At 53.1% G+C, this 57,671-nt stretch carries 48 protein-coding genes (2 of these 48 only partly in view); 34 read left to right on the top strand and 14 right to left on the bottom strand.

Annotated features, from left to right (window positions below; all coding sequences use genetic code 11):
* The 3 genes in view from Q3O59_RS14365 to Q3O59_RS14355 are tightly spaced (at most 48 nt apart) and all read right to left on the bottom strand, a layout consistent with a single transcriptional unit that may run on beyond the window.
* Positions 1–334, bottom strand: the 5' portion of a protein-coding gene (locus Q3O59_RS14365) for a TrkH family potassium uptake protein (protein WP_305946239.1). The gene continues 1,118 nt to the left of window position 1, outside the view; only the first 334 of its 1,452 coding nucleotides appear in the window; its start codon is at positions 332–334; its stop codon lies off the left edge, out of view.
* A gap of 39 nt (positions 335–373) precedes the next feature.
* A complete protein-coding gene (gene pepQ / locus Q3O59_RS14360; protein WP_305946238.1) occupies positions 374–1,696 on the bottom strand; it encodes a Xaa-Pro dipeptidase in 1,323 nt (440 codons plus the stop codon).
* Between the two features lie 48 nt (positions 1,697–1,744).
* Positions 1,745–3,679 (bottom strand): transglycosylase SLT domain-containing protein, encoded by a 1,935-nt coding sequence (locus tag Q3O59_RS14355; RefSeq protein WP_305946237.1) that lies wholly within the window; start codon positions 3,677–3,679, stop codon positions 1,745–1,747.
* Between the two features lie 196 nt (positions 3,680–3,875).
* Here Q3O59_RS14355 and fadB point away from each other — a divergent pair, with 196 nt between their 5' ends.
* The 6 genes from fadB (at position 3,876) to Q3O59_RS14325 (ending at position 10,026) form a co-directional block, all read left to right on the top strand.
* Positions 3,876–6,029 (top strand): fatty acid oxidation complex subunit alpha FadB, encoded by a 2,154-nt coding sequence (gene fadB / locus Q3O59_RS14350; RefSeq protein WP_305946236.1) that lies wholly within the window; start codon positions 3,876–3,878, stop codon positions 6,027–6,029.
* Between the two features lie 17 nt (positions 6,030–6,046).
* The gene (fadA, locus tag Q3O59_RS14345; RefSeq protein WP_305946235.1) at positions 6,047–7,210 is read left to right on the top strand and encodes an acetyl-CoA C-acyltransferase FadA; all 1,164 of its coding nucleotides are present in this window, start codon (positions 6,047–6,049) and stop codon (positions 7,208–7,210) included.
* A gap of 137 nt (positions 7,211–7,347) precedes the next feature.
* Complete coding sequence (gene tusA, locus Q3O59_RS14340; protein WP_305946234.1) at positions 7,348–7,593, top strand: sulfurtransferase TusA; 246 nt, start codon at positions 7,348–7,350, stop codon at positions 7,591–7,593.
* Between the two features lies 1 nt (position 7,594).
* Positions 7,595–8,020, top strand: coding sequence for a hypothetical protein (locus Q3O59_RS14335; RefSeq protein WP_305946233.1), 426 nt, complete (start codon positions 7,595–7,597; stop codon positions 8,018–8,020).
* Between the two features lie 74 nt (positions 8,021–8,094).
* Positions 8,095–9,150: a GGDEF domain-containing protein gene (locus tag Q3O59_RS14330; protein ID WP_305946232.1), complete on the top strand. Its 1,056-nt coding sequence runs from the start codon at positions 8,095–8,097 to the stop codon at positions 9,148–9,150.
* Positions 9,151–9,228: 78 nt separating this feature from the next.
* Positions 9,229–10,026: a response regulator gene (locus Q3O59_RS14325; RefSeq protein WP_305946231.1), complete on the top strand. Its 798-nt coding sequence runs from the start codon at positions 9,229–9,231 to the stop codon at positions 10,024–10,026.
* Between the two features lie 78 nt (positions 10,027–10,104).
* Here Q3O59_RS14325 and glyS read toward each other — a convergent pair whose 3' ends face one another.
* The 6 genes from glyS to dnaA form a co-directional block, all read right to left on the bottom strand.
* On the bottom strand, positions 10,105–12,162 hold the full coding sequence (gene glyS, locus Q3O59_RS14320) for a glycine--tRNA ligase subunit beta (protein ID WP_305946230.1): 2,058 nt from the start codon (positions 12,160–12,162) through the stop codon (positions 10,105–10,107).
* A complete protein-coding gene (glyQ, locus tag Q3O59_RS14315; RefSeq protein WP_305946229.1) occupies positions 12,162–13,079 on the bottom strand; it encodes a glycine--tRNA ligase subunit alpha in 918 nt (305 codons plus the stop codon). The genes glyS and glyQ overlap by 1 nt, the downstream gene beginning before the upstream one ends.
* An 82-nt stretch (positions 13,080–13,161) precedes the next feature.
* Positions 13,162–15,576, bottom strand: a complete 2,415-nt coding sequence (gyrB, locus tag Q3O59_RS14310) for a DNA topoisomerase (ATP-hydrolyzing) subunit B (protein WP_305946228.1) — start codon at positions 15,574–15,576, stop codon at positions 13,162–13,164.
* Entirely contained in the window at positions 15,569–16,663 is a 1,095-nt protein-coding gene (recF, locus tag Q3O59_RS14305; RefSeq protein ID WP_305946227.1) for a DNA replication/repair protein RecF, read from the bottom strand. Before recF ends, gyrB begins: the two co-directional genes overlap by 8 nt.
* Before the next feature lie 6 nt (positions 16,664–16,669).
* Entirely contained in the window at positions 16,670–17,773 is a 1,104-nt protein-coding gene (gene dnaN, locus Q3O59_RS14300; RefSeq protein ID WP_228590519.1) for a DNA polymerase III subunit beta, read from the bottom strand.
* 12 nt (positions 17,774–17,785) lie between these two features.
* Positions 17,786–19,153 (bottom strand): chromosomal replication initiator protein DnaA, encoded by a 1,368-nt coding sequence (gene dnaA / locus Q3O59_RS14295; RefSeq protein WP_305946226.1) that lies wholly within the window; start codon positions 19,151–19,153, stop codon positions 17,786–17,788.
* 668 nt (positions 19,154–19,821) lie between these two features.
* On the opposite strand from dnaA, the gene rpmH reads away from it, so the two are divergent.
* The 7 genes from rpmH to Q3O59_RS14260 all read left to right on the top strand — a co-directional run bounded on the left by rpmH (position 19,822) and on the right by Q3O59_RS14260 (position 28,404).
* Positions 19,822–19,959 (top strand): 50S ribosomal protein L34, encoded by a 138-nt coding sequence (rpmH, locus tag Q3O59_RS14290; RefSeq protein ID WP_091342706.1) that lies wholly within the window; start codon positions 19,822–19,824, stop codon positions 19,957–19,959.
* 18 nt (positions 19,960–19,977) lie between these two features.
* Positions 19,978–20,334 (top strand): ribonuclease P protein component, encoded by a 357-nt coding sequence (gene rnpA, locus Q3O59_RS14285; RefSeq protein WP_305946225.1) that lies wholly within the window; start codon positions 19,978–19,980, stop codon positions 20,332–20,334.
* Positions 20,301–20,552 carry a membrane protein insertion efficiency factor YidD gene (gene yidD, locus Q3O59_RS14280; RefSeq protein WP_228593227.1) on the top strand — a complete coding sequence of 84 codons (252 nt, stop codon included), beginning with the start codon at positions 20,301–20,303 and terminating at the stop codon, positions 20,550–20,552. The genes rnpA and yidD overlap by 34 nt, the downstream gene beginning before the upstream one ends.
* A gap of 3 nt (positions 20,553–20,555) precedes the next feature.
* A complete protein-coding gene (gene yidC / locus Q3O59_RS14275; RefSeq protein ID WP_305946224.1) occupies positions 20,556–22,217 on the top strand; it encodes a membrane protein insertase YidC in 1,662 nt (553 codons plus the stop codon).
* 69 nt (positions 22,218–22,286) lie between these two features.
* Positions 22,287–23,651, top strand: coding sequence for a tRNA uridine-5-carboxymethylaminomethyl(34) synthesis GTPase MnmE (gene mnmE / locus Q3O59_RS14270; RefSeq protein ID WP_305946223.1), 1,365 nt, complete (start codon positions 22,287–22,289; stop codon positions 23,649–23,651).
* A 137-nt stretch (positions 23,652–23,788) separates the two neighbouring features.
* Positions 23,789–25,096, top strand: coding sequence for a DASH family cryptochrome (locus Q3O59_RS14265; RefSeq protein WP_305946222.1), 1,308 nt, complete (start codon positions 23,789–23,791; stop codon positions 25,094–25,096).
* 122 nt (positions 25,097–25,218) lie between these two features.
* Positions 25,219–28,404, top strand: a complete 3,186-nt coding sequence (locus Q3O59_RS14260; protein ID WP_305946221.1) for a DEAD/DEAH box helicase — start codon at positions 25,219–25,221, stop codon at positions 28,402–28,404.
* On the opposite strand, the gene trxC is transcribed toward Q3O59_RS14260, so the two are convergent.
* From trxC to Q3O59_RS14240, 4 genes are all read right to left on the bottom strand, one after another.
* On the bottom strand, positions 28,393–28,821 hold the full coding sequence (trxC, locus tag Q3O59_RS14255; protein ID WP_305946220.1) for a thioredoxin TrxC: 429 nt from the start codon (positions 28,819–28,821) through the stop codon (positions 28,393–28,395). The genes Q3O59_RS14260 and trxC overlap by 12 nt on opposite strands.
* A 168-nt stretch (positions 28,822–28,989) precedes the next feature.
* Entirely contained in the window at positions 28,990–29,913 is a 924-nt protein-coding gene (locus tag Q3O59_RS14250) for an NYN domain-containing protein (protein ID WP_305946219.1), read from the bottom strand.
* Positions 29,914–30,203: 290 nt separating this feature from the next.
* Positions 30,204–30,635, bottom strand: coding sequence for a hypothetical protein (locus tag Q3O59_RS14245; RefSeq protein WP_305946218.1), 432 nt, complete (start codon positions 30,633–30,635; stop codon positions 30,204–30,206).
* Positions 30,636–31,145: 510 nt separating this feature from the next.
* The gene (locus tag Q3O59_RS14240) at positions 31,146–32,897 is read right to left on the bottom strand and encodes a DEAD/DEAH box helicase (RefSeq protein ID WP_305946217.1); all 1,752 of its coding nucleotides are present in this window, start codon (positions 32,895–32,897) and stop codon (positions 31,146–31,148) included.
* A 294-nt stretch (positions 32,898–33,191) separates the two neighbouring features.
* On the opposite strand from Q3O59_RS14240, the gene mioC reads away from it, so the two are divergent.
* The 17 genes from mioC to Q3O59_RS14155 all read left to right on the top strand — a co-directional run bounded on the left by mioC (position 33,192) and on the right by Q3O59_RS14155 (position 49,209).
* Positions 33,192–33,629: an FMN-binding protein MioC gene (gene mioC / locus Q3O59_RS14235; RefSeq protein ID WP_305946216.1), complete on the top strand. Its 438-nt coding sequence runs from the start codon at positions 33,192–33,194 to the stop codon at positions 33,627–33,629.
* Positions 33,630–34,065: 436 nt separating this feature from the next.
* Positions 34,066–35,955 carry a tRNA uridine-5-carboxymethylaminomethyl(34) synthesis enzyme MnmG gene (gene mnmG / locus Q3O59_RS14230; RefSeq protein ID WP_305946215.1) on the top strand — a complete coding sequence of 630 codons (1,890 nt, stop codon included), beginning with the start codon at positions 34,066–34,068 and terminating at the stop codon, positions 35,953–35,955.
* The gene (gene rsmG / locus Q3O59_RS14225; RefSeq protein WP_305946214.1) at positions 35,955–36,593 is read left to right on the top strand and encodes a 16S rRNA (guanine(527)-N(7))-methyltransferase RsmG; all 639 of its coding nucleotides are present in this window, start codon (positions 35,955–35,957) and stop codon (positions 36,591–36,593) included. The genes mnmG and rsmG overlap by 1 nt, the downstream gene beginning before the upstream one ends.
* Positions 36,594–36,612: 19 nt before the next feature.
* Positions 36,613–37,416 (top strand): ParA family protein, encoded by an 804-nt coding sequence (locus tag Q3O59_RS14220; RefSeq protein WP_228589954.1) that lies wholly within the window; start codon positions 36,613–36,615, stop codon positions 37,414–37,416.
* Between the two features lie 17 nt (positions 37,417–37,433).
* The gene (locus Q3O59_RS14215) at positions 37,434–38,309 is read left to right on the top strand and encodes a ParB/RepB/Spo0J family partition protein (RefSeq protein ID WP_228589952.1); all 876 of its coding nucleotides are present in this window, start codon (positions 37,434–37,436) and stop codon (positions 38,307–38,309) included.
* 125 nt (positions 38,310–38,434) lie between these two features.
* The gene (locus Q3O59_RS14210) at positions 38,435–38,812 is read left to right on the top strand and encodes an ATP synthase subunit I (protein WP_228589950.1); all 378 of its coding nucleotides are present in this window, start codon (positions 38,435–38,437) and stop codon (positions 38,810–38,812) included.
* Positions 38,813–38,827: 15 nt separating this feature from the next.
* Positions 38,828–39,670: a F0F1 ATP synthase subunit A gene (gene atpB, locus Q3O59_RS14205; RefSeq protein ID WP_305946213.1), complete on the top strand. Its 843-nt coding sequence runs from the start codon at positions 38,828–38,830 to the stop codon at positions 39,668–39,670.
* Between the two features lie 44 nt (positions 39,671–39,714).
* The gene (atpE, locus tag Q3O59_RS14200) at positions 39,715–39,954 is read left to right on the top strand and encodes a F0F1 ATP synthase subunit C (RefSeq protein ID WP_228589946.1); all 240 of its coding nucleotides are present in this window, start codon (positions 39,715–39,717) and stop codon (positions 39,952–39,954) included.
* A 35-nt stretch (positions 39,955–39,989) separates the two neighbouring features.
* Positions 39,990–40,460 carry a F0F1 ATP synthase subunit B gene (gene atpF, locus Q3O59_RS14195; RefSeq protein WP_305946212.1) on the top strand — a complete coding sequence of 157 codons (471 nt, stop codon included), beginning with the start codon at positions 39,990–39,992 and terminating at the stop codon, positions 40,458–40,460.
* Positions 40,461–40,472: 12 nt separating this feature from the next.
* Complete coding sequence (gene atpH, locus Q3O59_RS14190) at positions 40,473–41,006, top strand: F0F1 ATP synthase subunit delta (RefSeq protein WP_305946211.1); 534 nt, start codon at positions 40,473–40,475, stop codon at positions 41,004–41,006.
* Positions 41,007–41,020: 14 nt separating this feature from the next.
* Positions 41,021–42,562, top strand: a complete 1,542-nt coding sequence (gene atpA / locus Q3O59_RS14185; RefSeq protein WP_305946210.1) for a F0F1 ATP synthase subunit alpha — start codon at positions 41,021–41,023, stop codon at positions 42,560–42,562.
* Positions 42,563–42,617: 55 nt separating this feature from the next.
* Complete coding sequence (gene atpG / locus Q3O59_RS14180) at positions 42,618–43,481, top strand: F0F1 ATP synthase subunit gamma (RefSeq protein ID WP_228589938.1); 864 nt, start codon at positions 42,618–42,620, stop codon at positions 43,479–43,481.
* 32 nt (positions 43,482–43,513) lie between these two features.
* Complete coding sequence (gene atpD / locus Q3O59_RS14175) at positions 43,514–44,902, top strand: F0F1 ATP synthase subunit beta (RefSeq protein WP_228589936.1); 1,389 nt, start codon at positions 43,514–43,516, stop codon at positions 44,900–44,902.
* A 17-nt stretch (positions 44,903–44,919) separates the two neighbouring features.
* Complete coding sequence (locus Q3O59_RS14170; protein ID WP_305946209.1) at positions 44,920–45,339, top strand: F0F1 ATP synthase subunit epsilon; 420 nt, start codon at positions 44,920–44,922, stop codon at positions 45,337–45,339.
* Positions 45,340–45,847: 508 nt separating this feature from the next.
* Positions 45,848–47,338: an alpha/beta hydrolase gene (locus Q3O59_RS14165; RefSeq protein ID WP_305946208.1), complete on the top strand. Its 1,491-nt coding sequence runs from the start codon at positions 45,848–45,850 to the stop codon at positions 47,336–47,338.
* A gap of 3 nt (positions 47,339–47,341) precedes the next feature.
* Positions 47,342–48,076 carry an ABC transporter ATP-binding protein gene (locus Q3O59_RS14160; protein WP_305946207.1) on the top strand — a complete coding sequence of 245 codons (735 nt, stop codon included), beginning with the start codon at positions 47,342–47,344 and terminating at the stop codon, positions 48,074–48,076.
* The gene (locus Q3O59_RS14155; RefSeq protein WP_305946206.1) at positions 48,073–49,209 is read left to right on the top strand and encodes an ABC transporter permease; all 1,137 of its coding nucleotides are present in this window, start codon (positions 48,073–48,075) and stop codon (positions 49,207–49,209) included. The genes Q3O59_RS14160 and Q3O59_RS14155 overlap by 4 nt, the downstream gene beginning before the upstream one ends.
* A gap of 33 nt (positions 49,210–49,242) precedes the next feature.
* Here the strand turns inward: Q3O59_RS14155 and Q3O59_RS14150 are convergent, their stop codons facing one another.
* Positions 49,243–51,384 carry a winged helix-turn-helix domain-containing protein gene (locus tag Q3O59_RS14150; protein ID WP_305946205.1) on the bottom strand — a complete coding sequence of 714 codons (2,142 nt, stop codon included), beginning with the start codon at positions 51,382–51,384 and terminating at the stop codon, positions 49,243–49,245.
* Between the two features lie 286 nt (positions 51,385–51,670).
* On the opposite strand from Q3O59_RS14150, the gene Q3O59_RS14145 reads away from it, so the two are divergent.
* The 4 genes from Q3O59_RS14145 to Q3O59_RS14130 all read left to right on the top strand — a co-directional run.
* On the top strand, positions 51,671–51,916 hold the full coding sequence (locus Q3O59_RS14145) for a hypothetical protein (protein ID WP_305946204.1): 246 nt from the start codon (positions 51,671–51,673) through the stop codon (positions 51,914–51,916).
* 4 nt (positions 51,917–51,920) lie between these two features.
* Entirely contained in the window at positions 51,921–52,811 is an 891-nt protein-coding gene (locus tag Q3O59_RS14140) for a TraB/GumN family protein (protein WP_305946203.1), read from the top strand.
* A 133-nt stretch (positions 52,812–52,944) separates the two neighbouring features.
* Positions 52,945–55,818, top strand: a complete 2,874-nt coding sequence (locus Q3O59_RS14135; protein WP_305946202.1) for an insulinase family protein — start codon at positions 52,945–52,947, stop codon at positions 55,816–55,818.
* A gap of 378 nt (positions 55,819–56,196) precedes the next feature.
* Positions 56,197–57,671, top strand: the 5' portion of a protein-coding gene (locus Q3O59_RS14130) for a winged helix-turn-helix domain-containing protein (protein ID WP_305946201.1). 667 nt of this gene lie beyond the right edge of the window; the window shows 1,475 of its 2,142 coding nt (coding positions 1–1,475); the start codon lies at positions 56,197–56,199; its stop codon lies off the right edge, out of view.

Genomic DNA, 57,671 nt, shown 5'->3' with positions numbered 1-57,671 from the left:
TGGTCGTCAGGCCAGAGAAGGCCTCAAAGGTGGCATCGGCCAGCCCCATGCCCGTTTCGGACGACAGGTACAATGGCAAGGTGCCCACCGCGCCCAGCACCAGCCAGAACATCACCACGATCAAAAAGCCGTCCCGCACTTTCAGATCGCGTTGGTACTGGCGGTTGGGGTACCAGATCAGCAGGCCGGTAAAAACACAGATGACAAAGGACAGCAGGAAAGGCACCCCGGCACCGTCCTGATACCAGAGTGACACCAATGCCGGCGGCAGCATGCTGGCGCTGAACACAGCGACCAGCAACCCCAGAATACGGATAATGGAGCGATATTGCATAGTTCCCCGGACTGACAGGACGACCGATCAGCGCGTGGTTTAAGCCAGCTGCAGATCTCTGGTCATGTTTTCGTTGCGCTCCCGGTGCACGATGACATTGTCTTCGATCCGGATGCCGCCAAATGGCTTAAAGGCCTGAATTTTATCCCAGTTTAGCAGCTTTTTCTGAGCGTCGGACAACTCATCCAGCAAGGAATCAATAAAATACAGCCCCGGCTCTATGGTGAACACCATCGACGGCTCGATCAGACGGGTGCAACGGAGAAAAGGGTGCTGCTCCGGTGGCGGCAAATGGGTACCGCGCTCATCCAGCATAAAGCCACCGACATCGTGCACCTGCAAGCCCAGATGATGGCCAAGCCCATGCGGGAAAAAAGCCCGGGTGATTTGTTGCTCCACCATGGCATCGGCATCCAGCCGGACAAAGTCAAAGTCCGCCAGCAACTGGGCAATGCGCTGGTGCGTCAGCAAGTGCAATTCGCTGTACTTGATGCCCGGCTTCAGTCCGGCCACCATTTCCAGGGTAATGGCATCCACTCTTTTGACCAGCTCGGCAAACTCGTGCCCTTGATCAAAGCTGTAGGTCCGGGTGATATCGGCCGCATAGCCATGAAATTCGGCACCAGCATCGATCAGGAAGCTGTGCGGCTGACTGGGCTTTTTCCGCTCCAGCGCCGTGTAGTGCAAAATGGCGCAGTTTTGATTCAGCGCGATGATGTTGCCATAAGGCACTTCATTTTCCGTTTGCCCCACGGCCGCCAGATAAGCCAGCTGAATGTCAAACTCGGCGCCACCGGCATAAAAAGCAGCACGGGCGGCACGATGGCCGGCCACCGCCATCTTATTGGCCTGGCGCAGGCACTGCAGTTCGTAATCGGTCTTGTAGGCACGGTGATAGTGCAGGAAGTTAAGCACCGGCTCTGGGTTAATTTCACTAAAACCCAGCGCTTGCGCCACCTCCAGGTACTCACCAATGTAGGCCAACCGGGCTTTGTCGTAAGGCAGCAAGCGCTCGACCTGGTTGGCTTTTTCCAGCAGTTGAATGTCAAAGTGCTCGGCCCAGAAATCCGCGGGTTCATCAGGCACTTTGTGCCAGAAGTCTTTCGGCCGATAGAAGATCAGCTTTGGCTTGTTGACACCGTCCAGCTGCAACCAGCAATGCGGATTATCCACCACCGGCAACCAGGCTTTGAAGTGAGGATTGGCTTTGAACGGGTAATCCATGTCATCGAGAAACTTGCGCTTGCTCTGGCCAGAGTGAATCACCAGCCCATCCAGATTCTCCCGCTCCAGCAGTTGGCGGGTCCGTTGTTGCAACGTCTGAATATGGGTTGCATAGAGTGCAGGATTGATGTCCGTCATAGCATCCTTCTTGTGTCTGTGTCTGGAAGTGAAAGCCGCATCATAGCATCAATCCTGATCCTGCCCAATCCGCATGGTAACCAAAGGTGCAAACACATCCACCGGCTGGTCCATACGAATATTGTAAATCTGATAATACGCCATCACCGCTTTGACGTACTCGCGGGTTTCCCGAAACGGAATGGTTTCGATCCAGATATCCGCCGGCACAGCTTCGTCTTTCGGGATCCACTGCCGTACCCGGCCAAAACCGGCATTGTAGGAGGCGGTGGCAATCAACAAGTTGCCATCATTACGTCGCATCAGGTAATTCAGGTAGTTGGTACCAAAATCTATGTTGGTAATGGGGTTGTACAACTGGCCCAGTTGCACCGGTTGGCGGGCAATGTAGTTGGCGGTATCGGGCATGATTTGCATCAACCCGCGGGCACCAACCGGCGAGTTGGCATCCACCATAAAGGAGCTTTCCCGGCGGGTGATGGCCATGGCCCAGGCGGTATCGACCTCGGCCATTTCGTCCTTGAATGCCAACGGGAAGCGCAGCTCAATATCATCCCAAAAACCAACATCGGCCAAAGAAAAAATGGAACGTTCGTACCACTGCATTTGTGCTGCTAAACGGGCAGAAGCCAGTTTGGTTTGCTCATCGACGGTGCGCTGCAAATGGTTCCACTCCCGCCGCGCTTCGGTCATCCGCCCCAGCGCCAGCCACTCTTTCGCCCGCTGCACCGATGGGTGTTGGGTTAGCTCCGAAACCTCGCCATCGGTCACCGGCACCGAGCGGTGCGACAAGCTGGGCGGCAACCCAAGCCGGGATGCCGCCATAAAACCATAGTAGTTGCGACGCTGTGCCAGCTCCTGCCACAGCAGCCTGGCTTGCTCGCTCTGGCCTTGCTGCTCCAGCGAACGCGCCAGCCAGTATTGCCAGGCGGCATTTTGTTGCAAATCTTCCGGCATGCTTTCGATCAGCTGCTGGACTCTGGGCCAGTCCTGCTGCTTTAACACATGGGCAATGCGCCAGTGCGCCAAGGTATCGTCCATGTGCTCAACCGGCACCTGCGCCATCCAGGGCTCGGCCCGCTCGTCCCCCCGGCTTGCCAGAGCAACGGCAAAAGCACGGATCACCACCTGCCGCTGCGCTTCGGTAAAGTGCGGATCCTCGGCAAAACGCTGCCAGGTGCTTAAAGCCTGATCGGCATTGCGCCAAATCAGGCGCCGCAGCCCATAGGCCAAAATTTCACGTTCTCTGGCGTCCCGGCCCGGAAAGAAGTTGCGCTGGGCGACCACGGCCGGGTTGCGGCGGGCGCGGATCCACAAATCAACCAGATACTGATCACGTGCCGGCATTAAACCACGCAGATAGGGCAACAAATTGGCCTGGCCACCGTCGGCCACTTTGCCCACCCGCTGCCAGATCACCTCCGGCGTCATCTGGCCGGCGTCGCGCCAGCGGGCAAACAGTGGATCACAGGCTCTGGGCTGGGAGACAGCAACGGTCCACAAAGCCCGTACTTCGGGCCAGATCCGCTCCGGTGCTTCTTTTTCCAGCCGGAAGCGCAGTGCATGGCAATTGAGCTCAGCGTCCTGAGTAGGACGGTAATTGGCGAGAAATAACTCGGCAGAGCGGCGCTGCGCCAGATACAGCAACCAGCGCTTACGCAGTGGCCAGTCCATCGGCGTTCCCTGATGACGGCTTAAAAAGCGCTCAATGGCGTCACTGGCTGACAAGCGCCCTTCCAACCAGCGCAACTCCAGATACGGCTGCAACGGATAATCCGCCAACTGCTCCAGCCAGGCTTCAGCCTGATTGCGATTGGTTGAGCCGATGCGAAGCTCGGCATGTAAAAATTGCTCGCGCTGTTCAGCCCGTAAAGCCCCCTGCTCATCCAGGGGCTCGGCCAGCAGCCAGCAGCCAGGCAACAGCCACAACAAGGCTGCCAAAGTACGCTTGCCAGCTGCATTAATTTTCGAGTGCTTGACCATGCTTTCAGTCCATTTCCTGCCTATAGTTTAGTACTCTTGTCGCGTGATGACCGATCAAACTGGCAAAAGTCAAACACCTGTTTAAAAAACAGTTGAATTTTCCAGCCATCCACGACACACTGGAAAGAACGCTATCTCATCGTACCAGTTAGCGCGTGACCCTGCACACATGACCTGACTTAAAGGGAGACCATGCATGATGTATCAAAGTCCACGCATTACCGTCGAGCAAATCGAAGACGGCATTGCCAAGTTTACCTTCAATGCCGAAGGCTCCGTCAACAAGTTCGACCAACAAACCTTAGCAGATTGCAAGGCCGCTTTGGAACTGTTGCAGCAAGATAAATCGGTAACTGGCGTGCTTTTCACCAGTGGTAAAGAAAACTTTATCGTCGGCGCCGACATCACCGAATTCTTGCCGGTGTTCCAACGCGATGAACAAGAGCTCATTCCCTGGATCAAACAGGCGTCCGATGTGTTCGATCTCTGTGAAGATTTGCCGGTGCCAACCGTGGTGGCGATCCGCGGCTTTGCACTGGGCGGCGGCTGTGAGTGGACTCTGGCCTGTGATTACCGGGTCGGTGACAGCAGCACCAAAATTGGTTTGCCGGAAGTCAAACTGGGCCTGATGCCAGGTTTCGGCGGCACCGTCCGGCTGCCGCGCATCATTGGTGCCGACAATGCGATGGAGTGGATCACCACCGGCAAAGATCGCAATGCAGCCAAAGCCCAACAGGAAGGCTTGATCGATGCCGTCACTGCACCAGAAAAGCTGGAAGCTGTGGCATTGTCCATGCTGCAAGATGCCATTGCCGGCAAGCTGAACTGGCAGCAAAAGCGTGCCGTCAAGCTGCAGCCGCTGAAACTGAACAAAACCGAAGCTACCATGAGCTTTAACACCGCCAAAGGCATGGTGTTTGCCACCGCCGGCAAGCATTACCCGGCGCCGATGGTCGCGGTGCAAACCATTGAAGCGGCAGCCGGGCTGGACCGTGCCGGTGCCATGGCACTGGAGAATCAGGGCTTTGCCAAGCTGGCCAAAACCGATGCGGCCACGGCTCAGATTGGTCTGTTCTTAAACGACCAGCTGATCAAAGGCAAAGCAAAAAAAGCTGCCAAAACGGCCAGCAAAGCGGTCAACAAAGCCGCCGTACTGGGTGCCGGCATCATGGGTGGTGGTATTGCTTACCAGTCGGCCAGCAAAGGCGTGCCGGCGGTGATGAAAGACATCAATCAGCAGGCGCTGGAGCTCGGCATGGGCGAAGCGACCAAACTGCTCGCCAAGCAAGTCGAGCGCGGCCGCTTGGACGCTGTCGGCATGGCCAAAGTTATCGCCAGCATTACGCCATCGCTCAGCTATGAAAGTGTCAAAGACGCTGATATCGTGGTGGAAGCTGTAGTGGAAAACCCGAAAATCAAAGGCGCAGTGTTAAAAGAAACCGAAGCCTTGCTAAGCGACGATGCCATTTTAACCTCCAACACCTCGACCATTTCCATCAACTCACTGGCCGAAAACCTGAGCCGGCCGCAGAACTTCTGTGGCATGCACTTCTTCAACCCGGTGCACCGGATGCCGTTGGTCGAAGTGATCCGGGGCAAAGATACCTCGGAAGAAACCGTGGCTGCTGTGGTGGCGTACGCTGCCAAAATTGGCAAGTCGCCGATTGTGGTCAATGACTGCCCGGGCTTTTTCGTCAACCGGGTGCTGTTCCCCTACTTCGCTGGCTTTAGCAAGCTGGTGCTGGATGGCGCCGACTTCACCCAAATCGACAAGGTGATGGAAAAGCAGTTCGGCTGGCCGATGGGCCCGGCGTATTTGTTGGATGTGGTTGGACTGGACACCGCCTTCCACTGCACCGATGTCATGGCCGCTGGTTTCCCAACCCGGATGGCCAAGCTGGACAATGATCCGGTCGCCGCCATGTACCAGGCCAACCGTTACGGCCAGAAAAACGGTTTTGGTTTTTATGCGTACAGCAAAGATGCCAAAGGCAAGCCGAAAAAAGCGGTGGATGATGCCAGCCGCGAACTGCTGGCCGGCATTTGCCACAGCGCCACCGAGTTTAGCGCCGAAGACATCATTGCCCGCACCATGGTGCCGATGATCAACGAAACCATTCGCTGTCTGGAAGAAGGCATTGTTGCCAGCGCTGCTGAAGCCGATATGGGCTTGATTTACGGCCTGGGCTTCCCGCCCTTCCGCGGTGGTCCGTTACGTTACGTCGATACCCTGGGTCTGGCCAATTTCGTTGCTCTGGCCGACAAGTACGCCCATCTGGGTGAAATTTACCAGGTGACCGATAAAACCCGCGCCATGGCCGCCGATGGCCAGCGTTTCTTCCCGGTCTAAGCGCAGGAGTCAAACAGATGAAAAACGCCGTAATTGTTGATTGCATCCGTACCCCGATGGGCCGTTCAAAAAACGGCATCTACCGCAATATCCGTGCTGAGTCGTTATCAGCCCATGTGATGGCCTCCTTGCTGGCGCGTAACCCGCAGCTGGATGCCAGCGAGATTGATGACATCATCTGGGGCTGTGTGCAGCAAACCCTGGAGCAAGGCTTTAACGTCGCCCGCAATGCTTCCTTGCTGGCTGGTATTCCGCACTCGGTCCCTGCCGCCACCATCAACCGCTTGTGTGGCTCTTCGATGCAGGCACTGCACGATGCGGTCAAATCCATTCAAACCGGCATGGGTGAGGTGTACCTGATTGGTGGTGTTGAGCACATGGGCCATGTGCCGATGAATCATGGGGTGGACTTTCACCCGGCCTTAGCCACCTCGGTGGCCAAAGCTGCTGGCATGATGGGCCTGACCGCCGAGTTGCTGGGTAAGATGCATGGCATCAGCCGTCAGCAGCAGGATGAGTTTGCCGCCCGCTCACACCGGCTGGCGCATGAAGCCACGGTGCAAGGCCGTTTTAAAAACGAAATCATTCCCACCGAAGGCCACGATGCCGATGGCGCTTTGCGGGTGTTCGATACCGACGAAGTGATCCGGCCGGAAACCACAGTGGAAGGCTTAAGCCAGTTGCGCCCGGTGTTCGATCCGGCCAATGGCACCGTCACAGCCGGCAGCTCCTCTGCCCTGTCCGATGGCGCTTCCGGCATGCTGGTAATGAGCGAAGACAAAGCCAAGGCGCTGGGCCTGCCAATCCGTGCCTATGTCCGCGGCATGGGTGTGGCTGGCTGCGATCCGTCCATCATGGGCTATGGTCCGGTACCAGCGTCGAAAAAAGCGCTGAAGATGGCCGGTGTCAGCATCAACGATATCGACTACGCAGAGCTGAATGAAGCTTTCGCTGCTCAGGCCTTGCCGGTAATGAAAGATTTGGGCCTGCTGGAAGTCGCTGAGCAGAAAGTGAACCTCAATGGCGGCGCCATTGCCCTAGGGCACCCACTGGGTTGTTCCGGCTCCCGCATCAGCACCACCTTGCTGAATGTGATGGAAGCTAAAGGCGGTAAATACGGCCTGGCGACCATGTGCATTGGCCTGGGCCAAGGCATAGCTACGGTGTTTGAACGGCCTTAAGCTGGCAGCAACACAGTCGATACCATAGAATAAGGGCCTGCAGGCCCTTTTCTTTTGCCAGCAAAACAGTAACTCATTAGGGTTGTTATTTGCCCGTAACGCCACTATTAATCCAGAGTCTTTAGCATGGAGTCATGATGCAACAACCATTTGATAATCCAACCCAAACTCTGGATGCCTTGGGCCTGCGCTGTCCTGAGCCGGTGATGATGACCCGGCTGGCCATCCGTAAAATGGCGGTGGGCGAAACCCTGCTGATTATCGCCGATGATCCGGCGACGACACGGGATATCCCCAGTTTTTGCCGCTTTATGGATCACCAGTTGCTGGCCAGCGATACCACGGAGTTGCCCTATCGGTATCTGGTAAAAAAAGGAACTTAAGATGCTTTGGCCCTACATCAAAAACTCACGGACCATCCAATCGCTGCTTTTTCTAAGCATCCTGTTGCTGCTTTTCTGGCAAGGTTATTACGTGCTGTTGCTGATGGCGTTGTTAGCCGTTATGGAAGGCCTAGCGGTCTTTTACGGTCTTCGCAACACCACCAAATGGACCGACATCCGCGATGTTCAGGCCCTGCTTGCCATCGACAAAGACGGCAAACTGCGCGTCGGTATGGAGCAGGCAGCCAGCCCAGAGACGGTCAAGGTTCTGCTAAAGCACGATAAAAAATACGGCTACCTGCAAGTCACCCTGAATTACCATGGCCCTTTGCGTTACCGTTTCCCTTTGCAGCAGCTGGAGCCCCTGCAGCAATGGCTGAGCACAGAACTGCCAGATCTTCAGCTTGAACATCAGTTACGCAACTAAGGTAAACAAGCCTTAGGGCATCCTGATTATTTTGTGCTAGCCTCAAAGCATCCACGTATTTTGAGGCTGTTTTTTTGACACCAGCTCTGCCTGCCAATGGCCACAAACAAGCACAGCACATCGATGCACGACGTCGCCATCATATACTGGTGTTTGTCAGCTACATCACCAGTCTGGTGATGTTTTTCTATGGTGTCCGAAGCCTGAATCAGGATTCTCTGCTACTGCCACTGATCCTCTTTGCCACTGGCGGTTGTTTTTTACTCAATGTCCTGCTGTATCACCTCAGTCAACAACTGAATCGCGCCTGCATCATCGAAGCATTGCTGGTGGGAACTTTTGTGCTAAGCCTGGTCTATCAGGGTGGCCACAACAACACAGCGCTCTACTGGGTATTTCCCTTTCCTGCCATCTTATTTGGTTTGCTGGGTGTCCGCCATGCTTTGGCCAGCAATGCCCTGCTGTTGCTGGTGTTGGGAATAATGTTGTTTACCCCAGACTTGATTCTGGCCGAGTACAAAGAAGCGGAAAGCAGTCGCTTCCTTGCTTCGCTGGTGATTGTCATCATTGTATGCTGGATCAACGACCATTATCGGGAGCGCAGTCATGCCGCCATGGAACAGCTGCAACAAAGCAAAGAGCTGCAAGCCAATACCGACCCCTTAACTGGCCTGGCCAACCGCCGCTTTCTGGATTCCAGCCTGATCCCGGCACTGGAGCAGCAAAGTGATGAACTGCTGCCACTGGCTGTGATCATGTGCGACCTTGATCACTTTAAACAGCTGAATGACCAATACGGTCATGATGTTGGTGACGAGGTGTTAAAAGCCGTTGCCACTGTGTTCAAGCAGAATATCAGGCAACAGGATATCGCCTGCCGCTTTGGCGGTGAAGAGTTCTTGCTGATTCTGCCCCATACCAACACGACCGATGCCCACTTAGTCGCTGAAAAAATTCGATTGCAGCTCAGCAAAGAGCGTCTTAATGCTGCGGCGCCAGACTACCAACTAACCGCCAGCCTTGGCGTGGCCACCTGCAACAAAACTACCGCCTTTTATGACGCAGTCAAAATGGCGGACCAACAACTCTATCAGGCCAAACATCAGGGACGCAATCAGGTTTGTGGATAGCTTAGTCACCCTTGCCAGGCAAAGTATTGGATTTCTGCCAGCGCTATGCCAAACTGACTTTTTGCCACAGGAGCCGTTATGCAGCTTTCAACTCAGGATCTGGATATCTTGCTGGCCGAGCCATCGGATGTGCAACGCAGAATTATTCGTCAACGCCTGAAGGCCGAAGATGTCCACCAGGTGGCCGAGGCGGCCAGTCTGCAGCAGGCCATCACCGCTATCCGTCAGCACCGCCCCGATGCCATCGCCAGTGCTTTGCACTTTCCCGACGGCACAGCGTTGGAGCTGCTGCAGCAACTAAAGACCGAGCCTGCTACCGCTGATATTCCGTTTTTACTGGTTTCCAGTGAAACCCGCAAAGAGCAGCTGGAAGCCTTTAAGCAATCCGGTGTTATCGCCATCCTGCCTAAGCCTTTTGATGCCGAGCAATTGGGAAAAGCGCTGAATGCAGCCATTGACTATTTAAGCCCTTCCGAGCTTCAGCTGGAATTATTTGATGTGCAGGATGTACGGGTTTTGATTGTCGATGACAGCCGGCTGGCACGGAACCACATTCGTCGGGTGTTGCAAAACCTTGGCATGCAGCACATCAGTGAAGCCGATGATGGCAAAGCTGCCATGGCTTTTATGCAGCAGCAGATGGTCGATTTGGTGGTGACCGATTACAACATGCCTGAGGTCAATGGCGAAGAGCTGACCCGCTTTATCCGCGAGCACAGCAGTTTGTCGCACATCCCGATTCTGATGGTCACCAGCGAGGCCAATGATGCCCACCTGGCCAACATCGCGCAAAGTGGCATCAATGCGCTCTGTGACAAACCCTTCGAGCCTGCCGCCGTCAAAGAGTTGCTGTACCGCTTGCTCGAGCAGAACTAACTTGCCGCCAAAGCAGTACTAAAAAAGCCAGCCCCTGCGATTGGGGCTGGCTTTTTTTATCTGTGTTGCCGTAGATGATTAGCTTTGCAGCAGGGAAATATCCGCCACCTGCAAAAACAACTCACGCAACTGCTTTAACAGCGCCTGGCGATTGGCGCGAACCGCTGTATCGTCCGCATTGACCATCACCTGATCAAAGAAGCTATCGATAGCGTCCCTCATGGCTGCCAAATGCGCCAGACCATCGCGGTAGGAAGGTGCGGTCGCCTGGTACTGCTGCTCAGCGGCAATGGCCTGATAGAGCGCCTGCTCTGCTGGCTCCGTCAGCAGCTCCGGTTGCACCGAGTCAGCAATAGCGCCCTCTACTTTGGCCAGGATATTGGCAACCCGCTTATTGGCTGCGGCCAGAGCTTCGGCGGCTTCCAGCTGACGAAACTGTGCAACGGCTTTGACCCGGCGATCAAAGTCAGCCGGTTTGGTCGGCCGACGAGCCAGCACTGCCTGGATTACATCGACCGCATAGCCCTGCTCCTGGTACCAGCTGCGGAAACGCCCCAATAGAAAGTCCAGCACTTGTTCGGCCACATCCGGCTGCGTCAGTTTGTCGCCAAAGCTTTGCTTACTGGCCTCAATCAAATCGACCAGATCAACCGGCAGCTCTTTTTCCACCAGAATGCGCAGGGCTCCAATCGCCGCCCGGCGCAGTGCGAACGGATCCTTATCGCCTTTAGGTGCCTGACCAATACCAAAGATGCCAACCAGCGTATCAAGCTTATCGGCAATGGCCACCGCGCAGCTTTCCAGTTGGCTTGGCAAGCTGTCACCAGCAAAACGTGGCATGTACTGCTCATTCAGCGCCAGGGCTACGGCCTCAGCTTCACCATCCAGCCGGGCATAATGCATGCCCATAATGCCCTGCACTTCCGGAAACTCACCGACCATATTGCTCATTAAATCCGTCTTTGACAGCAGGCCAGCCCGGCTGGCTGCAGCCACATCAGCACCAATATTGTTGGCAACCCATCCCGCTAACTGACTGATCCGATTAGACTTTTCAGCCAAAGTGCCCAATTGCTGCTGGAACAATACCGTCTGTAAACTAGGCAGGCGATCGACCAGTTTGGTTTTCTGATCGGTGACAAAGAAAAACTCGGCATCGGCCAAACGAGGCCGCACCACTTTTTCGTTGCCCTCGATAATTTGTTGCGGATCCTTGCTGCGGATATTGCTGATAAAAATAAATTGATTCAATAAGTTACCAGATTCATCCTGCAACGGAATGTATTTCTGGTTGTCTTTCATGGTAGAAATCAATGGCTCAGCCGGCACCGCCAGAAAACGCGGCTCAAAACTGCCCACCAATAACACAGGCCACTCGACCAAAGCGGTAATTTCATCCAGCAAGGCCTGATCCAGTAACGGAACCGCCTTCAGCTCCTTGGCTTTGCTGGCAACGGCGTCCGCGATCAGTTGCTGCCGCTCGGCAAAATCAGCCACCACAAAAGCAGCTTTTAGCTGAGGCAGGTAATCATCGGCATGATCAAAGCTGACTTTAGCTGGGGCATGAAAGCGATGGCCATAACTCATACGGCCGGCCTCACGCCCTAAAATGGTCGCTGGAACCACCTCAGTGCCATACAGCATCACCACGGTATGCACCGGGCGAATAAAGAGCGCATCGGAATTGCCCCACCGCATCGGCTTGGCAATAGGTAACTTATGCAGCGCTGATTTCACCACATCCGGCAGCAATTGCCGGCTTTCGCTACCAGCTTGCAGCTGCTTAAACAGCAGCCAGGCACCTTTATCGGTTTCCAGTCGTTCCGCCTCATACACGTCAATGCCCAAGCCTCTGGCCCAGCCTGCGGCTGCTTTGGTGGGATTCCCATCGGCATCAAAGGCAGCAGTTAGCGCCGGGCCACGCTTTTCCACCAGCTTATCGGCTTGTTTGGCCTGCAACTGATTGACCCGAACGGCCAGTCGGCGTGGAGCTGCGTACCAGCTTATCTCGCCGTGTGTTAACTCCAGCGCTGCCAGCTCAGCCTGAATATTATCGGCAAAAGCGGTAGCCAGTGTTTTCAGTGCCTTGGGTGGTAACTCTTCGGTACCAATCTCAACCAAAAAATCCTGCGCCATTACGATGCCTCCTGCGCTGAGGTTTTACATAGCGGAAAGCCAAGCGCTTCCCGGGCGGCGTAGTAAGCTTCGGCACAGGCCTTGGCCAGAGTACGTACCCGCAAGATATAACGCTGACGCTCTGTCACCGAAATGGCATGGCGTGCATCCAGCATATTGAACGCATGCGATGCTTTCATCACTTTCTCGTAAGCGGGCAACGGCAGCCCCTGTTCAATCAGGTAGTGGCTTTCTTTTTCACACTGATCAAACAGCGCAAACAAAGCCGGCACATCGGCATGTTCAAAGTTATAGCGTGACTGCTCCACTTCATTTTGATGGAACACATCGCCGTAGCTGACTTTCCCCAAGGGTCCATCGGCCCACACCAGATCGTAGATACTGTCCACGCCCTGAATGTACATCGCCAGCCGCTCCAGGCCATAAGTGATTTCACCGGATACCGGCTTGCACTCCAGGCCGCCAACTTGCTGGAAATAAGTAAACTGAGTCACTTCCATGCCATTCAGCCAGACTTCCCAACCCAGACCCCAAGCACCCAGTGTCGGTGATTCCCAGTTGTCCTCAACAAAGCGGATATCGTGCACCAGGGTATCGATACCCAGCTCACGCAACGAACCCAGATACAATTCCTGAATGTTGTCTGGCGACGGTTTTAACAGCACCTGAAACTGATAATAGTGCTGCAGGCGATTGGGGTTTTCGCCATAACGGCCATCGGTTGGCCGGCGGCACGGCTGTACATAGGCCACGTTGGTTGGCTCAGGGCCTAAAGAGCGTAAAAATGTCATGGGGTGAAAGGTACCCGCGCCCACTTCCAAATCCAATGGTTGCACGATGACACAGCCCTGACGCGCCCAGTAGTCCTGCAAGGCCAGAATCAGGCCCTGAAAGGTATTCAAGTCATACTTTTGCATGGGTGTTGTATTCCATCTATGTAAAAAGGGGCAGGCAGATGCTGGCCCCTTTTGGGTTCGTTTCGTCAATCGCTTACCAGACCTAGACGTCGAGGTTGGCGACCCGCAATGCATTCTCTTCGATAAAGGCACGGCGCGGCTCAACATGATCGCCCATCAGCGTCGAGAACAGCTGGTCAGCGCCAATGGCGTCTTCAATGGTAACCTGCAGCATACGACGGGTGTTGGGGTCCATGGTAGTTTCCCACAATTGATCGGGGTTCATTTCACCCAAGCCTTTGTAGCGCTGAATGTAGAGTCCTTTCTTCGACTCACTCATCAACCATTCCAGGCCTTCTTTAAAGCTGCTGACCACTTTGGTCTTTTCACCACGGCGGACATAGCTGCCTTCTTCCAGCAAGTCGCGGATTTCATTGCCCAGGGCGGCAATGCTTTGGTAATCACGTGAGCTGATAAAGTCGTGGTGCAGCACATAGTCGTAATCAATGCCATGTTGCCGCACGGTGATTTTGGGCAGGAACAAGTGCCGCTCACGATCTTCAACCACCTGATGCACATAGCTGGTGCCGTTGCCTTCTTGTGCCTGCAGTTGCTCGACCAGGTTTTTAACCCAACCACTGACAAAGTCATGATTTTTGCACTGTTCAACGCTAAGCGAAGGCACATAAATCAGCTCGTGCAGTAATTGGTAAGGTATTTTACGAGCCAGTCGATCCAGGGTATCCATCACCTTGTGGTACTGACGGACCAAAGTCTCCAGCTGGGCTCCACCAATACCAGGCGCGCTGTCATTGACATGCAGGCTGGCATCGTTCAGCGCCAGTGTGGTCAGGTATTCGATGCGGGCCGCTTCATCTTTCAGATACTGCTCTTGCTTGCCTTTTTTCACCTTGTACAGCGGTGGCTGTGCAATGTAGACGTAGCCTTTTTCAATCAGCTCTGGCATCTGGCGGTAAAAGAAGGTCAGCAGCAAGGTGCGGATGTGCGAGCCGTCGACGTCCGCATCCGTCATCAGAATGATGCTGTGGTAACGGATTTTATCCGGGTTGTATTCTTCACGACCGATGCCGCAGCCCAGCGCAGTGATCAAGGTGCCCACTTCCTGCGACGACAGCATTTTGTCAAAACGCGCTTTTTCCACGTTCAGGATTTTACCTTTCAACGGCAAAATGGCCTGATTTTTCCGGTTACGACCTTGTTTGGCAGAGCCACCGGCCGAGTCACCCTCCACGATGTAGAGTTCGGATAAAGCAGGATCTTTTTCCTGGCAATCCGCCAGCTTGCCTGGCAGACCAGCGATATCCAGCGCGCCTTTACGGCGGGTCATTTCCCGCGCTTTACGCGCTGCCTCACGAGCCCGGGCTGCATCGACAATTTTGGTAACGATGATTTTGGCATCGTTCGGGCTTTCCAGCAGGTACTCGTTCAACCGCTCGTGCATCGCACTTTCAACCGCCGATTTTACTTCCGAGGAAACCAGCTTGTCTTTGGTTTGGGAGCTGAACTTCGGATCCGGTACCTTGACACTGATCACCGCGGTTAAGCCTTCACGGGCATCGTCGCCTGAAGCTGCCACCTTCATTTTCTTGGCGTAGCCTTCCTGGTCGATGTAGGTATTCAGCACCCGGGTTAAAGCTGAGCGGAAGCCAGCCAAGTGGGTGCCACCATCACGCTGAGGAATGTTGTTGGTAAAGCAGAAAATGTTTTCCTGATAGCTGTCGTTCCACTGCATCGCGACTTCAACCGCAATACCATCCTCCCGTTCCTGGGTAAAGGTAAAGACTTTCGGGTGAATGGCAGTCTTATTTTGGTTCAGGTAAGCGACAAAGGCCTGGATACCGCCTTCGTATTTAAAGTGATCGCGCTTATCGGTGCGTTCATCGGTCAAAATAATGCTGACGCCTGAGTTCAGGAAGGACAGCTCCCGCAGCCGTTTTGCCAGAATATCGTAATGGTAATTGATGTCGGTAAATACAGTTGGGCTGGGCCAGAAGCGAATTTCAGTGCCACTGTCTTCGGTTTCGCCAATGACGGTTAATGGCGCTTGCGGCACCCCCAGGCAGTACTCTTGTTCAAACACCTGGCCTTTACGACGAATGGTCAGCGCCAACTTGTCGGATAAAGCATTCACCACAGAGACACCCACACCATGCAAGCCGCCGGATACTTTGTAGGAGTTGTCATCGAACTTACCACCGGCGTGCAATACCGTCATAATGACTTCGGCAGCCGAGACTCCTTCTTCGTGCATATCGGTCGGAATGCCACGACCATTATCACGGACTGAGACCGAGTTATCGCTGTAAATCGTCACCCAGATATCGCTGCAGTGCCCAGCCAACGCTTCGTCAATGGAGTTGTCCACCACTTCGAACACCATGTGGTGCAAACCTGAGCCATCGTCGGTATCCCCGATGTACATGCCAGGACGTTTGCGAACGGCATCCAGCCCTTTTAATACTTTGATACTCGATGAATCGTAATCATGTTCAGCCATAATTGTCAGTCCGTGCTGTCAAGGTTCCATGTTCCACGTGAAACACCCTGGTTGTTTCGGGCGGCATCCACTGCAGAACAGGATCAGGTTCAATTGCGGTTACAAAGACCTGTGAGTTAATTGTTTTCAGTAACTGGAAAACCTGCCGCATAGAATCGGCATCCAACTCGGATGCCAGGTCATCAATCAACAGGATGGGCTGCTTTGCAGCAACCGCACCAATCACATTGCTCTGAGCAATTTTAAGTGCAAATAATAACATCTTTAGCTGCCCACGTGATAACACTTCTTCCGCGGGCTGTTGCTCTACTTTGATTCGTAAATCGGCTTTTTGTGGTCCTGCCTGGGTAAATCCCATTTTGGCATCGGTCGCCCGGTTTTGCTCCAGCAGCTGCAACAGAGGCAGTTGTTGATTCCAGCCTGGATAAAACTGCAGTCGCACGGTCGAGAGCACCGGATGCTCGGCTACCAGTTGCTCAAACTCGCTACTGAGCCGCTGGACATAGTGTTGGCGGAGTTGGTTCAGGGCTTCTGCATGTTGGCAGAAGATCTGATCCCAATAGCCAAATTGGCTCAGAGTCCCACCCTGCTTTAACAATGCATTACGCTGCTTGAGCGCTTTACTGAGCAATTGCCAATGCTGATAAAAGGATGGTTCCACGTGGAACAATCCCATATCAAAGAAGTGGCGTCGCTCTTTTGGCCCACCAAAAAAAATTCGGAAGCTATCCGGTGTGATCAGTTGCACTGGCAACAAATGCGCAATATCGGCCAGTCGTTTGGCACTGTCGCCATTTAACCGTAAGGTTAAGTCCCCTTGCCGGTTGCGTTGCATGCCAACCGAGTGGTCTTGCTGCTGACTGGCTATCCGCGCATGCAGGATGCACGCATCCGTGTTAAAGCGAATCAGTCGGGGCAATTTGCTGGTGCGAAAAGAACGCCCATGCGCCAGCAAATAAATGGCCTCGAGCAAACTGGTCTTGCCACTGCCATTGGCACCGCAAATCAAGTTAAAGCCAGTGCCAGGCTGAAATTGCTGACTTTGAAAATTCCGAAAGTCAGTGACCGACAACAACTGTATCGACATGCAGGCCTAGAGACGCATCGGCATCACGACATAGGATGCCTGCGCATTGCCAACCCCTTCAATCAGCACACTGGAGTTGCTGTCACTCAGGTGCAAAAGCACCAAGTCGGTGTTCAAGCTGTTCAAGACATCCAGCACGTAGCCAACATTGAAGCCTATTTCCAGCGTATCCCCCTGGTACTCGACTTCAATCACTTCTTCGGCCTGTTCATGCTCAGGATTGTTGGCGGTGATTTGCAGTTCATTGGCCGCCAAATTAAAGCGGACACCACGGTATTTTTCGTTCGACAAAATGGAAGCCCGGGTGCAGGCATCTTTCAGGACCGGCCGATGCGCCGTGACCTGCTTGGTGCTATTGCGCGGGATCACCCGACGATAGTCAGGAAAGCGGCCATCAATCAACTTGCTGCTAAAACTAAAAGCAGCATCGACCAAGCGAATGTGGTTGGCACCCAGACTCAGGGTCAGGCTGCCATCATCGTCTGGCAATAACCGCAGCATCTCAAGCACCCCTTTGCGAGGAATGATCAGCTGTTGCTGAGCCTGAGTAGCTTCGTTCAATTGCAATTGGCTCATGGCAAGACGGTGGCCATCGGTGGCGACAGTCCGCACCAGTTGCTGATCCACTTCAAACAACAAACCATTGAGGTAATAACGCACGTCCTGGTTGGCCATCGAAAAAGCGGTTTCTTCCAGCAGACGCCGCAGTTCAGCACGCGACAGTTGCAGGTTGACCTCACCTTGCCAGCTTTCAAGGTTGGGGTACTCGGTCGCAGGCAGAGTTGTCAGAGTGAACTTGGCCTTGCCGGAGCTAATGACAAAATGCTCACCCACCAGGGTCAGCTCAATCTGACAGCCATCGGGCAAGCTTCGACAAATATCCAGCAGCTTTTTCGCTGGTACCGTAATGCGTCCAGGCTGGTGCACCTGACTTACCGCAACACTGGCTACCATTTCAATTTCAAGATCGGTACCGGTCAGCGACAACTGTTGTTGCTGCACATCCAACAGCACATTGGAAAGGATCGGCAAGGTATGACGTCGCTCGATGGCGCCGGAGACCATTTGCAGCGGTTTTAACAGTGTTTCTTTGTCGATGCTAAGGTGCATATCGTATCCCTGTTATGACGATAAGGTACGCAATAAATTCTGGAAATCTTCTTTGATTTCGTGCGTTTCTTCTTTCAGCGATTCTATTTTGCGGCAGGCATGCAGCACCGTGGTGTGATCCCGACCACCAAAGGCATCGCCAATTTCAGGCAAGCTGTGATTGGTCAACTCTTTGGCCAAAGCCATGGCCATTTGACGGGGCCGGGCTACCGAACGGCTGCGCCGTTTCGACAGCAAGTCCGCCACCCGGATTTTGTAGTACTCGGCCACGGTTTTTTGGATATTCTCGATGGTAACCAACTTGTCCTGCAAAGCCAGCAAGTCACGCAGTGCTTCGCGCACAAAGTCGATGGTAATGGGGCGGCCGGTAAAGTTGGCATTGGCAATCACCCGGTTCAGGGCCCCTTCCAGTTCGCGCACATTGGAGCGCAGCCGCTTGGCGATAAAGAAAGCCACCTCTTCCGGCAAACGGATCTGGTTTTCCTGCGCTTTGCGCATCAGGATCGCAACACGGGTTTCGAGTTCAGGCGGCTCAATGGCAATGGTCAGGCCCCAGCCAAAGCGGCTTTTCAGCCGGTCTTCCACCCCATCAATTTCTTTCGGATAACGATCGCTGGTCAAAATAATCTGCTGATTGCCTTCCAGTAGCGCATTGAAGGTGTGAAAGAACTCTTCTTGCGAGCGCTCTTTGTTGGCAAAAAACTGGATATCATCGATCAATAACGCATCGACGGAGCGGTAATAGCGCTTAAATTCTTCAATGGCATTGTTCTGCAGCGCTTTGACCATGTCCTGCACAAAACGCTCCGAGTGCATGTAAATGATTTTGGCATTTTCTTTTTTCGCCAAAATGCCGTTGCCTACCGCATGCAGCAAGTGGGTTTTACCCAGACCAGTACCGCCATAGATAAACAAAGGGTTGTATGCCGTCCCGGGATTATCGGCAACCTGACTGGCCGCAGCACGGGCCAGTTGGTTGGATTTACCTTCGACAAAGTTCTCAAAGGTGTAACTGGCTTTCACATTGGATTTGACGATGGTCTTCGGAGCCGGCTCCGGCATGCTGGCTCGGCTTAGACCTGCCCCCTGTTGACTGGGCGCAGCTGAACTTTGGCTGTTTTCCGCAGCAGCTTGTGGCCGGCTGCCAACATCAAACCGAAGCCTGGGTGCATTATCGCCGCAATAATCATGGATTAACTCATTGATTCTATTGAGATACTTCTCCCGAACCCAGTCCAAGACAAAACGGTTTGGCGCATACAGCGTTAAGGCATCATCGGAGCTGGCTGCTTGCAGCGGCCGGATCCACATGCTGAAATGTTGCGCTGGTAATTCCTGCTGCAAAGTTTGCAGGCAATTCTTCCATACAGACTGGTACACCCTGGCTCCCTGAGTTCTTGTTTTGGCGGTAGCGCATTATTTTAAAACTAGGGAAGCATTATGGGCTTAGTTATCCACAACTTCAATATTGACTTTTTATAAAAAGCTCCCTCGTTAGACCATTGAGCACAACACCATGAAATAGATAGCTTTTTATTTCAAAGCATGCCCAAAAACTGACTTGGTATGACCTCGGTCAAGCCGGCAGTAAAACAGCGCTTTCGTCAAAACTTGCACACACTTTATTCAACAATGGCGTTCAGGCTGTGGAAAACCTGAGATCGCACAGGATCTCAGTAGATATACCCAAGTGACCTCAAGATACGAGTTTCAGAGTAGCTGGGCGTTTTCAATGCAAGGCACACTGGCGTGGAAACGCCCAGCGACTCCCGTAGGGCGGGGCTAAAAGCGCTTTATGCGGCGTTAGCTGTTGTCGATTTGGAACCACCAAAGCTTCCAACAACTGCCTTGCCTAAAGCGCTTTTATCTCCCGCTGAATCCGCATCTTGAGGTCACTTGGGTATAATCACTAGGATCGCATTGACTTTCGCATCCGGAGTACGTAAAATTCGCGCTCATTTTTATCAACTGTGTTTTGGTGTTTCACTGAAGGTAATACTAAAACAGAGCACTTTTTTTAGTGTTATCTAAAGCGGACGGACAAGAATATGAGCAAAAGAACTTTTCAACCTAGCGTATTAAAGCGTAAGCGTGTGCACGGTTTCCGTGCTCGTATGGCCACGAAAAACGGCCGTCAGGTCCTGGCGCGTCGTCGTGCCAAAGGCCGTAAGCGTTTAGCTGTCTAACCCGACAGCTAGTGCTTCGTGCAAACCTTTAAATTCGGCAGGGAGTTACGTCTGCTAACTCCTGGCGAATTTAATGCTGTATTCCAACAGCCTTTTCGGGCTGGCTCTCCTCTCTTTACCATCCTTTGTCAGCCAAACCAGCATCAACATCCTCGACTCGGTCTGATTATTGCCAAGAAACGTGTTAAATTGGCCGTGGATCGCAATCGCATTAAGCGCTGCATCCGGGAAAATTTCCGGCTGCAACAACATCGGTTACCAGCGGTCGATTTGGTGGTGATGGTCAAAGGCCCAATCACAGAGACAGAGAACCAGGAACTCAGCAAGCAACTGGAGCGGTTATGGAACAAAATTTGTCGCCATTACAACGCTTAGCTCTGGCATTGCTTCAGGGCTACCAGAAGCTGATCAGCCCGCTGTTTGGTCCCAGTTGCCGTTTTCACCCCAGCTGCTCCCACTACGCCATTGAGGCCATCACCCGCTTTGGGGTGCTCAAAGGGACTTGGTTAGCAGCCAAACGTCTATTAAAATGTCACCCCTTACACCCTGGGGGTCACGATCCCGTTCCCGAAAAGCACAATGAGAAAAGCTAACCTATGGACTCGCAACGTAGTATTTTAATCATCGCGCTCGCTTTCGTCAGTTTTTTGCTGTGGCAACAATGGCACAAAGACTATGGACCAGAGCCTGTCGTCAGCCAGACTCAAACCGAGCAATTGGACAGCAATGGTGAATTGCAACTCTCAGCCGATGAGTTTGGTACCCAGCCGGTAGCCACCACCCCCGGCCCAGATGCTGGAATCAGTCGCCATGAACAACTGGTGACGGTCGAGACCGATGTGCTTCAAGTAAAAATCAGCACCCGGGGCGGCGATATTGTCAGCCTGAAACTGCCACAGTACGAACTGACCAAAGACAGCCAAACGCCTTATGTTATGATGCGTCGTCAGCCTGGTTTTGACTTTATTGCCGAGTCAGGCCTGATCGGCCAACACGGTCCAGACGACAGCCGCAATGCTGATGGTCGTCCGCTTTACCACGCCAGTGAACTGAGCTTTCAACTAGGTGATGGCCAGCAAGAGCTGATTGTGCCGCTGCATTACCAGCACCAGGGTCTGGAGATTGAAAAGCGCTTTATCTTCCGTCCGGGTCAGTACGATGTTCGGGTTGAGTACCTACTGCGCAATACCAGCGATGAAGTTCGGGTGGTGCAAAATTACCAGCACCTGCTGCAAACCATTGAAGGTGGCCGAGACAGCAGCTTCTTTATGCCGATTTACCGCGGTGCCGCCTACGGTACCCAAAGTGATCGTTACAAAAAATACAGCTTCAAAGACATGCAGAAAAGCAATCTGTCCATCCCAACCCTTGGCGGCTGGGCAGCGATGCTGGAGCATTACTTTGTGGCTGCCTGGGTACCGGATCAGGAAGCGGATAACCAGCTGTACAGCCGGGTTAACCGTGGTCGTGGCGTTATTGGCGCTTTAGGCCCAGTGGTGCAGCTGCAACCAGGCCAGGATGCGCTCATTAGCACAACCTTCTATGCCGGTCCGAAAATTCAGGACAACCTGGCTGAGCTGGCCAATGGTCTGGATTTAACGGTCGACTATGGCTTCCTCTGGTTTATCTCGCAACCCCTGTTCTGGTTACTCACCTTAATCCAAGGCTTTGTGGTGAACTGGGGTGTGGCCATTATCCTGATCACCATCGTAGTGAAAGGTGTGATGTACCCATTGACCAAGATCCAGTACGAGTCAATGGCCAAAATGCGCAACCTCAAACCTAAAATTGAGGATCTGCAAGCCCGTTACAAAGACGATCGGCAGAAGCTTGGCCCGGCCATGATGGAGCTGTACCGCAAAGAGAAAGTCAATCCGATGGGTGGTTGCTTGCCATTGCTGCTGCAAATGCCCATCTTCCTGGCCTTGTACTGGGTATTCGTCGAAAGTGTCGAGCTGCGTCACGCCCCCTTTATGCTGTGGATCCAGGATTTATCGGCACCAGACCCGTGGTTTATTCTGCCGGTCTTGTTCGGTGCCAGCATGTTTATGATGCAGAAATTAACGCCGATGACCGTCACCGACCCGATGCAGCGCAAGCTGATGATGTGGATGCCGGTTGCTTTCTCAGTGTTCTTTATCTGGTTCCCAAGCGGCCTGGTGCTGTACTGGTTGGTCAGTAACCTGATCTCGCTGGCCCAAATGCTCTATATTTACCGGGGCATGGAGAAAAAAGGCCTGCACAGCCGGAAGGCGTAAGCCAAGCTCTGCAGAAAAAAGCCTGTGATTCACAGGCTTTTTTTATAACTCTTTGTGAGGATACTCAGCATGTACAGCACCGATACCATAGCCGCTATTGCCACCGCGACCGGCCGCGCCGGAGTCGGCATTATTCGCATTTCCGGCCCGGCAGCCAATCAGGTGGCAGCGGCAGTGCTTGGAAAAATCCCAAAAGCCCGCACCGCAAACTATCTGCCATTTCTGGATGCCGATGGAAAGGCATTGGATCAGGGCATCGCACTGTACTTTCCCGGGCCTAACTCCTTTACCGGCGAAGATGTGCTGGAGCTGCAAGGCCATGGTGGCCCAGTGCTGCTGGACATGCTGCTGCGCCGTGTCATTGCCCTGCCCCAGGTACGCATTGCCCGGCCAGGCGAATTCAGTGAACGGGCATTTTTAAACGACAAGCTGGATTTAGCGCAGGCCGAAGCCATTGCCGACTTGATTGATGCCAGCTCCGAACAAGCGGCCCGCTCGGCCATGCACTCGCTGCAAGGGGAGTTCTCAGCCCGCATTCATGCGCTGGTAGAAAAAGTCATTCACCTGCGAATCTTCGTCGAAGCCGCCATTGATTTCCCGGATGAAGAAATCGACTTTTTATCCGATGGCAAAGTGGCCACCGATCTGGCCGACATCATCGATGATTTGGCAAAAATACGTCGTGAGGCCAATCAGGGCAGTATTTTGCGCGAAGGCATGCGGGTGGTGATTGCCGGCCGGCCCAATGCCGGTAAATCCAGCCTGCTGAACGCCTTGGCCGGACGCGAAGCTGCCATTGTCACCGACATTGCCGGCACTACCCGCGATGTGCTGCGTGAACACATTCACATCGACGGCATGCCGCTGCACATTATCGACACCGCAGGCTTGCGCGATGCCAGTGATCAGGTCGAACAAATCGGCATTGAGCGCGCTTGGCAGGAAATAGAACAAGCCGACCGGGTGCTCTTTATGGTGGACGGCACCACCACAGACGCCATCGATCCTCATGCCATCTGGCCGGATTTTATCGACCGGCTGCCTTCCGGACTGGGCATGACGGTGATACGCAACAAAGCTGATCTGACCGGCGAGCCGATGCAGGCCGAGCTCAACCAGGCGGTACCGGTTTTTCGATTGTCAGCCAAAACCGGCAGCGGCATCGAGGCTCTGCGTGAGCATTTAAAAGCCTGCATGGGCTTTGAAGGCACCAACGAAGGCAGCTTTTTGGCCCGCCGCCGCCACCTGGATGCCCTGGAGCGTGCCCACCAGCACCTGTTAACGGGCCAAGAGCAATTGCACGGCTTTATTGCCGGCGAAATCCTGGCTGAAGAACTGCGACTTACCCAACAGCATCTGAACGAAATCACCGGCGAATTCAGTTCCGATGATTTGCTGGGCCGGATTTTTTCCAGCTTTTGTATCGGCAAGTAAATCCTGTGCAGCATGGGGCAGGTTTGGATAACCGGGTATCAGTATACAGAGCCCAACAAGGCTTTTAGCGAAGGGCTGTATTGGTCTGATGGCCACTTTGTAGCGTATTCCCGAAACCGAACTTCTGGGAGTTGTGCATGCATCGCGTTGGATTATTTTGGTTTCAGCAGGATCTGCGCCTAAGCGATCAACCGGCTTTGGCTCAGGCCTGCGCTGAGTGTGAGCAGCTGATACTGCTGTACTGCGCCGAGCCCGGCTGGTTTAGCCCGGGCCGCTACCACAGCAAACGGATGGGCATGCAGCGCTGGCGCTTTATCGCGGACAGCCTGAGTGAACTGGCCCAGCAGCTGAGCGCCCTGCAACAACAACTGCTGTTGCGCTTCCAATCCCCGGTTGAGACCATCAGCCAGCTGATCAGTCAGTACCGGGTGGATGCCATCTACCAGAGCCGTCAACCCGGTTATTACGAAAGCCGGCAATGGCAGCAATTGCAGCAACGTTTCCCCTATCTGCCGTTTTATACCATCGACAGCAACACCTTGTTCGATGCCAGCCAACTGCCGTTTGCGCTGGAAGCCCTGCCGGCAAGCTTCAGCCAATTTCGGAAAAAAGTGGAAACTATGCCATTGCTGCCGCTGCACCCCACGCCAGCACGGATTCCTACGGCGCCTAAAGGCCTTAAAAGCCAGCAACTGCCTGCGTATCCGTCCTGGCTTCGATCGGTGTTTCAGGGCGGTGAGTACAGCGGCCAGCAGCATCTGGCACGGTACTTTGGCAGCGACTTAGCAGGCAACTACAAAGCGGTTCGCAATGCACTGGATGGCTTTGATAACTCCACCAAATTTTCTCCCTGGCTGGCCGCTGGCTGTTTGTCGCCCAGACAAATCATTGCGGCGCTGCACGACTACGAAGCCCGGCATGGCCGCAACGATTCCACTTACTGGATCTACTTTGAGCTGTTGTGGCGCGAGTACTTCCACTGGTACAGCCATCGTCATGGTAAAGCCCTGTTTTTGCGCCAGGGCATCAAGCAAACCGCGCCCCTGACCAGCTTCTACCCGCAGCGATTTTCAGCCTGGTGCGAAGGCAACACGCCCTACCCTCTGGTCAATGCCTGCATGCGGCAACTGAAGCAAACCGGCTATTTGTCCAATCGCGGGCGACAACTGGTGGCCAGCTGTTTTGTGCACGAGCTGCAGCTTGACTGGCGCTATGGTGCAGCCTGGTTTGAACAACAACTGATTGATTACGATGTCGCCATCAACTGGGGCAACTGGCAGTATCTGGCCGGTGTCGGTGCCGATCCCCGTGGTCACCGGCATTTTAATCTGGACAAGCAGCAGCAACAATTTGATCCCGATGGCGACTACATCCGCCGCTGGCAGGGCAGCCAGCAGGCCACGCCGCTGGATGTGGTCGATGCTGCCGACTGGCCTGTTTCCTAGCAACCACCCTGGTTGTGTTTGATGCAGCACAAAGCCTCCCTTGATTGCACAGGAAAGCACTGGGGAAACGGCCTGAAAAAAGTTACAATGCTTGTTTGCAAAAAATTCGCGGACCCATGGCAATGCCCGAACTCCAGACCCAAGCCTTTCCACTGACCGATTACGAACTGAAACTGCGTTATGGTGCAGCGGTCTACCAGCGGGCCTTGCCTTATCTGGAGCAGAACAAGGTGTTCCGGCTGGACTGCAGCGATGATTACAGCCGGATCGAAGCCCAGGTCTGGGGCAACTCACTGGTTCCCTACCGTCAGACCATCCGGCTGTTGCGTCAGGGGCGGGACTGGCAATTGCAGGCCCGCTGCAGCTGCCCAGTAGCGGTCAACTGCAAGCATACCCTGGCAGTCTTGCTGAAAATCGTGCAACTGCAACAGCGGCAACATCAGCAGCAACAAGATAAAGTTCAGCTTTGGTTGAGCAGTCTGCAACAGCTGGAACAGCAGCCGGCGGAGCTGGAGTACAAAGACAGGGTGCTGTTTTTGCTGGATCTGACCGAACAAGGCCTGCAGCTGAGCCCGAGGCGGGCACGACGGTTAAAAAAAGGCGGCTTTGGTCAGGGCAGTCTGCTCAGCGAACACGATTACCGCCAGGGCTACATTCCACACTGGGGTTGCAGTGAGGATTTTCGCTTGCTGGGGCTGATTAGCAGTCAAAACCGCTTTGGCCAGATGCTGTTAAAAGAGCGCTGGGGCGCACTGGCGCTGCAAGACATACTGCGCAGCAATCGCTGCTTCTGGCAAAAAGTCCAGCAACCGCTGGGCAGCGGGCCCAAGCGGACTTTGCAGCTCAGCTGGCAGCAGCAGGACCAGGACTATCAACTGCAGTTTGCGCTCAGTGGTCTGACACAATGGCAACTGATCGATACCACGCCCCCGATGTATCTAGATGAAGCGGCTTTGCAAGTGGGGGTTATCGACACCGCGCTAACCGGTGAGCAATTGCAGCACCTGTTGAGCATGCCACAGGTGCCGGAAGCAGAGCTGGCCCAGCTTTGGCTGGGGTTGCAACAAGCCCTCCCCACCGAGCCCCTGCCGGCTCCGGCCGACATTAAGATTGAAGTGATTCAACAAGCACCACAGCCGGTTCTGCAGCTTGGCATGCAATCGCAAGGGCGTCGCAGCCTGCCCATTGCACGGTTGCGCTTTCGCTATGGCGCTTTTGAATTGCCACCGGCTCAGCCGGATAGCCCGGCTACCAGTCACCAGAGCCAGGGCAGCCGGCATTTTGCCATTGAACGCCAGCCCGACGCCGAGCAACAAGCCATCACCACCTTGCTCGATACCCAGCTGTACCCGGCAGACAGCCCCCTTTCGGTTGCAGACAACTACCGGGTAGTGGACAACAGCCCGCTGGCCTGGCTGGAATGGCTCGAGCGCGACAAAGACTGGCTGGAGCAGCAGGGTTGGCGTATTGAACAAAGCGCTGATTTTGATCTCGGTATTGTCGAAGCAGATGCCGAATTTGAAGTGCAAAGCGATGCACCGGGCTGGTTCCAGCTCGATATGCAAGTGCAGCTAGGCCAGGAGCGGGTGCCGATGCTGCCCCTGGTGCAGCAGTGGTTGCAGCAACATGGTGAACCCGAGCCAGACAGCACTCTGTGGCTGCCACTGCCGGATGGCCGCACCCTGAAATTGCCTGCCCATCAGTTGCAGCCGCTGTTCAGCACCTTGCAGGAGTTTTTGCAGCAAGGCAGCGACGACAACACACTGCGTCTGCCGTCTTACCGCAGCGCTTTGCTGCAGCAATTGCCAGCGCAGCGACTGCACTTCGCCGGTGCCGCCGAAATCGAGCAGCTTAGCCAAAAGCTGCAGCATTTTGAAGGCATTGCCGAAGTCCCCTTGCCCGATGGTTTGCAAGCCACCTTGCGGCCTTACCAGCAGCAAGGGCTGAACTGGCTGGTATTCTTACAGCAGTATGGTTTCGGAGGCATTCTGGCCGATGACATGGGTTTGGGGAAAACCCTGCAAGCGCTGGCGTTTTTGCTGCACCAGCGCCACCAAAACGGTCGCTTGCAAGCACTGGTGATCTGCCCAACCAGTCTGATTGGCAACTGGCAGCAAGAAGCAGAGCGCTTCACCCCAGGCCTGAAGGTGCAAGTGGTGCATGGCCAGCAGCGGGGCAAAGCCTTGCAGCAACTGGCTGAAGCTGAGCTGATAATCACCACCTACCCTTTAATGGCGCGCGATCTGAAGCATTACCAGGCCCACAATTTCAGCCATATTGTGCTGGACGAAGCCCAGCAAATAAAAAACAGCCGCAGTCAGACCACCGCCGCCATTCGCAAGCTGCAAGGGGATTTTCGGCTCTGTTTAACCGGTACTCCACTGGAGAACCATCTGGGGGAATTAAAATCCTTGTTTGATTTTTCCTTGCCAGGCTTGCTGGGCAACGATGCTTTTTTCCGCAAGCAGTTTCGCCGCCCAATAGAGCGGGAACAGCACCCGGAGCGTGGCCGGGAGCTGCAACAACGGGTGGCCCCCTTTTTGTTGCGCCGAACCAAGAGCGAAGTGATGAGCGAACTGCCGGAAAAGGTGGAAATTGACCAGTATCTGGCGCTCGACAGCGATCAACGTCAACTCTACGACAGCATTCGTCTCAGCATGGAAAGCCACATTCGCCAACTGTTTGCTGAAAAAGGCCTGGCCAAAAGTCAGATTGAGTTTTTGGATGCGCTGCTGAAATTACGCCAGGCGTGCTGCGATGCCCGTCTGGTCAAATTGCCCAGCGCGCAGAAAGTACAAAGCAGTGCCAAACTGGACTGGCTGACACAAAACATACCAGAAATGATCGACGAAGGACGGAAAATCATTATTTTCAGTCAGTTCACCAGCATGCTGGCGCTGATAGAAGAAGTGATGCAGCAACAGCAGATCCCCTACGCCAAACTGACCGGTCAGACCAAAAAACGTCAGCAACAAATTGATCGTTTTCAGCAGGGCGAGGTGCCGCTGTTTTTAATCAGTTTAAAAGCCGGTGGTACCGGCCTGAATCTCACCGCTGCCGATACCGTCATCCACTACGATCCCTGGTGGAACCCGGCCGTGATGCAGCAGGCCACCGACAGGGCCCACCGCATTGGTCAGGACAAAAAAGTCTTTGTTTACAAACTGATTGCCAAAGACACCGTGGAGCAAAAGATCCAACTGTTGCAGCAGCAAAAACAAGCGCTGGCCGACAGCCTGTTCAGCGGCAACCAGCAAGGACTGTGGCAGGGCAGCGCCGATGACTTGCTGCAGCTGTTAAGTGGGTAAGTGCTGTTGCAACCATTGCTTGAGCTGTGCCTTGGGCAAAGCACCGCTTTGCTGCGCCTTTAACTTGCCATCCTGAAACAGCATCAGCGTTGGGATGGAGCGAATGGCAAAACGGCCAGCCAGTCCCGGCTCTTGCTCGGTATTGATTTTTGCCAGCCGAACCCTGGGTTCAAGCTCAGCCGCCAAACCGGCAAAGATCGGTGCAAATTGCAGGCAAGGGCCACACCAGGGTGCCCAAAAGTCCACCAGCAATGGCAGCTCAGATTTTTCAGCATGCGGGGCAAAATTAGCGGCCGTCAGCTCCAACACCTGGCCAATAAAAAGCGGTTGTTTGCAGTGGCCACAACTGGGCTGCTCTGCAAGACGATCTGGTGGCAGGCGATTTAAACGGTGGCAATGTGGGCAGGCAAGGATCATCACAAACTCCAGCAATAGTGTCTAAACCGGATCTATGGGGCCAAAGGTTACTTTTCAATAAAAAACCTATCTTACATAAGCGAAAGAGCACTGGTTCCATCCTGAAACGACATCCTTGCCGTTTGGCGGAGTCGCCAGGAAAAACGCGGGTTTTCCTGGCTCGCAAAATTATTTTCCAGCTTTAACGTAATTGATGTATGCCTTCGCGTGCTCAAGGACAAGTTTGGCTTCATCTTTGGTATCAAGCATCTCAATTGCGGGTCTATGAAGATTGGGCAAACCTTGTAAATTAGCTGCTACTGGATCTTGCTCCAACCATTTATAGACAGAATTGCGCTTACATAAACCTTCAAGTAGTAATTCGAAAACTTCGGATGCGAGTTTTGATTCACCAAACCATTCTATTGGTTTTCTGATTATTTTTTTTCCAGCCTGTATGGCTCTTGGCAATTGAGCCTGTGATAAAATTTGGCTAGATAAAGCTCCTGTACTCCAGTCCGCATTTTTAATTAGCTGCCCAGAAGGTCTTGTAGCAGGATCTCTTATTGGAGAAATAATCCCTGTTTTAATATGTGGTAATTGCGCCAACATATTGATTAACGGTGCGAGATCAGAATCGTTGGATACAAAGATATGCAATTGTTCAGTGGTATCTGTATAGGCGTCCTGAAGAGAGTTTATGGCGATATTAACGTCGGTTTGTTTTTCCTCAATATGCCAAACCAATGTTTTTTCACAACCGGCATGGGGTGCTTTGGGCGCCCAATAATCAAACGCTCTACGAATTACCGGTGTTACCGTGTGGTAACCAAAAATAATGTCTAGCTCGGGGCGATGGTAAAGAGCTTGTAATGCTTTGTGGTAAGCATCTTGATCCCTGGCAGCTGTTTTCTCAAACGCACTGGTATTTAGGACTTTAGCTGTGAAATACTTAGCTTCAACATTGCCATTTATTTGTCTGAGAATGTGCTTAGGCGCTGCTATTTGGCAGCATAATTTGGCGAGCTTGATTGGATCTAACCATTTGAAAGGACTATTTTTTAGGACTCCGTAATACAGATTGTAGCCATCGATGTACACTCTAGTTTTCAAACGGAATCCATACCCTTAAATTATTACTTGTTTTTTAGATACGAAAAAACCACCTTTCGGTGGCTTTCTCTCCCTCATCTCATAAGTCACAATGCTTAAGTAGATTTTGGGTTAGTTGTAATCATAATAGCAGAGTTGTCAGGTAAACTGGTCTGATGAGTTAGTCCGCAACCCTTAGAGCCACCTCTACAACATATACCTTGCAAATTTGTAGGGTCAAGCACAGTCACAGTGGCGCGAGTTTACGAGCGTCCGGCGGCAGCAGGCCGAGAACTGCTACGTCTGATTGATTAAATGACTACAAGCTCAATGCTTAGCATATGCTTTGATTCAATCATTTTGAGGAACATTCCATCTAGGCGTCCCCTCAACGAACTGATACCGTTTTCCTCACTGATAAACACAAGTTTTTTTAGCTTTTCTTCTGCATCTTGGTACTCATTGTAGGTAAGCACCTTTACCAGATCCTTGTAAAATTCGTGATGCGTATTCTTGCCAGAAACCTTGAGTTCATATGCTGTCTTTGTCTGTAAATCGACGACATCGATGCGTTCATTGTTTGCCCTTGAAACTCTCACTTCACCCACCACGTCATCATTGCAAACCGCTGCTTGCCACTTCTTCGTGATGAGTTGTGCAGACTTGGTGTGTGCAGAAACATCGCCTTCTTGTAGTCGATGCTGTAGATGAATTTTTCTCAAAGTCTCAACGATCATCGCCATTTAACACTTATTCAGCGGGTCGCCCCGTAGTGAAACACTGTTCAAGCTGCTTCTGTCAATTTAATATACAGAACACTACACAGTTATCTTTAGGCTTACAACAACTTACGGATACAATTGATGTAAATCTGGCAGACAAGTACGGGTTCATCCGTCAATAAAGGCACTGTTAGCATTATCAATAGATTGGATATAAATTCAGCAATTATGTCTCGGATGATGAAATGAAAAAATGTCCGCTATTGGCACAAAGCAGCACCAATCTATCAATCATCAGCGTTAAGCCCTATTAAAAGAGGTGATTAAGGTTTGTAGCTATGATGAGGGAATCAGTCTGCAAAGCCTCATGGACGAGGCGAAAAAAAACGTACACACGATTAGACATAATGTGTACGTTTTAACTCTCACTCAACAGCCACACATAGTGGCACTGCTCACTCACCCCCGAATAGGCATGGTGCTTACTTTAGACTCATTGAAACAAGTCTTTATCAAGCATCCAAGCCGGGTTTATTGCGAGCGGCGCCTGGAGGCAGCACCCGGGCGTGGGCCTGCGCCCGGACGAGGCCCTGGTCCACTTCGACGTTCGCCAGCCCCCTGATCGACCGAGATATTCAGCTTTTGCTTGCGCACATAGACCTTTTTCAGGTGCTGGAATATTTCCTGCGGCATGCTGGCCGGCAGCTCAACGGTACTGAATTGATCAAACAACTTGATGTTGCCAATAAACTGACTGTCGATGTTGGCTTCATTGGCAATAGCGCCAACGATATCGCCAGCACGCACCCCATGCTCTTTGCCCACTTCAATGCGGTAGGTGGTGTAATCGCCTTTCATTTCACGGCGCTGACGAGGCCCGCGTTCTGGGCGATCGCCACGCTCCCGCACTGGCCGGTCACCACGCTCACGATCCCGCTTGCTCATGGGTTCGCGCAGCTCCGGGAACTGGCCAGCCACATTCAGCGGCTGTTCTTTTTGTGCCAGATAAAGCAGGGCTGCGGCCAGTTCGTTGCTGTCGCAATCCAGTGTTTCCTGCCAGGACGCAATCAACTCCTGGAAAAAGCTCAGATCCTGGGTTTCAATCGACTGGGCCAGCTCAGCCCGGAAGTTTTCAATCCGGCGCTGCTCGATCACTGCACCGGTCGGCAGTGTCATCTTCTCGATTGGCTGACGGGTAGCCTGTTCAATGCTGCGCAGCAAACGGCGTTCACGTGGCGAGACAAACAAAATCGCCTTGCCTTCCCGGCCAGCGCGCCCGGTACGACCAATGCGGTGCACATAGGCCTCACTGTCGTAAGGGATGTCGTAGTTCACCACCAGACTGATGCGCTCAACATCCAGACCACGGGCGGCAACATCGGTGGCAACAATCACATCCAGTTGGTTGTCTTTTAAACGGCGAATGGTCTGTTCACGGTGGGCCTGATTCATGTCGCCATTCAGGCAGGCCACGGCATAACCACGGGCGCCCAGTTTAACGGCAATCTCTTCGGTGGCACTTTTGGTGCGCACAAAGACGATGCTGGCATCGTAGTCTTCCCCTTCCAGCACCCGGGTCAGCGCATCCAGCTTCTGGCTGTTGTCCAGCAACACAAAGCGCTGGGTAATGCGCTCAACCGTGCTGGTTTTGGCGGCAATTTTAATTTCGTGCGCATTGGTCAGGTGTTTCTGGGCAATGGCACGGATCTGGGTAGGCATGGTCGCTGAGAACATCGCGACCTGGCGGCCAGCCGGGGTCTGATCCATGATGGTTTGCACATCATCGATAAAGCCCATCCGCAGCATTTCGTCGGCTTCGTCCAACACGATGGCTTTTAAGTTATCCAGCACCAGGGTTTTGCGCTCCAGATGATCCATTACCCGGCCTGGGGTACCAACCACCACCTGACAGCCACGCTTTAAAGAGCGCAACTGGTTGCTGTAGCTTTGGCCACCATAAATTGGCAACACATGAAACTGCGGCAGGTATTTGGCGTAGGCCTGGAAAGCCTCGGCAACCTGAATGGCCAGTTCTCGGGTAGGTGCCAGCACCAGAATTTGCGGCTCACGTTGGCCAGCTTCGAGCCGGGCCAGCAATGGCAAGGCAAAAGCAGCTGTTTTGCCGGTACCGGTTTGGGCCTGTCCCAACAAGTCACTGCCAGCCAGCAATTTGGGGATGGATTCAGCCTGAATAGGAGACGGCGTTTCGTAACCCAACTCTGCCACAGCTTTCAATAGTGCTTCGGGCAGATCCAATTCAGCAAAAGATGTCACTTCAGACATAAATAATAAAACCTCAATACACAGGCAGGCAGCATGGTTGTGCTATTCTGGTCTTTACCTTGCCTGCCTGGCAGTAAAAACACCAAAAATCCGGCAATGCCCAGTGCACCGCCAAATCATCATCCAATGGCATACCCAATGGATTTCAAATGCGCGTAGGCGGCAAGACCCTTCATCCCCATGAGCTTAGCAATACTAAGTGATTGAGGTGAACAATCGCAGCCAACACCCGTGCATTTTGAAAGACGACGGGTATAGTATAGTCAAACATCCAACAAACCTTAGGACAGATCGATGATCCAAATCCTTGTCGGCAGCCAGATGGGTGCAGCGGAATATGTGGCAGAACAGGTTGCGGAAACCATGGCTTTAGGAGGCGTTGAAGCAAAACTTCATTTGGCTCCTGAATTGGATCACATCGCAGCCAGCGACAGCTGGCTGGTGATCACGTCCACTTATGGCGCAGGGGATCTGCCTGATAATATTCAACCCTTCGCGGATCGATTAGCACAAGATCAACCTGATCTTACCACAGTTTCCTTTGCCGTGATCACTTTAGGTGACTCCAGCTACGATACTTTTTGTCAGGCCGGCCGCACTTTAAGCAGCTTATTGCAGCAATGTGGTGCCAAACTGCTGTTACCGGCACTGGAAATTGATGTGCAACAGCCTGATTTACCAGAAGATCAAGCCATCGCCTGGCTGCCGAACTACCTGCAACTTAGCCGTTAAACCGATCCTTGGATCCCAGTTGATCACCCCTTACCAAGAAGTTACCCACATCTTTTAGGGTTGAAAATATTTTTTGTGTATAAATACGGTATAAACCAAGGTGTAAGCTGTTTTTATCCTATGCACTGAAATCAATCTCGTATCGCCTGTGGATAAATAGCATGGTTATCCAAAGGTTCGATCCGCCAGGATCGGGTCTTGATCACAGGATCCGATCCTTCTTAACCCAATGTATTTAAATACGAAAAATTGGTTATCCAAGCAGATCCTTCCCCTTAATAGTAATCATAATAAAAGATCTTTAAAAAGATCCTATTTATAGATCTTAATTGATCCTGAAGATCCAGCTGCATTTTGAGCTTGGTGCCACCCGCTGAAACAAGGTACAATACGTGCCCTTTTTGCCGGGTCGAACCATCTTAACTGAGGCACAACTATGCATTACCAGACTTCCTTTGATGTCATCGTGATCGGCGGTGGACACGCCGGGACCGAAGCTGCACTGGCTGCGGCAAGGATGGGTATGCATACCTTATTGTTAACCCACAACATGGATACCCTGGGTCAGATGTCTTGCAACCCGGCGATCGGTGGGATCGGCAAAGGGCATCTGGTGAAAGAGATCGATGCTTTGGGTGGCGTAATGGCGCAGGCTGCCGATCTGGCCGGGATCCAGTTCCGCACCCTGAATGCATCCAAAGGGCCGGCCGTTCGGGCTACCCGCGCTCAGGCGGATCGCCAGTTGTACAAAGCCGCCATTCGGCAGAAATTGGAAAATCAGCCCAATCTGTTTATCTTCCAGCAAGCCTGCGACGATTTAATTGTCGAACAGGATCGGGTGACTGGGGTGGTAACCCAGATGGGTCTGCGCTTTGTTGCCAAAGCTGTGGTGCTGACCACAGGGACCTTTTTGGGCGGTCAGATCCACATTGGACTGCAAAATTACAGCGGTGGCCGGGCGGGCGATCCACCCTCCATTGCTTTGGCGCACCGTCTGCGTGAAATGCCCTTCCGGGTTGATCGACTCAAAACCGGTACGCCACCACGACTGGATGCCCGCAGTCTGGACTTTTCTGTGATGCAGCCGCAGCCAGGCGATACGCCCTTGCCTGTTTTTTCGTACCTGGGCTCTGCCGAACAGCACCCACAGCAAATTCCTTGTTACATCACTTACACCAACGGCAATACCCACGATCTGATCCGCGGTGGTTTGGATCGCTCGCCAATGTACTCCGGTGTGATTGAAGGCATTGGGCCACGTTATTGCCCGTCGATTGAAGATAAGATCATGCGTTTTGCCGACAAGGATCAGCACCAGATTTTTGTCGAGCCTGAAGGCCTGACCACGCATGAAGTCTACCCGAATGGCATTTCCACCAGTTTGCCCTTTGATGTCCAACTGGCATTGGTTCGTTCGATCAAGGGGTTTGAACAGGCGCACATTACCCGGCCTGGCTATGCCATTGAGTACGATTTCTTTGATCCACGCGATCTGAAAAAGTCGCTGGAAACCAAATTTATTCAGGGGCTGTTTTTTGCCGGCCAAATCAACGGCACCACTGGCTACGAAGAAGCCGGTGCTCAGGGGTTGCTGGCCGGTTTGAATGCGGCCTTGCAGGTGCAGGGCAAAGACAGCTGGGCGCCAGGTCGCGAGCAAGCCTATTTGGGCGTACTGGTGGACGATCTCAGTACTCTGGGGACCAAAGAACCCTACCGGATGTTCACCAGCCGGGCGGAGTACCGTCTGATGCTGCGCGAAGACAATGCCGATGCCCGTTTAACCGCCAAAGGCCGTGAGCTGGGTCTGGTGGATGATGAGCGCTGGGCCAGTTTTAACGCCAAGATGGAACAAATTGAGCGCGAACACCAACGTCTGCAGCAGCAGTGGATCCATCCACAGCACCCGTCGCTGGACAAAGTCAATGCGCTGCTGAAAACGCCACTGAGCCGCGAAGCCAGTTTGGAAGAGTTGATCCGCCGACCGGAGGTCAGTTACCGCGCGCTGATGGCGATTGAAGGGCTGGCGCCAGAAGCTTTGGATCCGCTGGCTGCGGAACAGGTTGAAATTCAGATCAAGTACCAGGGCTACATTGACCGGCAGCAGGACGAGATCGACAAACAAAAGCGCCATGAACAAACCCGGTTACCGGCTCAGTTCGACTACAGCCTGGTCAAAGGCTTGTCCAACGAAGTCATCAGCAAACTGAATCAGACCCAACCTGAAACAGTCGGCCAGGCTGCGCGTATTTCCGGCATTACACCGGCTGCCATCTCCTTGTTGCTGGTGTACCTGAAAAAACAGGGCTTGCTAAGGAAAAGTGCCTGATGTTGCGTGCCGAACTGGATCGTTTGCTGGCGCAAACGCAGCTGAGTGTCAGCGATGCGCAACGTCAGCAGCTGGTGCACTTTGTGGAGCTGCTGGCGAAATGGAATCAGGCCTACAACCTGACATCGGTGCGGGATCCGCTGCAGATGGTAGGCCGGCACATTCTGGACAGTCTGGTGGTAGCACCTTACCTGGCGTCAGCGCAGTGCCAGCGTATCATTGATGTGGGCACAGGCCCCGGTTTACCGGGCGTGCCTTTGGCGATCCTGTATCCGGAGAAAGAGTTTGTTTTGCTGGACAGTCTGGGCAAGCGGATCCGTTTTCTCAATGAGGTAAAACGTCAGCTTGGATTGAACAACATTACGCCGCTGCAAAGCCGGGTTGAAGCGCATCAAGCTGCCGATGGCTATCATGCGGTGCTGAGTCGCGCCTTTGCCAACTTGCAGGATATGGTCGACTGGTGCCAGCATTTGCCAGCAGCAGAGGGCCGTTTTCTCGCCATGAAGGGCGCGGCTGTGGAAGAAGAAATTGCAGCTTTAGCGGATTTTGTTAGAGTAACGGCTGTACACGCACTCGAACTGCCAGAGCAAGCTTGCGCGCGCTATCTGGTGGAACTGGTAAAAACAACAGCTGCATAGCACGGAACAAGGGGTTGGTGTGGGAAAAGTCATCGCAATTGCTAACCAGAAAGGGGGTGTTGGCAAAACCACCACAGCGGTGAATCTGGCTGCGTCCATGGCCGCTACCAAACGCAAGGTGTTGCTGATCGATCTGGATCCTCAGGGCAATGCCACCATGGGCAGTGGCGTCGATAAATACGAAGTTCCGGCCAGTGCCTATGAACTGTTGATCGATGAAACCCCACTGGATCAGGTGGCGGTGAAAGAAACCAGCGGTGGTTACCACCTGGTGGCTGCCAACTCGGATGTGACGGCAGCCGAAGTCCGGTTAATGGATGTGTTTGCTCGTGAATTGCGCCTGCGCAATGCGCTGAAACCCTGGCGCAACAGCTACGATTTTATTTTTATCGACTGCCCACCGTCACTGAATATGCTAACCGTCAATGCGATGGCTGCCGCCGACTCGGTGCTGGTGCCCATGCAATGCGAGTACTATGCGCTGGAAGGCTTAACCGCGCTGATGGATACCATTCGGCAGTTGGCGGCTGTGGTCAATGCCGACTTGAAAATTGAAGGCATCTTGCGAACCATGTACGATCCGCGCAATCGTTTGGCCAACGATGTATCGGAGCAGCTAAAACAGCACTTTGGCGATAAAGTGTACCGCACCGTGATCCCGCGCAACATCCGGCTGGCTGAGGCACCAAGCTTTGGTTCGCCGGTGATGTATTACGATAAGAGCTCCACCGGCGCCAAAGCCTATCTGGCTTTGGCAGGTGAATTGCTGCGTCGGGCCGATAGCAAAGCCAGGCCGCAACCCCAGTTCAGTGGCACGGATTAAAAAGGAAAATCAAGCAGATGGTGGTAAAAAAACGAGGCCTGGGTCGGGGGCTGGATGCATTGCTGACCGCCGCTCAGCCGGCAGAGTCCAAACCCGTCGCCGCCAGTGAGTTGCAGAAGCTGGCCATCGAGTTTTTGCAGCCTGGCAAGTACCAGCCCCGTAAAGACATGTCGCAACAGGCGCTGGAAGATCTGGCCTTGTCGATCCGTGCTCAGGGGGTGATCCAGCCCATCGTGGTTCGCAAAACCCAAACCGATCGCTATGAAATCATTGCCGGTGAACGCCGCTGGCGTGCTGCTCAGTTGGCCCAACTGGCCGAAGTGCCCTGCATCGTCAAAGATGTACCGGATGAAGCCGCGGTCGCCATTGCGCTGATTGAAAACATTCAGCGTGAAGATCTCAATGCGATGGAAGAAGCGGTGGCCCTGGAGCGCTTGCTGACCGAGTTTGAACTGACCCATCAGCAAGTGGCCGATGCGGTCGGGAAATCCCGTACCAGTATCACCAACTTGCTGCGCCTGAATCAGCTGAATGACGACGTGAAATTGCTGCTTGAGCATGGCGACATTGAGATGGGCCATGCCCGGGCCTTGCTGGCGCTGGAAGGTGAACAGCAGTCGGAGACCGCCCGCCAGGTGGCTTCCCGTCAACTGACGGTGCGGGAAACCGAAAGCCTGGTGCGTCGGGTGCAGCAGCCACCGGCCCCGAAAACCGCGGTAAAAAAAGATCCCGATGTGCAGGCTCTGGAAAACCGTCTGAGTGACCACTTTGCTGCCCCGGTGCAAATCGATTACAACCGCAAGGGCAAGGGCAAGTTGGTTATTGGCTATTCCAGCCTGGATGAGCTGGAGCAAATACTCGAGAAAATGCAGGGGCAGGCCCAGCCGCTTTAATGGTTTGTGAGCTGTAACTATCGTCGGGAAAACGCCGCTTTTGGTTGCAAATTAAGGCTGGATAAGTATACTTACGCAGGTTTTTTGACCCCTGAACCGGCACTGTGGTCAACAACGGAGTCGAAATGCAGCCAACAGCACGTCAGGTACGAATTGCTTCCTACCAAATGATAGGCTTTCAGCTGCTGGTTGCATCCGTGATGATGCTGGTTTTTTTCCAGTTGCAGGGGGCTCAGGCAGCCTATTCCGCTTTGCAAGGCGGTTTGATTGCTGCGTTACCAAATTTAGTTTTTGCACTCTTTGCTTTTCGTTACCTGACGCAAGGCAGTGCAGAACAGGCCCGCAAGTCCTTTATGCGAGGCCATGCGCTAAAAATTTTGCTGACGATTGCTTTATTTATCGGGGTGATGCGACAAGATGATGTGGTGGCCTCTGCACTGATCATCAGTTACACCATCACCCTGCTGGCACAATGGTCGGCCGTTTTTTTCTTTAAACATTGATAATTGGGATGAAACATGGCTGATAGCAACATTTCAGTCCAGGGTTACATCAGTCACCACTTAACTGATTTAACCGTAGGGGAAGGCTTTTGGGCTGTGAACCTCGGTGCATTGGGTTGGTCACTGATTCTGGGCACACTCTTCATCATTACTTTCGCAGTCGTAGGGCGCAGAGCGACCACCGGCGTCCCCGGCAAGTTTCAGTGCCTGATCGAGATGATCATTGAGTTCGTCAATGGTTGTGTCAAAGAAACCTTTCATGTCAAAGATAAGCTGATTGGCCCTATCGCGCTGACCATCTTTATGTGGATCTTCCTGATGAACCTGATGAAGCTGGTTCCGGTGGATTGGTTCCCAACAGTGGCAGGTATGGTTGGTTTGGCGTTGAACAGCAGTGCCCTGCCTGAGTACGCAGCCGATTACAGCTTCCTGGAGCGTGTGATGGCGCACCCATGGAGCTACCTGACCATAGCCCCAACTACCGATGTCAACATCACTATGGGGATGTCCTTGGGTGTCTTTATCCTGATTCTGGGCTATTCCATTTATTACAAAGGGCTGGGTGGTTTCAGCAAAGAGCTGGCCTTCACCCCGTTCAACCACTGGTTGTTTGTGCCTTTCAACCTGGTGCTGGAGTTGGTGACCTTGTTGTCCAAGCCGGTCTCTCTCGGATTGCGTTTGTTCGGTAACCTCTATGCCGGTGAAGTTATCTTCATTCTGATTGCATTGGTCGGATTGGCGCAGTTGCCGTTGCACTTTGCCTGGGCGGTGTTCCATATCCTGGTCATTGTGTTGCAAGCCTTTATTTTTATGATGCTGTCCATCGTTTATCTGAGCATGGCAGCAGAGAAACACTAAGTCGTTTTTTTTAACCTTAAACCTTTAGAAACTGGAGAAACTCAATGGAAGTTCAAGTCGCAACCTTGTTTGTAGTCGCAATCATTCTGGGTGTTGCTGCCCTGTCTACTGCATTTGCTTTTGCCATCATGGGCAGCAAATTCCTGGACGCCAGCGCGCGCCAGCCTGAAATGGCACCACAACTGCAAACCAAGATGTTCATCCTGGCAGGTCTGATTGATGCGATCTCTATGATTGGCGTGGGTGTTGCTCTGTTACTGTTGTTCGCAAACCCGTTCATCTAAGAGTCCTCGTTCATCAACTTTAAAGGAGGCTCGTTGTGGATATAAACGCAACCCTAATAGGTCAATCGATTGCGATGGCGGTCTTCGTGTGGTTCACACTGAAATTTGTGTGGCCACCGATCAACGCAGCGATTGAAGAGCGCCAGAAAAAAATCGCTGATGGCTTGGCCCACACTGATCGGGCAGAGAAAGATCTGCAAATCGCTCAGGACAAGGCCAAAGACATCCTGCGGGAAGCTAAAGATCAGGGCGCTGCTATTATCAAGCAGGCCCAAAAACGCGAAGGCAAGCTGATCGAAGAAGCGACCATCAAAGCCAACGAAGAGCGGGATCACATCCTGGCTCAGGCGCGGGCGGAAGTGGAAGCAGAGAAAAGCCGCTTACGTGAAGATCTGCGCAAACAAGTGGCGGCCTTGGCCGTGGCTGGTGCCGAGCGCATCCTGCAACGCGAAATTGATGACGCTGCACATAGCGACATTCTGGAAAAACTGGTCCAGGAACTGTAAAAGGAGCGAGCCATGTCAAACTTGACGAATATTGCTCGTCCTTATGCCAAAGCAGCCTTTGACTATGCTGTAGAGCAAAAGCAATTGGCTGATTGGCAACAGATGCTGACCTTTGCCGCTGAAGTCGCAAAGGACCCCCAAATGATCGCTTTTTTGGGCAGCAACAGCACTGCAGAAACCCAAGCCAACTTGTTCAATCAAGTTTGTGCGGATCAGCTCACTCAGCCTGTTCAGAATCTGATCAGGCTGATGGCTGAAAACAAACGTCTGCAGGCGTTGCCTGAGGTTCTGGTTCATTTTGCTGAATTGAAAAATGACCACGAGCGCGAAGTGCTGGTGGATGTCACCTCAGCCAAGCCGCTTGATGCTGCTGCACAGGAAAAGCTGGTCGCTGCTTTATCCAAGCGTCTGGAGCGAAACGTAAAATTGAACTGTAGCGTTGATCCTAATGTGGTCGGCGGTATGTTAATGCAAGCGGGTGACCTGGTCATCGACGGCTCGGTCCGTGGTAAGCTGGATCGGCTTATCACCACGCTGCAGTCCTAATTAGGAAACAGAGTATGCAACTGAATTCCACTGAAATTGCTGAACTGATTAAGCAACGTATTGCTCAGTTCGATGTGGTCAGTGAAGCTCGCAATGAAGGTACCATCGTTCAGGTAACGGACGGTATCATTCGCATCAATGGCCTTGCAGACTGTATGCAGGGTGAAATGATTGAGCTTCCTGGCAACCGTTACGCAATTGCGCTGAACTTAGAGCGCAATTCTGTTGGTGCCGTTGTCATGGGCCCGTACGCGGACCTGACCGAAGGCACTAAAGTTAAAAGCACTGGCCGTATCTTAGAAGTTCCGGTTGGTGAAGCCCTGCTGGGTCGTGTGGTAAACACCCTGGGTGCACCTATCGATGGCAAAGGCGCAATCGATGCAGCCGGCTTTGAGCCGGTTGAAAAAATTGCTCCGGGCGTTATTGACCGTCAATCGGTCGACCAGCCTCTGCAAACCGGCTACAAGTCGGTTGACTCGATGATCCCAATCGGTCGTGGCCAGCGTGAGTTGGTGATCGGTGACCGTCAGACCGGTAAAACGGCACTGGCCATCGATGCCATCATCAACCAGAAAGGCACTGGTGTTAAGTGTATCTATGTGGCGGTTGGCCAAAAAGCATCCACCATTGCCAACGTGGTGCGCAAGCTGGAAGAGCACGGCGCTCTGGCCCACACCATCGTGGTGGTGGCTTCTGCTTCGGAAGCTGCGGCCCTGCAGTTCCTGGCACCTTACGCCGGCTGTACCATGGGTGAGTACTTCCGTGACCGCGGTGAAGATGCGCTGATCGTGTACGATGACTTGTCCAAGCAAGCTGTTGCTTATCGTCAGATTTCTTTGTTGCTGCGTCGTCCACCAGGCCGTGAAGCCTACCCGGGTGATGTGTTCTATTTGCACTCCCGTTTGCTGGAGCGTGCATCTCGTGTCAATGCCGACTACGTTGAGCGTCTGACCAATGGTGAAGTGAAAGGCAAAACCGGTTCTTTAACCGCCCTGCCAATCATTGAAACCCAGGCGGGTGACGTTTCTGCGTTCGTACCGACCAACGTGATCTCCATCACCGATGGCCAGATCTTCCTGGAAACCGATTTGTTCAATGCCGGTATTCGCCCTGCGGTGAATGCGGGTATCTCGGTATCGCGGGTGGGTGGTGCGGCTCAGACCAAAGCCATCAAAAAGCTGGGTGGCGGTATCCGTCTGGCCCTGGCTCAGTACGCTGAATTGGCGGCTTTCGCTCAGTTTGCTTCGGATTTGGATGACGCGACCCGTGCCCAGTTGGAGCATGGTCAGAAAGTTACTGAACTGATGAAGCAGCTGCAGTACGCGCCAATGAGCGTCGCGGACATGACGTTGTCTATTTTTGCCATCGAAAAAGGCTTTATGAAAGATGTGGCGACCGACAAGATTGGCGACTTTGAGTCGGCTCTGTTGTCCTATGCCAAGTCTGAGCATGCTGAGCTGCTGGCAGAAATCAACAAAACCGGTGGTTACAACGACGAGATTGAAGCAGGTTTGAAAAAGGTGGTTGAGACCTTCAAGTCCACCCAAACCTGGTAACAAGACATGGGTGGCCTGGCCACCCTTAGTCGTTGAATGAAACGGAGACATCGTCATGGCCGGTGGTAAAGAGATAAAAAGCAAAATTGGGAGTATTAACAATACTCGCAAGATCACCAGCGCTATGGAAAAGGTTGCGGTCAGTAAAATGCGCCGCGCGCAGGATCGAGTCGCTGCATCCCGCCCATACGCTGAAGGTATGCGCAAAGTGGTCGGAAATATGGCCGGTGGTAATCTGGACTATCGTCATCCTTACATGGTTGAGCGTGAAGTCAAAACCGTCGGTTACATCATTATCTCAACCGATCGTGGTCTTTGTGGCGGCCTGAACAGCAACGAGTTTAAGCGTGTGCTGCTCGAGCTGAAAGACTGGAAAAGCCAGGGTGTTGCGACCGAGTTTGCCCTGATTGGCAACAAAGCAACCGCCTTTTTCCGTCGTTTCGGTGGCAAGGTACTGGCTCAGCAAGCCGGTTCCAGTGAAAGCCCAAAACTGGCTGACATCATTGGGACCGTGCAGGTGATGCTGAAAGCTTATCTGGAAGGTCGAATCGATCGCCTCTATTTGGTGTACAACCAGTTTGTCAACACCATGAAACAAGAGCCAAGGATCGATCAACTGTTGCCTTTGCCAACCCACGATGCGCCTAAGCGTAAATACAAGTGGGATTACATCTACGAACCCAAGCCAGAGCCGATCATCGATATGCTGATGGATCGCTACATGGAATCGCTGGTGTATCAGGGGCTGGTAGAAAATGCGGCTTGCGAACACGCTGCCCGTATGGTGGCGATGAAAGCCGCAACCGACAACGCCGGCAACCTGATGGATGAGCTGAAGTTGGTTTACAACAAAGCGCGTCAGGCGGCCATCACTCAAGAGCTGAGTGAGATTGTATCGGGCGCAGCTGCGGTTGGTTAAGTGAACAGTTTTGAGACATTTGAGGAAACAACATGAGTCAAGGTAAGGTAGTCCAAATTATTGGCGCCGTTGTGGATATCGATTTTCCACAAGATGCGGTACCTGGTATCTATGACGCGTTGAACGTAACTGATGGCGAGCTCGCTGGTCTGGTGCTGGAAGTTCAGCAGCAGCTGGGTGGCGGCACAGTACGTACCATCGCACTGGGCACAACGGATGGTCTGCGCCGTGGTGCTGCCGTCAGCAATACCGGTAAAGCCATTCAGGTACCCGTGGGCAAAGCCACACTGGGCCGTATTATGAACGTATTGGGTGAGCCGATCGACGAAGCGGGCCCTATTGGTGAAGAAGAGCGTTGGTCCATCCACCGCGAAGCACCAAGCTACGAAGATCAGTCCGCATCCAACGCCCTGCTGGAAACCGGCATCAAGGTTATCGACCTGGTATGTCCGTTCGCCAAGGGTGGTAAAGTTGGTCTGTTCGGTGGTGCCGGTGTTGGTAAAACCGTGAACATGATGGAGCTGATCCGCAACATCGCGATCGAGCACAGCGGTTACTCGGTGTTTGCCGGTGTGGGTGAGCGTACCCGTGAAGGTAACGACTTCTACCACGAAATGAAAGACTCCAACGTACTGGATAAAGTATCGCTGGTGTATGGTCAGATGAACGAACCACCAGGCAACCGTCTGCGTGTGGCCCTGACCGGTCTGACCATGGCGGAAAAATTCCGTGATGAAGGCCGTGACGTGCTGTTCTTCGTGGATAACATCTACCGTTACACCCTGGCCGGTACCGAAGTATCGGCACTGCTGGGTCGTATGCCATCGGCGGTAGGTTATCAGCCGACGCTGGCCGAGGAAATGGGTGTGCTGCAAGAGCGGATCACCTCGACCAAAACCGGTTCCATCACCTCCATTCAGGCCGTTTACGTGCCTGCGGATGACTTGACGGATCCATCGCCAGCAACCACCTTCTCGCACTTGGATGCAACCGTAGTACTGAGCCGGAACATCGCTTCTTTGGGTATTTACCCGGCGATTGACCCACTGGACTCCACTTCACGTCAGTTGGATCCGCTGGTCATTGGCAAAGAGCACTACGAAGTTGCCCGTGGCGTGCAGACTGTACTGCAGCGTTACAAAGAGCTGAAAGACATCATCGCCATTCTGGGCATGGATGAGCTGTCGGACGAGGATAAAACCACGGTATTCCGTGCCCGTAAAATCCAGCGTTTCCTGTCTCAGCCATTCTTCGTGGCAGAAGTCTTTACCGGTTCTCCGGGCAAGTACGTGTCGTTGAAAGACACCATCCGTGGTTTTAAAGGCATCCTGGACGGTGAGTACGATCACTTGCCAGAGCAAGCCTTCTACATGGTTGGCTCCATTGACGAAGCTGTTGAGAAAGCGAATAAGCTGAAGTAAGCAGCTGAGGAGGCGACATGGCGATGACAGTGCATCTGGACGTAGTCAGTGCGGAAGATAAAATCTATTCCGGTCTGGTTGAGTACGTCGAGGTAACCGGCAGTGAAGGTGTTCTGGGTGTGTTACCGCACCACAGTCCTTTGCTGACCACCATCAAGCCAGGCATGGTGCGCATCGTCAAGCAATTTGGTGAAGAACACTTCATCTATGTTGCTGGTGGCGTGCTGGAAGTGCAGCCGGATGGTGTCACGGTACTGGCCGATGTAGCTAAGCGGGCCGAAGATCTGGATGAGCAGGCAATTCTGGAAGCGCAACAACGCGCTAAAGATGCGATGCAACACGCCAGTGCCGATTTCGACTACGCAGAGGCCGCGGCTCAGTTGGCGGAAGCCATTGCACAGCTGCAATTGATCCGCAAATTGCGCAAAACCAAATAAGCAAAGCGAATCGCTTGCAGCAAAAAGCCACCTTCGGGTGGCTTTTTTATTGGTTGAATTGAAGCAGCCTGGTGTTCGTTGCGTCTATACCAGCGACCAAGCAACTCAATGTTTCTGCTGATGCTATCCCATAATGTTTAGATAATAAAATTAATATATCAAAATCAATTGCTTAAATTATTTATGTTTTGAATGAATTCCTAAGAGTTCGATAAGCGACACTGGGCAGCTGCCACCTTATAGTTTGGCTATCCGGTTCTGAACACAGGCTGGTCATTTACCAAACCATGGATATCAGGGAGTCAAGATGCGCTATTCATCCTCGTTAAGCCGCCTCAGTCAAGTAACTAGTTTTCATCCAGAAACGGGCTCCTGCCCTTATTCTGGAGCGACAAATGAAAATTGCGATTTCCATTTATCTCACATTTTCAATGCGTTAGCACGCACCGAAAATGGCAGCGCATCCGTGCGCTGCGCTAGTGCCCGCCTTTCTGGACGGGCACTAAGTATGCTGGCTGCTTTATTGTTGTCTGCCTCAGCTGTTGCTGAGCCTTTATCCGGTGCTCGCAGTGCCACGCTGGAACCTTGTCATGCCAAGGGGCTCAGTGATCGCATGTTGTGCGGACGTATTGAACAACCGCTATCAACCGACAGTAACGCCAGCGATCAGGGCAGCATCAGCATTCATTTTGCCGTGTTACCTGCTATTAAGCCCGTCTATCCGCATGAAGCGGTGCTGGCATTTGCCGGTGGGCCTGGGCAATCGGCTTTTGATGCGGCTGCAAGCTTCGAGCACTCGTTGCGCTATGCCCGCGAGACTCGTGATATTGTGTTGGTTGACCAGCGTGGCACTGGCCGGTCCGGATTATTGCAATGCGATTCGATGGATCTTGTCACTCAGTTTGCGCTCGATGAGACTTCAATCGACATGGCAGCACTGATTCGCAGCGAGATGAAGACTTGCCAGCAACAGCTTCAGGTTGATTTGCAGCATTACACCACTCAGGCTGCAGCCAGTGATTTCGAAGCCGTCCGGATAGCACTGGGTTACCATAAGCTTCATTTGTACGGTGGCTCTTATGGCACCCGTATGGCGCAGGAATACATGCGGCAGTACCCGGAAGCTGTGTTGAGTGCGACTTTGGATGGGGTGGTTCCTTTTCAGCAAAGTTTTGCGGCTATGGGGCTGGCATCGGATGCCTCCTTAGCGGCATTGTACCGGGACTGCGAAACCTCAACGGCTTGTAGCAAGTCATTTCCAGCAGCAAGCCAGCAGTTGCAGCAGCTGATCACACAGCTTGAGCAAGCGCCCATCCACACACAAGTGCGGCATCCCCGCACCTTTGAACGCATCGAGCTGACACTAACCCGCTCCAAGTTGCAGCAGGCGCTTCGATTTGGGCTCTACAGCAACAGCACCCGTGCTTTGATCCCATTGGCTGTTGAAAAGGCCAGCCAGGGGGATTACAGCGCTCTGGTCGGTTTGATGCTGGCACAGGACATGGTGACCGACTTGTCCGTCGGAGTGAATACCGCTGTGGTCTGCGCGGAAGACTGGCCATTTTGGACCGAAGAAAACCGGGCTTACTACAGCGGCAGTTATCTGGGCCATGAATGGATGGAAGCCGTCGACAACATCTGTCCGATCTGGCAGCTAACACCTGTAGCAGCGGACTTTCTGCAACCTCTAAGCACCGATATACCGGTATTGCTGCTATCCGGAGGCTTGGATCCGGTCACGCCGCCCGAGGGAGCTGAGCTTGCGATGGCTGAAATGCGTCATGCCAAACATCTGATTGCGCCGGAGGCGACCCATATCGTCGCCAGCCAAAGTCGCTGCGCCCCCAAATTAATCAGTCAGTTTATTTCGGAACAGTCGGTCGAAGCGCTGGATGGCAGCTGTCTGGAACAACCGCTTCGTCAACCCTTTTTGACCAACGCCAATGGCATCGCGATGCCGACAGCACCAGCGTCAACACAGCCTCAGAGTCAGGAGTAAGTCATGATCAAAGTCACGGATTTGTACAAAAAAATAGGCGATGTTCAGGCGCTAAATGGCCTGAGCTTCCAGGCAGAGAATGGCACCATTACCGGTTTGTTGGGACCCAATGGAGCCGGAAAAACCACATGCTTACGCACCTTGTTTGGCCTGCTAAAAGCCGACCGTGGTCTGGCTGAAATCGATGGGCTGGATATCGCCAGGCAACCACTGCAGGCACGCAAGCAGCTGGGGTTGTTTCCGGATCCTTTTGGCCTGTACGAGCGATTAACCCCACGTGAGTATCTGGAGTTTTTTGCCGGGATCCATGGCATGACAACCGCCGATGCGCGGGAGGCGACTGCCAAAGTGCTGCAAGTATTGCAGATGGACGACATTGCCGACCGGCGCAGTCAGGGGTTTTCGCAGGGCCAACAGATGAAAGTGGCCTTGGCGCAGTCCATTGTGCACCAGCCGACCAATATTGTGCTGGATGAACCCACCCGCGGTCTGGATGTGATGAGCACCCGAGTTTTGCGTGAGTTGCTGTTGCGCCTGAAGCAACAAGGGCATTGCGTGCTGTTTTCCAGCCATGTGATGCAGGAGGTTGCTGCCCTCTGCGATCAGGTGGTGGTGATGGCCAAAGGCCGTGTTTTGGCGCAAGGAACGCCATCAGAGCTTTGCGACCGTACTGGCAAAGCCAATTTGGAAGAAGCATTTATTGCATTAATTGGAACCGATGAAGGAATCGCAGCATGATCGCATTAATTCGCACTTTATTACGAAAAGAACTGCTGGATGCCAGCCGTGATAAACGCTCAGTCATGGCAGGCCTGTATTACGCCATCGGTACCCCGGTGCTAATGTGCCTGTTGTTTGCGGTACTGCTGCAGCAATTAAGTTCGAACGATGAGCTGTATATCCGCATCGATAACGCCGAAGCTGGCCCTGCTCTGGTGCAGTACCTGGCCAACCGGGAGATTTTTCATGGCGATGAAGGTAAAGCCAGAGCAATCCGGCTATCGCTGGCGGATAACTTTGAACAACAGATGCAGCAAGGTCGGCCGGCGACGGTGATTTTGGATGCCGATCATTCGGATGATCGCTTGCTAAGCTCCATCCGGCGCATCGAGCGGGCACTGGGGCGCTACAACAGTGAGGTGGCCCAACTGCGGCTGATGGCGCGTGGTATTGATCCGGCGCTGATGCAACCGGTGGATGTGCAAATCCATGATCAGGCAACGCCGGATTCGCGTGGTGGCATGTTTTTGGGGATTGCTACCCTGACCATCATTCTGACCTTGTTTTACGCCGCCATGAACCTGGCCATTGATACCAGTGCCGGTGAGCGTGAACGCAACTCCCTGACCTTGTTGCTCAGTCAGCCATTGCTAAGCTGGCAGCTGGTTGTCGCCAAAGTGCTGGCCATTACCAGCTTTTCCATGCTGGGTCTGGTGGTCATTTTAGTCGTTTCCAAGTTTGCTTATGGCTTGGTGCCCTGGGAGCAATTGGGCTTTACCATTCGTTTGAATGCCGACTTTATGGTGTTTACGCTGTTGATTGGCCTGCCGCTGGCGCTGCTGTCAGCCAGTTTGCAAGTCTTGGTTTCGTTTTTGGCCAAGTCGTTCAAAGAAGCGCAAACCTACGTCACCATGGTACTCTTTATTCCACTGACGTTGAGTATGGTCACCACCTACAACATTGCCACCGACTACGTGCAATGGTTGCCGATTGCAGCACAGCAGCAAGCGATGATTGAGTATTTAAAAGGAAGTGCGCTGCCACTGCCGCAATTGCTGGTCTCCACCCTGCTAACCTTGCTGCTTTTTGTCCTGTTCAGCTATGGCAGCAGCCGGCTGCTGAAAAGCGAAAAAGTTGTCTTTGGTCTGTGATGCCCAACCCCGGTGGTGGCACCGGGGTTGTCTTTAGCGCCACTCAACAAACTTAATGGACTGCTCTGCCGGCTGATAAATGGTGAGAAAAACCGTGTTCTCCGAGTGCGGATCAGGTTGCAGTTGGACAATCTGGTAAGGAATGTCCCAAACTTGGCTTTGCTCTGGATTGCCTGGCAAAGTTCTGGCCACAGTGCCCATGATGTTAAAACGATAAATGGCCTCTTGCTGGAATCGCATCACCGGGAACCACTGGCTTTCTTCGTCAGCAGGGAGTACCGGGCTATCCTGGCGGCCACCATCGACATAACGCAGCAGTTGGCCCGCTCTGTGGTAGTGCAGTCGGCCTGCTGCATCGACCACCGGATGGGTGGCAGGAAGATGACTTTTTTGCTGCCATTGCTCGCTGAACAAATCGTAGGACCAGACAAACTCACCGCTTGGTTGCACTTTGACCAGATAAAGCCCACTGCTATCGGCTTTCCAAACGGGCCGCCCCATAGTGCCTTGCTTACTTTTTTGCCGCAGGTGTCGTTGCTGAATATCCAATACATACAAATTGCCGGCCTTGGAAAACGCGATCATCCGGCCGTTGGGTGACCAGGCGAGATCGGCAATGGGACTGCTGGAGTCGGGCAGTTCGGTCAATTGTTGCAAACCATCCTCACTCTGCAGCCACAACTGCCAGCTGCCGGTAAAGTCTGCCGAAAACACCGCACGATCGCTTTGGGTCGGATCCAGTGCAACGGCCATGGTGTTGCCTGCCGCATGCAGCAAGGGGGTGATTTCAACTGCTGAATCATCGTCATTCAGATTAACTTTTACGATCTGAAAGTTGTGCTGCTTGGTGCTGATGCTTAAGGGAGAGGTGTACGCCTGATGGTCGGAATAAAGGCTAAGCTCGCCAATCCGCGTGCTATCGGGCAGCAGCTTTAACTGCATCTCTTTGCTGTGCACATCAATGTAGACCAAAGCGTCATAGGCTGGGATGACCAGATAGCGGTCATCCAGGCTCCAGCTCAGATCAAGCAGCAGTGCGCTAAAGTCAAAGCGATACAGCAGTTGATGTTCCCGACTGGCCGGATCGTAGAGGTAAAGGTAAGGTTTGCTTTCATCATTGTAATAGAGGTACGCCAAACGCTCACCTGAGCGGGACAGTGCCAGCAAAGAGGCGCCAATTCCGGATTCCGGCGCACTGAGCAGCACCCGTTGATTGCCTGACTCAAGTTGCTTCGCCATCAGGCTGGCCGGCGTAAAGGGCCCCTTGGCCGAATCGGTGTAATACAGCGTCTTGCCATCGCGACTCAGTTGCGCAACCCCAAATACCAAACCTCTGCAGGCACTTAAGGTCTGCACCTCGTAAAGCGGATACTGCTCCAGCTGATACAGCCGGTAGTAACAACTGCCATCCTGAGTGCCAAGCTCCATGGTTAAAAGCTGCTGGCTGTCGGGTTGCCAGCTTTGCAGACTGATCAGAGTATGCTCCCGTTCCAGCACCAAATCTTGCAAGCTTAAGGGGTTGAGCAAAGAGCGGACTATGGTGCGGACACTGCCGTCTGGCTGAGTGTGGTTGAAGGCGAGTAAGCTGTTATCCGGTGATAGCAAAGGCCTGGATTCAACGCCCTTGTACCAGGTTACTTTTTGCTGTTGGCTAATGGTCAGTTCAAAGCGCTCAATACCAGCAGGCTGCGGGCTGCTGTGATCCGGTTTGAGGCTGCTAGCCTGCCAAAAAACCAGGCCGGTGATTAGAAGCAGCAGAGTCAGTGCACCGGCCCACCACCATGTCTTGGCGATGGGGCGACTCTGTGCTGCCGGTACAGCCGGTGCTGGCTTGGCTTCGTGCGTTGCCGTGGTCTGATTTTGCAGGCTTGGGCTGGAAGACACATCCAGTTGCAAGCTGTAGCCCTTGCGATGGTGCGTTTTAATGGGGGACTGGGTCAGTTCCGGGTGCTGCAAAATTTTACGCAGCTCAGAAATGGCGCGGTTGATCGCATTGTCATCAACATAGCTTTGCTGCCAGACGGCATCAATCAGCTGCTGGCGGCTGAGGATTTGTCGGGGATGCTGCATAAAGTAAAGCAGCAACTTAAACAGCAGAGGCTCCAGCTCAAAGCGATGTTGCCCATACTGAATGCTGTAATCCTCTGGGTTTACTTTCCATGGCCCTAAATACACCTTGACTCCCTGATTCGTAACATCACGCCCACCACTTCGCTGCTACTGTAATGGAATTGCTGATAAAACGAAACACTAGCCATAAAAAACCTTATGAAAATATTATCCGGTTTTCATAAGGTTTTTTATTCCCTTTATTTTTAATGGCTTATAGTTGCATCGTTAGAAATAAATCCATTAGACCCCGATAAGCGACACCAGGCGATCGAGACGCTAGAGTTGGCATCAGTAGTTCAGCTGACCCAGGTTGGTTGCCATTAAAACACATAGTAAGAGGGATATTTAAATGAAAAAGTTAACATGTTCATCCATTGCCTTGATCTCAGCTGCTGTATTGTTGGGGAATTCGGCCATTGCGGAGTCAAAAACGAGTTCCGAAACTGAAACAATGACGGCACCCTACGTGCAGCTGATTGCTGATGAAGGCAGGATTCTGATGGAGGAGGTGCGGGCAGAAATTAAGCTCGAGCTGCGCCGTCGTATCCGGGATGCCATTCGGGAGTTGCCATTGTCGTTGAATCGTCCGGGCTAACCGCATGCGATCTGCTCAAATTTGGAGTCGGCTGGCACACTTTGTGATGGTGTCAGCCAGTCTGCTCCCACTGTGGTTGCAGGCAGAATCCGTGGTTTGGAAAGTCAGCAAAGAACAGGATTATCTGTATCTGGCTGGCACCGTGGTCATGCTACCAGAGCGCGACTTTGCCTTACCGTCCTCAATCGAGGCGGCTTACAACAAAACCAACCGGTTGATCCTGGAAGTGCAACAGCTGCAAAGCTCGGATGCGCAGAGCACGCTTGCCGTGTTGCAAGCGTTGCATTATTCGCAAGGACAACAACTGCTGCCGCAACTCACCGCAGCCACAAGACAACAGCTGCAGCAGCATCTGCTGACCGCTGCTGTGGATCTGCAGCAACTGAATGACTACAAGCCGGCCATGCTGATGGTGCAGCTTTTGGCGATAGAAAAGCAGCGCCTGCAGCTGAGTGGCTTCACTGTGGCTGAGCACCTTGCTGCCTGGGCCGAAAAAGAAGGGCGGGCGATTGAACACCTGGAAAGTTTTGATCAGCAGCTGCAGTGGCTGACTGATTTGGGCCAGGGGCATGAAGAGGCGTTTATCCGGGCTGCTCTGCTGCAAGCAGAGCGTTTTGCAAAAGACTACCACCGCCAGCTGGATGCCTGGCAAAGGGGGGATTTGCAGCAACTGACGCCAATCCTTAGGTGGTTGCAGCAAAACGATCCGAACAGCTACCAGGCGCTGTTTTGCAAACGGCAACAGCAGTGGGTAGAGCAGATTGAAGCCTTTTTCGGCAATGGTTACCGGGAGCTGGTGTTGCTGGATCTGCTGCACTTGGCCGGCGAGCAAGGGGTATTGGCTCAATTGCAAGCACGTGGCTACCTGTTAGAACCCTTGATAATCTCTAACTAATCTATTGATTTTTATGAAAGTTATAACTTGGTCACAACGAAATCATTGCTTCATCCGCTGCTTGTTATCGGTGCAACGGGTTATGCGGGTTAGGCTTGTGGCCAATGACCAAACACCAAAAAAGGATGCAACAATGAACAAAAAACTATTTCGATTAAAAGCAGTGAGCTTGGCTTTATTGGCTGCCAGCAGCAGCGCTTGGTTGCTGAGTGGCTGCAGCAGCACCGCGACCCAAACAGTTGCGGCGGAGCAGCCTGCTGCTCAGTCCATTATCACCAGCCCGAACGATGCGCGTCAGTACAAAACCATTACCCTGCCCAATCAGCTGCAGGTGGTCTTGGTGTCGGACCCTGCAGCGGAAAAATCGTCCGCAGCGCTCAGTGTCGATGTGGGCTGGTTGAACGATCCCAAGGAACAACAGGGGCTGGCGCACTTTTTGGAGCACATGCTCTTTATGGGCACCGAGCGTTTTCCAGACCCGGATGGGTTTATCAATTTTATGAGCCAGCATGGTGGGACCTACAACGCCTTTACCAATCAGCTCACCAATTACATGTTTGAAATCAACAACAGTCATTTTGACGAAGCGCTGGATCGTTTCTCCGATTTTTTCAAATCGCCGCTGTTGCTGCCGGATTACATTGAAAAAGAACGCCATGCGGTGCATTCCGAGTGGTCGATGATGCGCACCCAGGATGGCTGGGCCATGCTGGCTTTGGGAGCCAAGTTGCTGGGTGACCACCCATCCAACCAATTTTGGGTCGGTAACCTGGACACCTTAAGCGATAAAGAAGGCAGTAAACTGCACGACGAGCTGCTGGCGTTTTACCAGAATTACTACTCAGCCAACCGGATGCAGCTGGTGTTGATTAGTCCGCAGCCACTGCCGGAGATGCAGTTGCTGGCGCAGCGCTTTTTCGCCGACATTGAGAACAAAGATCTGGCCAGCCCGCGCCCAACACGCTGCATCAACTTCGAACAGCATGGGCCGCGTCTGGTGCACTTTGTCCCCAACACTGAAATGCAACTGGTTCGATTGGGCTTTACCATCAAAAACAATCTGCAGCAGTTTGCCAGCAAGCCGAATGAGTTTTTGGCGCATCTTATCCGCTCAGAAATGCCAGGTACGCCGGCACAGCAGCTAAAAGCCATGGGCTTGGTGGATACAGTTTATGTCGACTACGACCCGAAGTTTTATGGCAACTACGGGCATTTTAATATCAACATTGCTCTAACAGCAGCCGGCATGCAGCAACGCGACGCTATTACCGCAATCTTTATGCAATACCTGGAGTTGATTCGTCAGCAAGGCGTGGATGAGCGTTATTACCAGGAAATCCGCACCTCATTGCAAAACCAGTTTAACTTCCTGGAAAAGCGCGATGGTTTTGGCTATGCCGCTCAGTTAAGTAGTGCCATGCAGTACTACCCGGTAGCCTCTGTGGTCAGCGCACCTTTTCAGTACGATGGTTTTGATGCCGAAGCCATCAATACCTTGCTAGCGCAGCTGGTACCGGAACGTTTGACAGTCTGGCACATCAGTCAGCAGGAGCCCGCCGAGCAAGAGCTCACGTTCTTTCAAGCCCGCTATTCGGTGCAGCCGATTGGCGAAGAGCAACTTCAGGCTTGGCAGCAACCATTGTTGCCACTGAGTTTGCCAGCGCTGAATCGCTTTCAGCCGGAAAGCTTTGCGGTGCAGCACAGCGACTACAGCCAGCCGACGCAGGTGCTGAATGAAGACGGTGTTGAGGCCTGGTTGATGGGCAGTGCACATTTTTCCGACCAGCCGCGGGGTCATTTGCTGATGCAATGGCATCAACCTACGGCGAAAACTACAGCGAAAGACGCCGTGATGCATGGTTTGTGGCAATTGATCTTTATGATCACCAATCAGGCATTGCTGCAAGAGGCCAGTGCCGCTGGCATGCAGTTGCAGCCAGAAAGCGAAGAGTACGATCTGGTCTGGCGCCTGGCCGGCTTTACCGATAAACAACCGGAATTGGTGCAGGAAATTGGCCGCTTACTGGCCAGCGAGGTGAATGTGCAGCAATTTGCTCAAGCCATGGATTTGTTGCAGCGGCAATTGCGCTCTTTTGAGCAGCAAATGCAAGTGCGTCAGGCCAGTGAATGGATGAGAACCACCATGCTCGGCGGCCGTTTTGAGCTAAGTGCCATGCTGGAGGCCAGCAACCAGGTTAGCCTGGAGCAGCTGAATGCGTACATTCAACAGACGTTGGCGGCAAGCCAGTTGCGCGTGCTGGCGCAAGGCAATTACAGCCAAGCCGATGTCATTGCTATGGCGCAGTCGCTGCGCGGCAGTCAGCAAACGGAGCGCTCCTACCAAGTTTCACCGCGTTGGCAGCCCGAAGCCGGCGAGCGTCTGCTGGTGCTTCGCAGCAATCCACAAGACGATAGCAGCCTGGTGCGTACCCAGCTGTTGCCGAATGCCGGTGTCAGTGGACAGGCTGCCGCCAAAGTACTGTCGGGTCACCTGCATCAGGCTTTCTTCAACCAACTTCGTACCGAAGAGGGGTTGGGTTATGTGGTGCAGGCAGGTGAGTTGCCGTTTAATGATCACGCTGGCCTGGCCTTTTACATCCAGAGCCCGGTTCTGTCGGCTGAGCAATTGCAGCAGCGGGTTGATCGCTTTTTGCAAGAGTACAGTGCGCAAGTGGCGGCATTAACCGAAGAGGAGTTTAACCGCTTAAAAGAGTCTCAATTGCTGGAGCTGCGCCGGGCACCGAACAACCTGACCGAAGAGTTTGCCTCGATGCGTCTCGATTGGCTGCGTAACCGCATGGGCTTTGACAGCAAGGCGCGCTTAACCGCAGCGGTAGAAGCCCTGACACTGCCAGAGTTGCAACACTTCTATCAGCAGGTCGCTTTATCGGAGCAAGCAGCCGCCTTGCAGGTGATTTTGCAAGGCCAGTCGCAGGAGCAGGACTTTACGCCACTGCCCGGTTTTAAGGCGCTGGATGACCTGGCGGAGTTTCATCAAGGCTTCTAAGGTGCTGTAATAACCTCAATCCAAGCCCCTGCCTGTCAGGGGCTTTTTCATCTGTCATTTTTGTGGTCAAACTGTATACCTAAGTGACTTCAAGATGCAGGCTTCAGCGGGAGATAAAAGCACTTTAGGCAAGGCGGCTGTTTGAAGCTTTGGTGGTTCCAAAGCAAGAACAGCGAACGCGGCATAAAGTGCTTTTAGCCCCGCCCAGCGGGAGCCGCTGGGCGCTTCCACTGCGGCGTTACCCTGGCTAGCAAGGTGGTCGACATTGCGTCGCCAGTGTGCCTTGCATTGAAAGCGCCCAGCGACTCTGAAACTCGCATCTTGAAGTCACTTAGGTATATAATCGGTGCAACAAATAACCACAGCGGTTTGCTTTTAGTGTCAACCAATCTCCCTTCGAAGCTTCAACTCAACGACATTGTGCTCGACACCGTGCAGCAAGCGCTGCGCCGTGGTGATGACCTAATTCAGCTGGAGCCGCGGGTGTTTGATGTGCTGTGTTATTTGCTGGCGCACCGCGAGCGCTATGTCAGCTTGCAGGAGTTGCATGATGAAGTTTGGGTAGGCCGTATTGTCAGTGACACCGCTGTACGAAGAACCATCAGCAAATTGCGGGCGCTTTTGAATGACACCGACCGCGAACAACCCAAGTTTATCCGCTCGGGCATGAAGCGGGGTTATCAGTGGCTGGTGGAGCCGGTGGTTATGGCTGCCACTGCAGTAGGCCAAGCAGAGCCTGCGAACCAGGCTGAGCCATCTGAACAAGAGCTTGCATCAGTTGACGCTGTGAAAAGTCCGACTCAATCGGCAACGGCGGCACGCACCGTGTTCCCGCTAGTCAGCCGCAAATGGCTACTGGCTAGCAGCGCCGGTGTGCTTGTTGTACTGCTTTTGTGGCTGCTATTCAACGGCTGGCTACGAACTACACCTGAACCCACGCCACTGGCGATACCTTACGAAGTGCTGCTGGATATCCCAGGGCGTAAATCTACCCTGGCCGTCAGCCACGATAGTGAGCAGCTGGTCTTTACCGGTACGCTGGACAACACCCCAGGCTTGTTCTTACTGCAGGTAAAAACAGGCGCAGTTCAGCGTATAGCAACGGCGATGGACAACGTACTGTATGCTGCGTTTGTCCAGCAGGGCCGCACAATCATCTACAGCGCTATGGATGATAGCGGCAGTCAGCTTTATTTGCAGCAACTGGACGACCTAAGCCAGCCGCCCCGTCGTATTGAAAGCAGTGACTATATTTTCGTTGGGCATTATTTAGTTCTGAGTGATGATCAGATCTTAATTGCAGCGATGTCAGAACCAGCGTCATCAAGCTATTATCTGTACCATCTTAAGCAGGATAGCTGGCGGCCCTTTAGTGTCAGCTCTCAGAGAGATACCTATGACATAAGTGCCCGGCTGTCACCTGATGGCAAACAGATAGCTATGTTGCGTCGTAATGCGGCGACTGTCATGGCTCAGGTATTGCTATTTGATGCCAGCAGCCATGAATTTTTGCAGCAGTTCCCGCTTGCCGCCGATTTTCACTCTTTGGAATGGCTGAATGATCAACAGCTACTACTGAGTCGCGTGGCTGAGCCGACGCTCTTTCGCTTCGATCTAAGCAGTCAGCAACTCGATACCATGGCTATTGCCGCGCCCTGGCAGCAATTACAACGCAGTAACAGCGGCGACTGGTTTGGTATTACTTCCCCCAAGGCTGAGCCTGGCCGCTTTTATCGACAGCAGCAGGGGGTGCCAGCCCGGCCCGAGCGGCTCTTTAATTTACCGGATACGGCAGATCAGCTAACTTTTAGCCAGCAAGCAAGCTGGTACTGGCTGGTAGAGCAACACGGGCA

It is taken from the genome of Alkalimonas delamerensis, from assembly GCF_030717955.1.
Classification (GTDB): Bacteria; Pseudomonadota; Gammaproteobacteria; order Enterobacterales; family Alteromonadaceae; genus Alkalimonas; species Alkalimonas delamerensis.
Note: the sequence above shows the minus strand (reverse complement) of the source record. Positions and strands in the feature narration are given on the sequence as shown.

Excerpts from the sequence above, each read along its gene's own strand:
- fadB (WP_305946236.1), top strand. The coding sequence starts at position 3,876 with ATGATGTATCAAAGTCCACGCATTACCGTCGAGCAAATCGAAGACGGC.
- gyrB (WP_305946228.1), bottom strand. The coding sequence starts at position 15,576 with ATGGCTGAACATGATTACGATTCATCGAGTATCAAAGTATTAAAAGGG.
- rpmH (WP_091342706.1), top strand. The coding sequence starts at position 19,822 with ATGAGCAAAAGAACTTTTCAACCTAGCGTATTAAAGCGTAAGCGTGTG.
- atpE (WP_228589946.1), top strand. The coding sequence starts at position 39,715 with ATGGAAGTTCAAGTCGCAACCTTGTTTGTAGTCGCAATCATTCTGGGT.
- Q3O59_RS14265 (WP_305946222.1), top strand. The coding sequence starts at position 23,789 with ATGCATCGCGTTGGATTATTTTGGTTTCAGCAGGATCTGCGCCTAAGC.
- Q3O59_RS14155 (WP_305946206.1), top strand. The coding sequence starts at position 48,073 with ATGATCGCATTAATTCGCACTTTATTACGAAAAGAACTGCTGGATGCC.
- Q3O59_RS14170 (WP_305946209.1), top strand. The coding sequence starts at position 44,920 with ATGGCGATGACAGTGCATCTGGACGTAGTCAGTGCGGAAGATAAAATC.
- Q3O59_RS14355 (WP_305946237.1), bottom strand. The coding sequence starts at position 3,679 with ATGGTCAAGCACTCGAAAATTAATGCAGCTGGCAAGCGTACTTTGGCA.
- Q3O59_RS14215 (WP_228589952.1), top strand. The coding sequence starts at position 37,434 with ATGGTGGTAAAAAAACGAGGCCTGGGTCGGGGGCTGGATGCATTGCTG.
- Q3O59_RS14165 (WP_305946208.1), top strand. The coding sequence starts at position 45,848 with ATGCTGGCTGCTTTATTGTTGTCTGCCTCAGCTGTTGCTGAGCCTTTA.
- yidC (WP_305946224.1), top strand. The coding sequence starts at position 20,556 with ATGGACTCGCAACGTAGTATTTTAATCATCGCGCTCGCTTTCGTCAGT.
- Q3O59_RS14245 (WP_305946218.1), bottom strand. The coding sequence starts at position 30,635 with ATGGCGATGATCGTTGAGACTTTGAGAAAAATTCATCTACAGCATCGA.
- Q3O59_RS14260 (WP_305946221.1), top strand. The coding sequence starts at position 25,219 with ATGCCCGAACTCCAGACCCAAGCCTTTCCACTGACCGATTACGAACTG.
- glyS (WP_305946230.1), bottom strand. The coding sequence starts at position 12,162 with ATGGCGCAGGATTTTTTGGTTGAGATTGGTACCGAAGAGTTACCACCC.
- glyQ (WP_305946229.1), bottom strand. The coding sequence starts at position 13,079 with ATGCAAAAGTATGACTTGAATACCTTTCAGGGCCTGATTCTGGCCTTG.
- Q3O59_RS14240 (WP_305946217.1), bottom strand. The coding sequence starts at position 32,897 with ATGTCTGAAGTGACATCTTTTGCTGAATTGGATCTGCCCGAAGCACTA.
- trxC (WP_305946220.1), bottom strand. The coding sequence starts at position 28,821 with ATGATCCTTGCCTGCCCACATTGCCACCGTTTAAATCGCCTGCCACCA.
- atpA (WP_305946210.1), top strand. The coding sequence starts at position 41,021 with ATGCAACTGAATTCCACTGAAATTGCTGAACTGATTAAGCAACGTATT.
- yidD (WP_228593227.1), top strand. The coding sequence starts at position 20,301 with ATGGAACAAAATTTGTCGCCATTACAACGCTTAGCTCTGGCATTGCTT.
- Q3O59_RS14335 (WP_305946233.1), top strand. The coding sequence starts at position 7,595 with ATGCTTTGGCCCTACATCAAAAACTCACGGACCATCCAATCGCTGCTT.
- atpB (WP_305946213.1), top strand. The coding sequence starts at position 38,828 with ATGGCTGATAGCAACATTTCAGTCCAGGGTTACATCAGTCACCACTTA.
- mnmE (WP_305946223.1), top strand. The coding sequence starts at position 22,287 with ATGTACAGCACCGATACCATAGCCGCTATTGCCACCGCGACCGGCCGC.
- atpD (WP_228589936.1), top strand. The coding sequence starts at position 43,514 with ATGAGTCAAGGTAAGGTAGTCCAAATTATTGGCGCCGTTGTGGATATC.
- fadA (WP_305946235.1), top strand. The coding sequence starts at position 6,047 with ATGAAAAACGCCGTAATTGTTGATTGCATCCGTACCCCGATGGGCCGT.
- mioC (WP_305946216.1), top strand. The coding sequence starts at position 33,192 with ATGATCCAAATCCTTGTCGGCAGCCAGATGGGTGCAGCGGAATATGTG.
- Q3O59_RS14140 (WP_305946203.1), top strand. The coding sequence starts at position 51,921 with ATGCGATCTGCTCAAATTTGGAGTCGGCTGGCACACTTTGTGATGGTG.
- Q3O59_RS14160 (WP_305946207.1), top strand. The coding sequence starts at position 47,342 with ATGATCAAAGTCACGGATTTGTACAAAAAAATAGGCGATGTTCAGGCG.
- Q3O59_RS14325 (WP_305946231.1), top strand. The coding sequence starts at position 9,229 with ATGCAGCTTTCAACTCAGGATCTGGATATCTTGCTGGCCGAGCCATCG.
- pepQ (WP_305946238.1), bottom strand. The coding sequence starts at position 1,696 with ATGACGGACATCAATCCTGCACTCTATGCAACCCATATTCAGACGTTG.
- Q3O59_RS14145 (WP_305946204.1), top strand. The coding sequence starts at position 51,671 with ATGAAAAAGTTAACATGTTCATCCATTGCCTTGATCTCAGCTGCTGTA.
- Q3O59_RS14210 (WP_228589950.1), top strand. The coding sequence starts at position 38,435 with ATGCAGCCAACAGCACGTCAGGTACGAATTGCTTCCTACCAAATGATA.
- atpH (WP_305946211.1), top strand. The coding sequence starts at position 40,473 with ATGTCAAACTTGACGAATATTGCTCGTCCTTATGCCAAAGCAGCCTTT.
- rsmG (WP_305946214.1), top strand. The coding sequence starts at position 35,955 with ATGTTGCGTGCCGAACTGGATCGTTTGCTGGCGCAAACGCAGCTGAGT.
- tusA (WP_305946234.1), top strand. The coding sequence starts at position 7,348 with ATGCAACAACCATTTGATAATCCAACCCAAACTCTGGATGCCTTGGGC.
- mnmG (WP_305946215.1), top strand. The coding sequence starts at position 34,066 with ATGCATTACCAGACTTCCTTTGATGTCATCGTGATCGGCGGTGGACAC.
- dnaN (WP_228590519.1), bottom strand. The coding sequence starts at position 17,773 with ATGCACCTTAGCATCGACAAAGAAACACTGTTAAAACCGCTGCAAATG.
- atpG (WP_228589938.1), top strand. The coding sequence starts at position 42,618 with ATGGCCGGTGGTAAAGAGATAAAAAGCAAAATTGGGAGTATTAACAAT.
- recF (WP_305946227.1), bottom strand. The coding sequence starts at position 16,663 with ATGTCGATACAGTTGTTGTCGGTCACTGACTTTCGGAATTTTCAAAGT.
- Q3O59_RS14135 (WP_305946202.1), top strand. The coding sequence starts at position 52,945 with ATGAACAAAAAACTATTTCGATTAAAAGCAGTGAGCTTGGCTTTATTG.